Annotated in this window: 39 protein-coding genes, 1 pseudogene and 1 CRISPR repeat array (1 of these 41 only partly in view); of the genes and pseudogenes, 25 read left to right on the top strand and 15 right to left on the bottom strand. The window is 42.3% G+C overall.

The annotated features are described in order from the left end of the window. Together U2P91_RS12255 and U2P91_RS12260 are read right to left on the bottom strand one after the other, a co-directional pair. On the bottom strand, positions 1 to 291 hold the beginning of the coding sequence (locus U2P91_RS12255) for an ABC transporter ATP-binding protein/permease (protein WP_322519725.1). It extends 1,452 nt beyond the left edge of the window; only the first 291 of its 1,743 coding nucleotides appear in the window; its start codon is at positions 289 to 291; its stop codon lies beyond the left edge, outside the window. Between the two features lie 216 nt (positions 292 to 507). Further along, the gene (locus tag U2P91_RS12260; protein ID WP_111889076.1) at positions 508 to 1,218 is read right to left on the bottom strand and encodes a FadR/GntR family transcriptional regulator; all 711 of its coding nucleotides are present in this window, start codon (positions 1,216 to 1,218) and stop codon (positions 508 to 510) included. Positions 1,219 to 1,655: 437 nt separating this feature from the next. On the opposite strand from U2P91_RS12260, the gene lctB reads away from it, so the two are divergent. From lctB to U2P91_RS12290, 6 genes are all read left to right on the top strand, one after another. Further along, positions 1,656 to 2,459, top strand: a complete 804-nt coding sequence (gene lctB, locus U2P91_RS12265) for a lactate dehydrogenase subunit LctB (protein ID WP_111889077.1) — start codon at positions 1,656 to 1,658, stop codon at positions 2,457 to 2,459. Positions 2,460 to 2,477: 18 nt separating this feature from the next. After that, positions 2,478 to 3,734 carry a lactate dehydrogenase subunit LctC gene (gene lctC / locus U2P91_RS12270; protein ID WP_111889078.1) on the top strand — a complete coding sequence of 419 codons (1,257 nt, stop codon included), beginning with the start codon at positions 2,478 to 2,480 and terminating at the stop codon, positions 3,732 to 3,734. 1 nt (position 3,735) lies between these two features. Then, complete coding sequence (lctD, locus tag U2P91_RS12275) at positions 3,736 to 5,136, top strand: lactate dehydrogenase subunit LctD (protein ID WP_111889079.1); 1,401 nt, start codon at positions 3,736 to 3,738, stop codon at positions 5,134 to 5,136. 7 nt (positions 5,137 to 5,143) lie between these two features. Then, positions 5,144 to 6,685 carry a lactate permease LctP family transporter gene (locus U2P91_RS12280; RefSeq protein ID WP_322519726.1) on the top strand — a complete coding sequence of 514 codons (1,542 nt, stop codon included), beginning with the start codon at positions 5,144 to 5,146 and terminating at the stop codon, positions 6,683 to 6,685. A 121-nt stretch (positions 6,686 to 6,806) separates the two neighbouring features. Beyond that, the gene (larA, locus tag U2P91_RS12285) at positions 6,807 to 8,078 is read left to right on the top strand and encodes a nickel-dependent lactate racemase (RefSeq protein ID WP_322519727.1); all 1,272 of its coding nucleotides are present in this window, start codon (positions 6,807 to 6,809) and stop codon (positions 8,076 to 8,078) included. 460 nt (positions 8,079 to 8,538) lie between these two features. Beyond that, on the top strand, positions 8,539 to 9,096 hold the full coding sequence (locus U2P91_RS12290) for a hypothetical protein (protein WP_322519728.1): 558 nt from the start codon (positions 8,539 to 8,541) through the stop codon (positions 9,094 to 9,096). Between the two features lie 89 nt (positions 9,097 to 9,185). On the opposite strand, the gene U2P91_RS12295 is transcribed toward U2P91_RS12290, so the two are convergent. Beyond that, on the bottom strand, positions 9,186 to 9,857 hold the full coding sequence (locus U2P91_RS12295; protein WP_322519729.1) for a hypothetical protein: 672 nt from the start codon (positions 9,855 to 9,857) through the stop codon (positions 9,186 to 9,188). Beyond that, positions 9,850 to 10,185 (bottom strand): PadR family transcriptional regulator, encoded by a 336-nt coding sequence (locus U2P91_RS12300; RefSeq protein WP_322519730.1) that lies wholly within the window; start codon positions 10,183 to 10,185, stop codon positions 9,850 to 9,852. Before U2P91_RS12300 ends, U2P91_RS12295 begins: the two co-directional genes overlap by 8 nt. Positions 10,186 to 10,416: 231 nt before the next feature. On the opposite strand from U2P91_RS12300, the gene U2P91_RS12305 reads away from it, so the two are divergent. Together U2P91_RS12305 and U2P91_RS12310 are read left to right on the top strand one after the other, a co-directional pair. After that, positions 10,417 to 10,734 carry a hypothetical protein gene (locus U2P91_RS12305; protein ID WP_322519731.1) on the top strand — a complete coding sequence of 106 codons (318 nt, stop codon included), beginning with the start codon at positions 10,417 to 10,419 and terminating at the stop codon, positions 10,732 to 10,734. A gap of 397 nt (positions 10,735 to 11,131) precedes the next feature. Further along, entirely contained in the window at positions 11,132 to 12,877 is a 1,746-nt protein-coding gene (locus U2P91_RS12310) for a CRISPR-associated endonuclease Cas3'' (protein WP_322519732.1), read from the top strand. Here U2P91_RS12310 and U2P91_RS12315 read toward each other — a convergent pair. Then, a complete protein-coding gene (locus U2P91_RS12315; protein ID WP_322519757.1) occupies positions 12,874 to 13,827 on the bottom strand; it encodes an IS3 family transposase in 954 nt (317 codons plus the stop codon). The two genes, U2P91_RS12310 and U2P91_RS12315, sit on opposite strands and share 4 nt — an antisense overlap. Next, on the bottom strand, positions 13,785 to 14,069 hold the full coding sequence (locus U2P91_RS12320) for a transposase (RefSeq protein ID WP_322519733.1): 285 nt from the start codon (positions 14,067 to 14,069) through the stop codon (positions 13,785 to 13,787). The genes U2P91_RS12315 and U2P91_RS12320 overlap by 43 nt, the downstream gene beginning before the upstream one ends. A 1-nt stretch (position 14,070) precedes the next feature. Between U2P91_RS12320 and U2P91_RS17975 the strand changes: the two are divergent. The 8 genes and pseudogenes from U2P91_RS17975 to cas2 all read left to right on the top strand — a co-directional run. Continuing rightward, positions 14,071 to 14,340, top strand: a pseudogene (locus tag U2P91_RS17975) (helicase-related protein); the annotation flags it as partial. Positions 14,341 to 14,352: 12 nt separating this feature from the next. Next, positions 14,353 to 14,991: a hypothetical protein gene (locus U2P91_RS12325; protein ID WP_322519734.1), complete on the top strand. Its 639-nt coding sequence runs from the start codon at positions 14,353 to 14,355 to the stop codon at positions 14,989 to 14,991. 13 nt (positions 14,992 to 15,004) lie between these two features. Next, a complete protein-coding gene (gene cas5c, locus U2P91_RS12330) occupies positions 15,005 to 15,745 on the top strand; it encodes a type I-C CRISPR-associated protein Cas5c (protein ID WP_322519735.1) in 741 nt (246 codons plus the stop codon). Continuing rightward, positions 15,742 to 17,613, top strand: coding sequence for a type I-C CRISPR-associated protein Cas8c/Csd1 (gene cas8c, locus U2P91_RS12335; RefSeq protein WP_322519736.1), 1,872 nt, complete (start codon positions 15,742 to 15,744; stop codon positions 17,611 to 17,613). Before cas5c ends, cas8c begins: the two co-directional genes overlap by 4 nt. Continuing rightward, the gene (gene cas7c / locus U2P91_RS12340; protein ID WP_322519737.1) at positions 17,588 to 18,457 is read left to right on the top strand and encodes a type I-C CRISPR-associated protein Cas7/Csd2; all 870 of its coding nucleotides are present in this window, start codon (positions 17,588 to 17,590) and stop codon (positions 18,455 to 18,457) included. The genes cas8c and cas7c overlap by 26 nt, the downstream gene beginning before the upstream one ends. Next, positions 18,432 to 19,112 carry a CRISPR-associated protein Cas4 gene (gene cas4, locus U2P91_RS12345; protein ID WP_322519738.1) on the top strand — a complete coding sequence of 227 codons (681 nt, stop codon included), beginning with the start codon at positions 18,432 to 18,434 and terminating at the stop codon, positions 19,110 to 19,112. Before cas7c ends, cas4 begins: the two co-directional genes overlap by 26 nt. Before the next feature lie 2 nt (positions 19,113 to 19,114). Beyond that, complete coding sequence (cas1c, locus tag U2P91_RS12350; protein ID WP_322519739.1) at positions 19,115 to 20,143, top strand: type I-C CRISPR-associated endonuclease Cas1c; 1,029 nt, start codon at positions 19,115 to 19,117, stop codon at positions 20,141 to 20,143. 16 nt (positions 20,144 to 20,159) lie between these two features. Then, positions 20,160 to 20,453 carry a CRISPR-associated endonuclease Cas2 gene (gene cas2 / locus U2P91_RS12355; protein ID WP_322519740.1) on the top strand — a complete coding sequence of 98 codons (294 nt, stop codon included), beginning with the start codon at positions 20,160 to 20,162 and terminating at the stop codon, positions 20,451 to 20,453. Between the two features lie 191 nt (positions 20,454 to 20,644). Then, a CRISPR array of direct repeats spans positions 20,645 to 23,460; the repeat unit is 32 nt; unit sequence GTCGCTCCTCTCGCAGGAGCGTGGATTGAAAT. Between the two features lie 761 nt (positions 23,461 to 24,221). On the opposite strand, the gene U2P91_RS12360 is transcribed toward cas2, so the two are convergent. Beyond that, positions 24,222 to 24,653 (bottom strand): pyridoxamine 5'-phosphate oxidase family protein, encoded by a 432-nt coding sequence (locus U2P91_RS12360; RefSeq protein ID WP_322519741.1) that lies wholly within the window; start codon positions 24,651 to 24,653, stop codon positions 24,222 to 24,224. Positions 24,654 to 25,232: 579 nt separating this feature from the next. Here U2P91_RS12360 and U2P91_RS12365 point away from each other — a divergent pair. The 7 genes from U2P91_RS12365 (at position 25,233) to U2P91_RS12395 (ending at position 32,808) form a co-directional block, all read left to right on the top strand. Then, on the top strand, positions 25,233 to 26,171 hold the full coding sequence (locus tag U2P91_RS12365; protein ID WP_322519742.1) for an ABC transporter ATP-binding protein: 939 nt from the start codon (positions 25,233 to 25,235) through the stop codon (positions 26,169 to 26,171). A 12-nt stretch (positions 26,172 to 26,183) separates the two neighbouring features. Then, a complete protein-coding gene (locus U2P91_RS12370) occupies positions 26,184 to 26,939 on the top strand; it encodes an ABC transporter permease (RefSeq protein ID WP_322519743.1) in 756 nt (251 codons plus the stop codon). Further along, positions 26,933 to 27,922 carry an ABC transporter permease gene (locus tag U2P91_RS12375; protein WP_322519744.1) on the top strand — a complete coding sequence of 330 codons (990 nt, stop codon included), beginning with the start codon at positions 26,933 to 26,935 and terminating at the stop codon, positions 27,920 to 27,922. Before U2P91_RS12370 ends, U2P91_RS12375 begins: the two co-directional genes overlap by 7 nt. A gap of 254 nt (positions 27,923 to 28,176) precedes the next feature. Beyond that, positions 28,177 to 29,841 carry a hypothetical protein gene (locus tag U2P91_RS12380; protein WP_322519745.1) on the top strand — a complete coding sequence of 555 codons (1,665 nt, stop codon included), beginning with the start codon at positions 28,177 to 28,179 and terminating at the stop codon, positions 29,839 to 29,841. Positions 29,842 to 29,907: 66 nt separating this feature from the next. Beyond that, positions 29,908 to 30,762, top strand: coding sequence for a response regulator transcription factor (locus U2P91_RS12385; protein ID WP_322519746.1), 855 nt, complete (start codon positions 29,908 to 29,910; stop codon positions 30,760 to 30,762). A gap of 134 nt (positions 30,763 to 30,896) precedes the next feature. After that, on the top strand, positions 30,897 to 31,457 hold the full coding sequence (locus tag U2P91_RS12390; protein WP_322519747.1) for a TetR/AcrR family transcriptional regulator: 561 nt from the start codon (positions 30,897 to 30,899) through the stop codon (positions 31,455 to 31,457). A gap of 187 nt (positions 31,458 to 31,644) precedes the next feature. Next, entirely contained in the window at positions 31,645 to 32,808 is a 1,164-nt protein-coding gene (locus tag U2P91_RS12395) for an aldo/keto reductase (RefSeq protein ID WP_322519748.1), read from the top strand. A 9-nt stretch (positions 32,809 to 32,817) separates the two neighbouring features. On the opposite strand, the gene U2P91_RS12400 is transcribed toward U2P91_RS12395, so the two are convergent. From U2P91_RS12400 to U2P91_RS12420, 5 genes are read right to left on the bottom strand one after another with little or no spacing between them, the layout of a single operon-like run. Next, positions 32,818 to 33,177, bottom strand: a complete 360-nt coding sequence (locus tag U2P91_RS12400; protein ID WP_322519749.1) for a DUF1667 domain-containing protein — start codon at positions 33,175 to 33,177, stop codon at positions 32,818 to 32,820. 1 nt (position 33,178) lies between these two features. Then, positions 33,179 to 34,426: an NAD(P)/FAD-dependent oxidoreductase gene (locus U2P91_RS12405; protein ID WP_322519750.1), complete on the bottom strand. Its 1,248-nt coding sequence runs from the start codon at positions 34,424 to 34,426 to the stop codon at positions 33,179 to 33,181. Further along, complete coding sequence (locus tag U2P91_RS12410) at positions 34,423 to 36,195, bottom strand: FAD-dependent oxidoreductase (RefSeq protein ID WP_322519751.1); 1,773 nt, start codon at positions 36,193 to 36,195, stop codon at positions 34,423 to 34,425. The genes U2P91_RS12405 and U2P91_RS12410 overlap by 4 nt, the downstream gene beginning before the upstream one ends. Before the next feature lie 44 nt (positions 36,196 to 36,239). Further along, entirely contained in the window at positions 36,240 to 37,481 is a 1,242-nt protein-coding gene (locus tag U2P91_RS12415) for a class II aldolase/adducin family protein (RefSeq protein WP_322519752.1), read from the bottom strand. Beyond that, positions 37,474 to 38,307, bottom strand: coding sequence for a phosphotransferase (locus U2P91_RS12420; RefSeq protein WP_322519753.1), 834 nt, complete (start codon positions 38,305 to 38,307; stop codon positions 37,474 to 37,476). Before U2P91_RS12420 ends, U2P91_RS12415 begins: the two co-directional genes overlap by 8 nt. 215 nt (positions 38,308 to 38,522) lie before the next feature. Here U2P91_RS12420 and U2P91_RS12425 point away from each other — a divergent pair, with 215 nt between their 5' ends. Then, positions 38,523 to 39,476 carry a sugar-binding transcriptional regulator gene (locus tag U2P91_RS12425; protein WP_322519754.1) on the top strand — a complete coding sequence of 318 codons (954 nt, stop codon included), beginning with the start codon at positions 38,523 to 38,525 and terminating at the stop codon, positions 39,474 to 39,476. A 57-nt stretch (positions 39,477 to 39,533) separates the two neighbouring features. Further along, positions 39,534 to 40,403 (top strand): PhzF family phenazine biosynthesis protein, encoded by an 870-nt coding sequence (locus U2P91_RS12430; protein WP_322519755.1) that lies wholly within the window; start codon positions 39,534 to 39,536, stop codon positions 40,401 to 40,403. 78 nt (positions 40,404 to 40,481) lie between these two features. On the opposite strand, the gene U2P91_RS12435 is transcribed toward U2P91_RS12430, so the two are convergent. The 3 genes from U2P91_RS12435 to tnpB all read right to left on the bottom strand — a co-directional run bounded on the left by U2P91_RS12435 (position 40,482) and on the right by tnpB (position 43,094). After that, complete coding sequence (locus U2P91_RS12435) at positions 40,482 to 40,961, bottom strand: DUF7000 family protein (protein ID WP_111889100.1); 480 nt, start codon at positions 40,959 to 40,961, stop codon at positions 40,482 to 40,484. Between the two features lie 129 nt (positions 40,962 to 41,090). Next, positions 41,091 to 42,689: an IS66 family transposase gene (gene tnpC, locus U2P91_RS12440; RefSeq protein ID WP_111889101.1), complete on the bottom strand. Its 1,599-nt coding sequence runs from the start codon at positions 42,687 to 42,689 to the stop codon at positions 41,091 to 41,093. A 66-nt stretch (positions 42,690 to 42,755) separates the two neighbouring features. Beyond that, a complete protein-coding gene (gene tnpB, locus U2P91_RS12445) occupies positions 42,756 to 43,094 on the bottom strand; it encodes an IS66 family insertion sequence element accessory protein TnpB (protein ID WP_111889102.1) in 339 nt (112 codons plus the stop codon). Positions 43,095 to 43,172 lie beyond the last annotated feature (78 nt).

The raw sequence follows: 43,172 nt of genomic DNA on the forward strand, positions 1-43,172 counted from the left end.
ATAAATAATTCGTCTTAATCTTGTTTTCACAGATTGCGACGCCCGATAGCTAAAAAGAATCGCTGTTTGTATTGAAAAAAAACGCGTTAGTATCAAGAGTAATGTAACTAAAATGATGGGAATCGGCGGATAAAAGAACAACTGCTTTAAATACAAGGCTTCAAAAGCACTGGCGATGATAAACATGAGTCCGATGTTACAAAGCAAGGCGGTCCATTGAAAAAAAACATTGGTCGTAATCATTTTTTTACTTTCAGGAACGATGTGAATGAGTCGTTTATTGATGAGCATGCTAAAATTCTCCTCATTTTGGGAAACTAGTCGTAATGAAAAAAGTTACATAAAGGTTACATTGTTAGTTAAGTATAATTATTGTAAGTATATCGGTTCATAAAGAAATTGTCAATTAGAACATGACAGATTGAAATAAAGAGGGGGAACGGGGGGAAGAATACTGAGGAAAAATAAAAGCGTGTTGCATGAGCGAACTCATACAACACGACGATTTCAATTTTTATCAATCTCTAATCCGGCCACAAATCCGTCGATCAGATCCATATGCTGAGACATGGCAAAGGCCGCATTAAGGGGTTCTTTAGCTTTTAGGGCATTGAGGATTTTACGGTGCTGCAAATCAATCACCGGGCCGCGTTCCTCATCTGTTAAGATGGCAATTCGAATATCCTTGATCAACGCTTCAATCAGGGTTGCCGACGATAATAAAACGTTATGAATCATCTTGTTTTCCGAGGCCATGGCAATCTCATAGTGGAAGCGCTTGTCCAGTTCTGCCCGAATAGCTTCATCGGTTTCAGTTTCAATGGCATCGCAGAGTTTTTCAAGACTGGCAAAACGTTCAGGGGTCATTTTTTTGGCCGCCAGTTTGGCCGCCTCGGTTTCCAGCGCCCGGCGGAGTTCCTGGACCTCTCTGAGTTGACCATTGCTCAGCCAGAACATAATGGTCAGGGGCTGGGTCAGGGTATCTTCAAAATCCTCAGCAATAAAATTGCCTTCACCCTGCTGACAGACTACCAGACCAATCATCTCCAATGCGCGAATGGCTTCACGGATGGTGGCCCGGGATACGCCTAATTGCTCGGCCCATTGCCGTTCAGAGGGCAGTCGGTCACCGCTTTTCAAATTACCTTTGACAATATTTTCTTTAATTTGCTCGTAAATCTGCAAATATATTTTGGTGTGTGCAATTTCTTTAAACATCTAAACACTTCATTTCATTCAATTTTATAAAAGTCATAATATATTATTATACCATAGCCGGTTTTAAAATTCAAAAGGATAAAAAAACGGAACGTAAAGTTTTTTTGAAAACGTTATTTTAACACTTGACAAGGATTTACGAAACGCATATAATGGCAACAGGTTAGTGGTCTGACCACTAGACCAATGATAGTAGAATTTTATCAAATTTTATCAGAATTTTTGTCAAGCGGTTTATGAATGGGTTTAAGAGGGTTTAACAGGTAACAGCGAAATTTATAATGAGCGATCAGTGTCTTGCTGCCGCTTGCAAAAAAACGGCAGCAAAAAAATTTCGCATGGATAATGATGTGCATAATTAGGCATTTGCAAAACGGAACACAAAGCTCATGAGTCACTTACAAATGTCAATTTAATTTATTTTATGGAGGGTGAGTATGAAAATACTGGTATGTATCAAACAGGTTCCAGGAACGTCCAATGTGGAAGTTGATCCGGAAACAGGGGTCCTGATTCGGGATGGGGTTGAATCAAAGCTGAACCCCTATGATTTATATGGCTTGGAAACGGCATTTCGTTTAAAAGAAGAATTAGGCGGTACGATTACGACCTTGTCAATGGGGCCGATGCAAAGTAAAGCGGTGCTTTTTGAATCGTTTTACATGGGCGCCGATGAGGGATGTTTATTATCAGACCGAAAATTCGGTGGTGCCGATGTAGTAGCGACCAGCTATACCTTAGCTCAGGGTGCTAAAAAACTGGGCGATTTTGATCTGATTATCTGTGGCAAGCAGACCACCGATGGTGATACTGCCCAAGTTGGCCCGGAAATGGCCGAATTTCTGGGAGTTCCCCACGTTACTAATGTGATCAAAATTCTAGTTGCCGATGAAAAGGGACTGACCCTGCAAATGAATATGGAAGAATCCCTGGAAATCCAGCGGGTACCATACCCTTGTCTGATCACCGTTGATAAGGATATTTATACCCCGCGATTACCTTCTTATAAACGCAAACTGGAAATCTCCGAAAATCCCGAAATTAAGGTGTTAACGCTAAAAGATATGTACGATAATGACGAAAAAAAATATGGACTCAGCGGCTCTCCTACCCAGGTAGAACGGATCTTCCCACCAGAAAGCAACGTGCAAAAAACAAGCTTTTCCGGTGATGGCAAGGTTCTGGCAGAGGCACTGATGGGAATTTTAACCGAAAAAAAATATTTAGGAAAAAATAGTTAGGATAGAAAGGAAAAAATCATGGCAGGAATTAAAATAATCAAAGAAAATGTCGATCGCGAAACCTTTGAGGCACTGGCAGAAATTTGTCCCTTTGATGCCTTCTCATATGAAAACGCTAAATTAGAAGTTACCGCCGCTTGTAAGATGTGCAAGATGTGTTTAAAAAACGGACCAGCCGGCGTGCTAGTACTGGAAGAAGATCAAAAAGTTGCCATTGACAAAAGCCTGTACCGCGGTATTACCGTCTATGTGGATCACATTGAAGGCAAGATTCATCCGGTTACTTTTGAGTTGATTGGTAAAGCTCGGGAATTGGCAGCAGTTATCGGGCATCCAGTGTACGCCCTATTTATGGGCACTAATATTGAAGAAAAAGCCAATGAACTATTAAATTACGGGGTCGATAAGGTGTTTGTTTATGACCAACCGGAGCTCAAAGATTTTGTTATTGAACCTTATGCTAATGTATTGGAAGACTTTATTGAAAAAGTTAAACCATCTTCTATCTTAGTCGGTGCCACTAACGTGGGACGGTCATTAGCGCCACGCGTGGCGGCCCGCTACTGGACTGGCCTCACCGCCGACTGTACCATTTTAGAAATGAAAGAGAATACCGATCTGGTTCAGATCCGGCCAGCCTTTGGTGGTAATATCATGGCCCAGATTGTTACTGAAAACACCAGACCGCAGTTCTGTACCGTTCGTTATAAAGTCTTTACTGCGCCAGAATTAGTCAAAGAACCATGGGGAAGTATTGAAGTGATGGAAATAGGAAAAGACAAACTGATCTCAGCCATCGAAGTACTGGAAGTAATTAAAAAAGAAAAGGGTGTCGACCTGTCTGAAGCAGAAACCATTGTGGCCGTTGGTCGGGGTGTGAAATGTGAAAAAGATCTGGAGATGATCCGTGAGTTTGCACAAAAAATCGGCGCTACCGTGGCCTGCACCCGTCCCGGAATCGAATCCGGATGGTTTGATGCCAGGTTGCAGATTGGCCTCAGTGGGCGAACCGTTAAACCCAAACTGATCATCGCCCTGGGTATTTCTGGTGCCGTTCAGTTTGCTGCCGGGATGCAGAATTCGGAATATATCATTGCTATAAATAACGATCCTAAGGCACCAATCTTTAACATTGCCCATTGTGGCATGGTGGGGGATTTATATGAGGTCCTGCCAGAACTTCTAAAAATGATTGACGAACCCGAAAGCATGGAAGCAGGGAAAACCCTGGCAATGCCTGAAGCCATAGAAACACCAGAAAGGATGGTTATCTAAAATGAATTATAAAAAAGTAGAAGCAGCGCATATTGCTTTTTTAAAGGATCTGATTCCCGCCGAACGGATCTTTGTGGGTGATGAAATCGGCGAAGATTTTAGCCATGATGAGCTGGGCAGCATCCATTCCTATCCGGAGGTGCTAATCAAGGTAACCTCCACCGAAGAAGTATCAAAAATCATGAAATATTCCTATGAAAATAATATTCCCGTGGTGGTCCGGGGCTCCGGCACCGGGCTGGTCGGGGCATGTGTACCGCTGTTTGGCGGGATTATGCTTGAAACCACGCTAATGAACAATATTCTCGAGCTGGATACCGAAAACCTGACCGTGACGGTTGAACCCGGGGTATTGCTAATGGAACTGTCCAAATTTGTAGAAGAAAGTGATCTCTTTTATCCTCCCGATCCCGGTGAAAAATCCGCCACCATTGCTGGCAATATCAGCACCAACGCCGGTGGTATGCGGGCCGTGAAATACGGCGTTACCCGGGATTATGTAAGAGGCCTGACGGTCGTACTGTCTAACGGTGAGATCATCGAATTAGGAGGAAAAATTGTTAAAAACAGCTCGGGTTACAGCTTAAAAGACTTGGTAGTCGGCTCCGAAGGAACCCTTTGTGTGATCACCAAAGCGATCCTTAAATTGTTGCCCCTGCCCAAGATGACCTTAAGCCTGCTGATTCCCTTTGATAATATCAGCGACGCCGCCGGGATTGTCCCCAAGATTATCAAATCCAAGGCAATACCCACCGCGATTGAATTTATGGAACGCCAAACGATTCTTTTTGCCGAAGATTTCCTGGGGAAAAAATTTCCGGATTCCAGCAGTAATGCTTATATTTTACTAACCTTTGATGGTAACACCAAGGAACAGGTCGAAGCCGAATATGAAGTAGTCGCTAACCTCTGTTTGTCTGAAGGGGCCAAAGATGTTTATATTGTCGATACGGCTGAACGTAAAGAATCAGTCTGGTCGGCACGGGGCGCCTTCCTCGAAGCCATTAAGGCATCCACCACCGAAATGGATGAGTGCGACGTAGTCGTACCCCGAAACCGGATTGCCGAGTTTATTGAATTTACCCATGATCTGGCTCGGGAAATGGATGTTCGGATCCCCAGCTTTGGTCATGCCGGTGATGGCAACCTGCATATCTATGTATGCCGGGACAAGCTGGGTCAAAAAGAATGGGAAGCTACACTCGAAGAAGCGATGGATCGGATGTACGCCAAGGCCCTGACGTTTAGCGGACTGGTTTCTGGTGAACACGGCATCGGCTATGCCAAACGAAAATATCTGCTTAATGATTTCGGAACTGAACATCTGGCCTTGATGGCCGGGATCAAGCAAACCTTTGATCCCAAGAATCTGCTGAATCCTAAAAAAGTCTGTCAGATGTAGGTGAATCATGGATAACTTGTTACTATTCTTTGTTGCACTGATCCCGGTGGCCTGGCTAATTGTTTCCCTGGGGGTCTTAAAGATCCCCGGGCAAAAGGCCTGTCCCATTGCTCTGGCAATTACCGTTGTTTTAAGTATTCTTGTCTGGCAGATGCCAGTCATCGACAGTCTCACTGGCGCCCTTGAAGGGGCCGCCATGGCCCTCTGGCCAATCTTTCTGGTCATAGTCGCTGCTGTTTTTACCTATAACCTGGTGACCCATACCGGTGGTATGGAAACGATTAAAAAAATGATGAGCTCGGTTTCTACAGACCAGCGGATTCTGGTATTAATTCTGGCCTGGGGTTTTGGTGGTTTCTTAGAAGCGATTGCCGGATTTGGCACCGCCGTCGCCATTCCCGCCAGCATTCTAGCGGCCCTGGGTTTTAACCCCGTGTTCGCCGCCATTATTTGTCTGATTGCCAATACGACTCCCACTGCCTTTGGCGCCATCGGTTTGCCGGTGAGCACCCTGGCATCAGTTACGGGGCTTAATGTAAACGATTTGTCTTTTACCATCGCGATCCAGCTTTTTGTTATGATTGTGGTTATCCCTTTTATCCTGGTTATGATTACCGGGAAAAGCGTGAAAGCTTTAAAAGGTGTTTTCTTTATTACCCTAATGGCCGGATTATCTTTTGGTTTACCGCAGATCTTTGTGGCCAAGTACTTAGGCGCTGAATTGCCGGCGATTGTCGGATCGGTAATCTGCATGGGTGTGATGATTTTGATGGCTAAGGTCTTTTATAAGGATACCGCGGCTAAAGATGCAGAAAAAATCCCCGTAAAAACGGCCGTCATGGCCTGGCTGCCATTTATTCTGGTATTTGCCATTATCATTCTCTGCTCATCCCTGTTCCCGATGATTAACGGGTTGTTAAAACAAGTCAGTACGACGGTTCAGATCTATACCGGAGCCCACGGCAAGCCGATGACCTTCTACTGGCTGGCCACCCCGGGAACCTTGATTATTATCGCCACCTATTTGGGCGGACTGATTCAAGGTGTTAAATTCGGAGAGATCAGTACGATTCTAGGAAAAACGGTTAAACAAATGTTTAAATCGGCGATTACCATCATGTCAATTGTGGCCCTGGCCAAGGTGATGGGTTACAGTGGTATGATCGGGGTTATTGCCCAGATTCTAGTACTGGTTACCGGCGATTTTTATCCCCTGATTGCCCCACTCATCGGTGCCCTGGGAACCTTTGTTACTGGTAGCGATACCTCAGCCAATGTGCTTTTCGGTGGGCTTCAGGTCGAGGCCGCCAACGCCATTGGCATGAGTCCTTACTGGTTGGCCGCGGCGAATACCGCTGGTGCCACCGCGGGTAAGATGATCTCGCCTCAGAGTATTGCTGTCGCGACTGCGGCTACCGGCATCATCGGCAGCGAAGGAAAGATTCTTCAGGCAACCCTGAAGGTCTGTGCCATCTACGTTTTAATCATCGGACTGGTGGTTTATTTTGGTGCCCCACTAATTGAAGGGTTACTAAGCACCTTTGGGTAAAGGTAAGAAACTTAATAAAGATCGTTAGTATAAGTTGTCTTTATTGACAAACTTGGAAGTTGAGGCACTAGGGGGAGTAACCCTCTCTAGTGTCTTTCGCCTAATCAGAAAGGATAAGACCATGGAAATTGGAATACCATATGGAAAAGCAAAACAGATTGTAAAGCTGGATAAGACCTGTCTCAACGATATTCTCGTATCCAAAATTGAAGATTATCATCCTGAACAATCCCAAACCGAGCTGGTGGCAGCGGCGATTCAAAATCCCGTTGATTCGCAAAAGCTATGCCAGTTGTCGATTGACAAAAAAAAGGTTGTCATTATTGCCAGTGACCATACCCGGCCGGTACCCAGTAAAATTATTATGCCGCTGATGCTTAGTGAAATTCGTAAAGGAAATCCCGAGGCCGAGATTACCATTTTGATTGCCACCGGGTTTCATCGGCTGACCACTCGTGAAGAACTGGTGGGTAAATTTGGCGAGATGATCGTTGATACAGAGAAGATTGTGGTCCATGATTCAGGCGATGAAAGCAGCCTGGTAAAAATTGGCACGCTGCCTTCCGGTGGCGAGCTGATTATCAACAAGTTGGCCGCCGAAGCCGATCTGCTGGTTTCTGAAGGTTTTATTGAACCTCATTTTTTTGCCGGCTTTTCGGGCGGACGAAAAAGCGTGCTGCCGGGAATTGCCAGTCGAGTCAGTGTGTTGGCCAATCATTGCGGCGAATTTATTGCCCATCCCAAAGCCCGCACCGGCGTCATTGAGGGAAACCCCCTCCATATTGATATGCTCTACGCCGCCAGAACGGCCAAGCTGGCCTTTGTCGTCAATGTGGTGATCAATTCTGAAAAAGAAGTGATTCATGCCGTAGCTGGGGATTGTGATGTCGCCCATATCAAGGGCCGGGAGTTTCTGGAAAAGCTCTGCAAGGTTCAGGCCACCCCCAGCGATATTGTCATCACCAGCAACGGTGGTTATCCTCTGGATCAGAACATCTATCAGGCGGTAAAAGGCATGACTGCTGCCGAAGCCGCTGTCAAGCAAGACGGGGTGATCATCATGTTGGCTAAGTCCAACGATGGCCATGGCGGAGAAGCTTTCTTTAACACCTTTAGAGATGAGAAAGACCTTAAGAAGATGCTTAATGGCTTTGTCAATACCCCCCGAGACGAAACCATCCCCGATCAGTGGGAGGCTCAGATTCTGGCGCGGATTTTATTAAAAGCCAAGGTGATTTATATCTCAGCAGCACCGGAAACAATGATTAAAGCGTTTCAAATGACTCCGGCTAAGGATGTCAATGAGGCTTTGGCGCTGGCCAGAGATTACCTAAAAAATGAAGAAGCAACAGTTACAGTGATCCCGGATGGGGTGGCGGTTATTGTGGAATAACGAAAAGCAATCTAAGAAAACAATAATAAAAAAAAGATGACATTTTGGTGTCATCTTTTTTAGGGTTTTAGCTGGATATGCTAATTAATGCACTATCTTGCTACAGAATGCCAGGGCCTTATAAATTGGATTGGCATACAGCTATCGATTATGATCAATGTTTATGAGTTGAAAGATGAACAATTGTAGGTCTCGGAGAAATGGCCGCGGATCTTGTTGGTGCTGTAGATGATTTGCAAAAGCTGTATAATAGTTTTGAGCATGAGAACAACTTTAAGAGCATATCCTGTTGGGTGTGCTTTTAGCTTTTATCATGGGAAATAATAAAGTGAATAGACGTAAGCAGCGTGGCGAAAAAAGTGATTTCTGCTAGCCAATTAAGTAGTTGAGGCGTATAATTATAAAATAGTGTCAAAGCTGACGGAAAGTAGTGCGAGCATTGCAAAAAAAGGAGAAAACAATGAGTAAATTCGCTGTCATTGATACAGAGACGACTTGGGGTGATGCTGTTATGTCGGTTGGGATTGTTATCGCCGATACTGTAACCTTTGAGTTGGTCGACAAACGATATTACATCCTCACGCCGTTTAAAGATCACGGCGGGATGTACACATACGCACTGTATGCCAACGGCATCAAACCTGACCTTGAGTGTTCACGGGAAAAGGCAATGGCCGAATTGCGGTATTTTCTTTCAGATCATCAAGCCACGGCGATGTTTGCTTACAATGCCACGTTTGACTATCGTCATCTGCCAGAATTAAAACATCTTGCCTGGTATGACATTATGAAGGTGGCGGCATATCGACAACACAATCCCAGCATTCCTGATTGTGCCGAATGCTATGGCACCGGCAGATTGAAGCGCGGCTACGGCGTGGAGAGCGTATACCGAATGTTAAGTGCGAAGTCAGAATACTGCGAGTTACACAACGCTTTAACGGATGCGATCGACGAGTTGACGATTATGAAGTTGCTTAACCATGAAATGAGCAAGTACGCCTTGGCGAGGATATAAACAAGCAAGAAAACACTCAAACCAATGAAATACTTGTTATCGAAGGGAGCCATAAATGTCAGGACTACCAGTATTTTTGGTGATGACTATCAGAGACGGGACAAAACGCAATGGGCTAAATAGAGACCGAGTGAAAAGAGTAAGGCAATAAAGATATTGACAGTAAAAACGGTGTTTCGTCCGAACCACGCAATTATCAGGAATACTGGGAAAGATCCCAAAACGAGTAAAACAGTCGGCCGATTATTGTGAAAGAGGTTTCCGATGGTGAAAGAATTTTTCATAATAAAGTTTACAATTGCGAAGGCTGCAACTAAAGCAATCAGCAACGAAACGATTAAACCAGACGTAATGGAGATGTTAAAATTGAGCGGTTCGCCAACGATGAGATTGTGGATCAAAACAAGGGTTTCGTTTGCCATTATAATATTGATGGCACAAAAAATGGAAAGACTAAGGAAAACAGTGTCAAAAAAATCGATCACTTTTTCCTGGTTGCTTTTTGGAGGAAAACTGGCGATGATCTCATCGCAGAAGGTTTTGTAATCCGTTCCGATGACAGTTTGAATATTTTCGCCTCGTTCCTGTGCGGATAAGACCATTTCGAGTAGATCCTGTCGAATGATTTCCTGATTATATAAAGAGATACTGGCACCACGCAGATAGCAGACAATATCCGTCATGGCGGGTTCGTTTTCGGGATCAAGCAGTTTATCCAAGTCATTGTTAATACGATTCAGTTCGTGTGTGCGTTTATTCATGTTTTTGTCCTCCATTTTGAAAAAGCTGATTAACCGCATTTTCCAGCTCTTTCCAATTTGCAAAAAAAGATGTCAGGGCAATTTCTCCTTCAGAAGAAATTTGAAAATACTTTCGCTTTGGTCCCAGAGAAGATGTCCGGTATTGGGTTGTTACCAGTCCGTTCTTTTCCAGTCTTAACAACAGGGGATAGATCGTTCCTTCAGAAATGTCCTGAAAGCCATATTCTTGGAGGGCTTGAGAAATCTCGTAGCCATAAGTTTCTTGATAACTGATCACTTTGAGAATACAACCCTCTAGGGTACCCTTAAGCATTTGCGATGGGATCATACCGGGTTTCCCCCTTTCGATGCTATTATGCATTACAAGTTACTATCTACATGGTAATACATAATAGCTGGATTGTCAAGAAAGAATACAGTTTGAAAATGAGATGTTCGATAGATAGCGGCTGGAGAGTAGAATTTCTACTCAGCTGTGAAAATATTTATAAAATCATTGGAAAATGAAGTATAATGACAATAGTAAAGTTGTAGCATCAAAGACGGAGGTGTCGTATTAATGGGTTTATTCAATATAGGTAGTCTGGTATTAGGGTTGGTGGCTTGGGTTCTGCCGATTATTAGCCTATTGAAATATAGAAATAAGACTCAAAATAGTTGGTCGATGCGCTCTATTTTGAGTCTTAGTGCTTGTGCGATTGCGATTTATTTTCAGGTGATTTACAATCATTATTTGGTTAAGATTGAGGACTGGTCGGCTTTAATGGATACCGCTGGCGCTGTGAATTTTGTAGCCGGAGTGCTGCTTGTAGTAACGATTTTACTAAATGGGATTACTTTAGTAATGTATACTAAAGATCGAGGTAAAAAAAATTAAATTTGACGGGGTCTGTGAATCCTCTTAAGAATGATAAAGTAATGGTTGCTATAATTTCGGATGGGGTGGCGGTGATTGTGGGGTAGATTAAAAAAAGATGACACTTAAAATGTCATCTTTTTTTAATGCAAAGTAATAGTGATATAGAATCACGAATAAAAATAACAAGTTGAACCTATATCAAAAATGGAGACAGGATTGTGATAATGCAAATATGGGAAGAAGGATTAGGTGTTGAAAATAGAATAACTAAAATTTATCATACTCATTTCATTAGGTCAGGCGTATACTAGCTTTAGATGCAACTGATACAAATGTAAAACTGATTTATTATTTCATTGTTATCGGTTTCAGATGAGCGGAAATTAAATAAGTTTGAAAAGAAAGGAAATTCACATTGGAATTAAGTAAAGCAGTCGCACATAAAAGCGTTGTTTCAGGAGAAATATGTTATCAAATGCTGGAAGATCATTTGTTTAATGTCGCCATCAATGCATCAAAAGATGCCAAACCATATGGTTTAGAAAGCACTTTATTTTTGGTAGGAATACTGCATGATTTGGGAAAAGCACAATCAGCATTTTATGAATACATCACCAAAGATACGCAAGCTCATGTCGTCCATTCTTCAGCAGGTGGAAAAGCTATTTCAGATATTTGTGAAACAATAAAAAACAGTGAATCCACTCGTTATGACCAGATTGATTTATTTAAAGAAATAACTTGCTATACAATCTTTGCTCATCATGGTCTGATGGATGTGATCAACGAAAAGGATGCTGCTGACAATTTTCTTGTTCGTTTAAATTATGCAGTAACAGACAATAACTATGAACGGGAAATACTGCCCTGCCTCCAAGAACTTGAAATGTACTTAATTAAAAGAGGCTACGATTCAATTGAAGAAATTGTCATAAAAAGTTATGTTGAGATTTGTTCGATTATGAATGAGAAGTTTGATGGTCTAGTAAAAAGTGTGGATTCGAAAAAAGAACAGAAAAAAATAAAGATTTTCTATGCGGGCTGTCTAGTGCGATTAATTCTTTCTTTTTTAAAAAATGCGGATATTAATGACTCAATTGCGGTTGAACAACCGGAGTTAATTAAGGAAATTTGTGCCAGAGAATATGAAGTTTTTTTTAATAATGCTCATATAAATATCGAAAAGGTGTATTCAGAATTTGCAAAACACGAGCAATCAGAGCTTTCGAAAATTAGAAGTCAAATATCAGAAGACGCAAAAAATATTTCGACAAAAAACGAAATGGGAATCTTTACCATGGAAGTGCCAACTGGTGGGGGGAAAACCCTGACAACTCTGAGATACGCAATTAATAATGCAAAACAATTTAAGAAAGATCGCATTTTTTATATTACTGCATATTTGTCAGTATTAGAACAGAATGCGGGAGAAATTAAACGGGTAATCAATAATGATGATTTTGTATTGGAACATCATTCTAATATTGTTAAAGACTATGGTGAAGGAAATGAAAACGAGGATGATCAGCCAAAGTTTATGTGGCAACAGTATCTCGAAGACAGCTGGGAGCAGCCAGTCGTATTAACGACTATGGTTCAATTGTTCAACACCTTATTCAAAGGTAAATCAAATAATCTGCGCCGTTTCAATCAATTAAAAAACGCGGTCATTATTTTTGATGAAATTCAAAGTTTGCCAATAAAAGCAGTTTATAATTTTAATTTAATGGCTAATTTTTTAAAAACGGTGATGAACTGTAATATTGTTCTGTGTTCGGCTACTCAGCCGTTATTGGATGACGAAAGTATTGATTATAAAATAAGGTATGGAAATAAGGATAGTGTTGATAAAGATCTCATCAGTTTAAATAAAAAACAAAAACAGCTTTTTGAGAGAGTTGATTTTATAAATAAAACCGGAAAAAATGCGACTGACATTATGAGTACCACTGACTTGCGGTCACTGGTTATGGATTGCGTTGATAAATACGATAATGTGTTAATCGTTCTAAATACAAAAAAAGCGGTTAAGGCTTTATACGAAGACGCGTCAAAAATATTTGATGGGAGACTGGTATATTTATCCACAAACATGTGTGCAATGGTCCTATGTCAAGATTTAGTACAAATTAAAATGAGAATTTACACACAATCATTTTAACCTGCTATTGGCAAATTTTCGTTTTGCATTTTAGTAAAGAGTTTTTCAAAATTATCCGGCGACATATAATTGCAATGACTATGGATACGCGTTGTATTATAAAAGGTTTCCAGATACTCAAAGATCAGCCGGTAAGCATGGTTATAATCAAAGATTTTAAAGCGATTGAGCCATTCACGTTTAATGATGGCATGAAAAGATTCAATGCAGGCATTATCCCAGGGATAGGCCTTTTTGGAATAACTTCGCTGCATTTTTGCCGTTGCTTTCTGATATTCTTTTGAAACATACTGACTGCCGCGGTCACTGTGAATAATCAGGGGCGCATCAATTTTTCGGCGGCTTTTAGCTTTATTGACGGTGTCGATTACACAGGAAACTTTCATCGTTTTTGACAGTGTCCAGGCAATGATTTTTCGAGAGTACAAATCCATGATACTGGTTAGATAAAAAAATCCGTCCATTGTCCAAATATAAGTGATATCGCTGCACCAAACAGCATTAGGGCGTTCAGGATTAAATTGTTCGTCAAGAATATTTCTGAGTTTTTTACTGAAGTCAGAATCTTTAGTCGTGATTGTATAGGGTTTGATCCACTGGGCCTTGATTCCCATTTCTTTCATGTATTTACCAACAGTCCGCTCGGCGATTATTTCACCGCTCTGTTTCAGCTTTTTAGCGATTTTCGGAGCGCCATAGTTTTGCTTTGAATCATTATAAATGGTCCTAATTTTGGATTTGATGACTTCCTGCCGTTTTTGGGTATTCGATGGTTTTCTGTTGACCCACGAACGATACCCGGTTCGTGATACACCCAATTTTTGCAGCATTCCGGAGACGGAAACCGGGCGCTTCTCTTGTCGAGCTGCTTCCGCCTTTTTGGTAACCTCAACATAAATTGTTTCGGTTATTTTCCCAGAATGCCGATAGCCTTTTTTAAGACATCCAATGCATCTTGAGTATCACGTAACTCCCGTTTTAATCGGGCAATTTCTTTACTTTCATCGGATGCATAATTGCCCGAGCCACGACTTTCAATATTACCGGTGTTTTGAAGTTCCCTGCTCCATTTCCCCAGTGTGCTGCAACCAATGCCGAGATTTTCAGCGCAGCCACGCATACCGAGTTCCTTGTGTTCTTCATAGTACCGGACTGCATCCAGTTTGAATTGTTTATCATGTTGTTTAGCCATAATGAGATCCTCCTTCAGTACAATTATTTTATCGTACCATGTTTTTATTAATTTTGGATTTTCTCATTTCGACTTGTACTATTTTTATTCTAGCACCACAAGTCACCGATTAGAGGTAATCAGAGACTTGAAACTATCATTGAAGAGAGGCGAAAAAATTATTTGTATCAGCACTCAGTTGATCGAAGCCGGTGTCGACATCGATTTTAATACAGTAATCCGCTCGCTGGCTGGAATCGATTCGATCATACAAGCGGCTGGCCGATGCAATCGGGAAAATCGATTGGAAAAGGGCTTGGTATATCTAATCAATTACGCTGAAGAGAATCTGAAAATGTTGCAGGACATCAAGGCTACTGTTGATTCGTGCCAGGGAGCGTTGCGCACTTATAGAAAAAAACATGGTGAAGGAGATCTAAACATGGACATTCTTCAACAGATCTATTACCAAAAATATTATGATGATAAAAACACCGCTATGGTTTATGCTGTCGGTAAAGATGGAACTAATATTCTCGAATGGTTAAGTGATAATAAATTATCTGCAAATGAATATCGTGCCAATTCTGGAAAGCCATTTCAAAGACAGTTGCGGCAGGCATTTAAGAGTGCCGCAAATGCTTTTAATTTAATCGACAACCAAACCCAGGGAATTATCGTTCCTTATAAAAATGAAGCTTTGCTGACCAAATTAAACGAAGCCAATCAAAATTCCGATTATCGGACAATAAAAAAAACATTGCGCCAGTTACAAAGTTATACTGTCAATGTCTATAATCTGGATGAGTTTAAAAATGCTTGTTCAATATACCAGAATTATGATGGCGAAGCAATTGCGTTTATATTGGATGAAGCAAATTATGATAGGACAATTGGAGTCGTGCTGGAAGGGAATTACCCGGCAGAAAATTTTGTGATTTAAAGGAGGTGGTATCTTGGAAAGAAAATTTCAATCCAAACCATTTTATTATAAACTAAATGGCGAGTATGCATTGTTTACAGATCCGATGAGTAAAGGAGGGGGTGAAAAGTTTACCTACCAAGTTCCTACATACCAGGCTTTAAAAGGTATTACAGAATGCATTTATTGGAAACCAACTTTGATCTGGTATATTGATGAGGTAAAAGTTATGGAAACAATTCAAACCGAAACCAAAGGCATTAGAAGTTTAAAATCAGATGGGAATGATCTAAACTATTATACTTATCTTAAAAATGTCGAGTATCTGGTGAAGGTGTATTTTGAGTGGAACGAAAACAGAATCGATTTAAAGTCTGATCGACAAGAAGTAAAGCATCAGGAAATTATGTTGCGTAGCATCAATAAAGGTGGTCGCCGGGATATTTTTATCGGCACTCGGGAATGTATGGGTTATGTCGAGAGAATTAATGAAGAAATTTACAATTCATTAGAATCCGGTTACAACGGCAGGTATTTGTCTTTTGGAATGATGTTTCATTCTTTTGTTTATCCAGATGAAGGGCATAATGATAACACATATAATCATTTAAGTTCAAACTTTTCAAACACCGTGATGAAAGATGGGATCATCAGGTTTTGTCGACCTGATGAATGCGAAATTACGCATCAATTGCATCAGCAGGAGATGAAAGTTTTTGGAGAACATGAAATGACGATGGTCGATGAGGAATATGACTGGGGGGATAAAAAATGAGTCTTTTGAATCGATTGTATGAAACATATAATCGGTGTTTGGAAAATGAGCTAGTGGATAATTGCAAAGGAATTGATTCTGAAACGGTTCTACTACCACTTTTTCATACCAATAAGCGATCAAATGGAAATGATATTATCGAGATTACCATAAATGAAGACTCGGAATTTATTGATGCTCAGTATCTTCCGAAAGATAGTTGGATTATTTTTCCAATTACAGAAGATTCGCTTACTAGATCATCAGGACCTGCACCACATCCATTATGTGACTCATTCAAATATCTTTCAAAGCTAGATGAAAAAAATCATCAGGATTACTTAGGCGTTTTAGAAGGCTGGTATGAATACAGCATAAACAACAATCCCTGTCGGGAATTATTGATTATCAGAAACTATATGAATAAATCCTCTGTAATGGGAAATATAATGAGTTCAATTTATCATGGAAAGAATCCAGTATTGGAAAAATACAAACTAACCTATTACGAAGAAAAAAATGGTAAAGAAGATAAAATAGTAGTCGATCTTGAGAAAACATTTATCACTTTTAAACTAGAACTCGAAAAAACTATTACAGTAACAAAATGTGTAAAATTGCACCAGAATTATGAAGCCTATCAAAGAGAAATGTTAAAAAACAAAGAACAGTCAATTTGTGATATCTCCAATAAGCTTCAATATTGTACATCTAAACACCGTAGCTTACTAGGTACTTCAAAAATGATTGGTACCAGTAATAATAAATGGACTTATTACGGACGATTTAAAGATGGCAATGAAGTGATTTGTATTGGGTATGAAACTTCTCAAAAAATTCATAATATGTTAAAGTACCTGATGGATAATCCAAAGACGAATCGATTTATTGGCGAAAATTCATATTTAATCAATTGGTTCTCTGACGATATCGGCAATGAAGAAAACCTGAATATCCTTGACGAATATGATATCAATACATCGACAAAAATAGCAAGCAATTTTATATTAGGCGAGAGTAATCAGCTTTGTGAAAATAATCAATACTATGTGCTGATATTAGACAAAATAAGTAATGGTAGAATCTCAGTCAAATATTTCAGGGAACTAAGCAAATCTGATTTATATGAAAGGGTTACATACTGGTATCAAACCATGAGTTGGAGTGCCTACAGTTATGAAGTAAAAGGCTTCATTGAAAAAGCATTTCCTTTATACCGGCTGACAGAGCTCACTTATGGGACAGAAAATAGTGGAAAAATGATATGTAATAGTAAGTTGAAAAAATCGACGATCGAACGTTTACTTCCTTGTATCATTGATCAGAAGCCCTTCCCAAGAGATATTAAAAGAAAAATGGTTGAAAATGCGAGTCATAGAATGTCTTATAAAAATAATTGGAATAATATTTTGTCGGCAGCCTGTGCACTTATAAAAAAATGCAACGCAGACTATGGCAATCCGAACCACGAGGAGGTTAGTATAATGCTTGATAAGCAAAATTTAGATCGGAGTTATCTGTATGGTCGTCTTTTAGCGGTAGCGGAAAAAGTTGAAAGAGATACTTATGGAGATAATGAAAGTCGCTTAACGAATGCTGAAAGGTTATGGTCTGTTTTTACTCGCAGACCAGCAACGACGTGGATGCTCCTGGAAGAAAAGCTCATGCCATATTATGGTAAGCTTTCCAAAACAAAAAAAGGTGGGTATTACAAAAAACTGGTAAGTGAGATCATTAATGAGTTGGAACCTATGGCAGATAACAATAAAAAACTAAACGAAAATTTCGTGTTGGGTTATTATCACCAAAGGAAAGATTTTTATACTAAAAAAGAAATTCAAACAAATGAGGAGGAATGTACTGATGAGCTTATTAAGCAAAAAAATTGATTTTATGGTTGTTTTAGAAGTCAAGGGTGCTAACCCGAACGGTGATCCACTAAATGGAAATATGCCCAGAGAAGATTATAACGGATACGGAGAAATTAGCGATGTATGCATTAAAAGAAAAATCCGAAACAGACTCCAGGATAATGGAAAAGAAATTTTTGTAAAATCAAATGATCGCAGTGATGATGGATTCTTGTCTTTACAAAAACGATACGAAAATGTATTTGGTACAGGCAAAGAAGAAAAGAAATTTACAGATAAAGGCATATCAAAAATGGCTTGCGAAAAATGGATGGATGTCAGAAGTTTCGGACAAGTTATGACATTTAACAGCCGTTCCATAGGAATACGAGGTCCTGTATCCATCAGTTTGGCAAAAAGTATCGACCCTATTGATATTCGTTCGATACAAATTACACGTAGCACAAACGGTCAAGAAACAGATGGCAAAAAAGCTTCAGATACCATGGGAACAAAGCATTTTGTCGAATATGGTGTCTATATTATCAAAGGAAGCATCAATACTTTTTTTGCAGAGAAAACAGGTTTTAGCGATGGCGACGCTGAAGATATCAAGGAAGCTTTGCGAACGTTGTTTGTCAATGATGTGTCTTCGGCGCGCCCTGATGGAAGTATGGTAGTAAAAAATATATACTGGGTTACACATAAAAGTAAAACAGGAGATGTTTCCAGTTCAAAAATTCATGACTTGATTGAGTTCTCTCTCAAAGATGGTATTGATATTCCGCATAAATTTGATGATTATATGATTGGTCTAAATGAAAAAACTATGAAAGAATATCGGGAGAAGGGAGTCAATGCAGAAATTATCGAAGGAATATAACGAAGAAGACTATTTGATGCTTTCAGGAATCCAACATTTTTATTTTTGCAAACGTCAATGGTGTTTGATTCATATTGAAAATATATGGGCGGATAACCAGGCAACAAAGGAAGGTGAATATCTCCATGAAAAAGTTGATAATCCACTTCTTAATGAAACTAGAAAAGATGTGTTTTATTCTAGAGGAATACCGGTCGTTTCAAAAACATTGGGTTTTTCTGGAATATTAGATATGGTTGAGTTTCATAAAAGTTCGACTGGTATCCCTGTTAAAGGGCGTGAAGGCCTTTGGGAACCGATCATTATTGAATACAAAAGAGGTAAAGAGAAAAAAGACCAGCGTGATATTGTTCAACTTGTGGCCGAAGTGATTTGTTTAGAAGAGGGTTTGGGTTGTGAAATTAAGTATTCTTATTTATTCTATGATAAAATTAAAAAGAGACAGAAGGTTGAGATTACGCTAAAACTGAGAGATTTAGTTTATGAGTTATCGGAATCTATGCATCAATTTTTTGAAAAACATGAGACGTCTCAAGCGGAGAACTACAAAAGTTGCTCACGATGTTCCTTATACGACCTTTGTTTGCCGCGAATGACAAAGAAAAAAGTCAATGTAAAAAATTATATAAAGAACCGTATAGAAGAAGAGGAATAGTGATGAGAAAATTGTTGAATACGCTTTATATTACTGACGAATTATGTTATCTTTCAAAAGATGGTGAAAATATCGTAATCAAAAAAGATGATAAGGAAATTAAACGCTTACCTATCCATATTCTAGAAGGAATTATTTGCTTCAATTATAATGGGGTTAGTCCGGGAACAATGCGTTTATGCAATGAAAACAATATTTCGATCACTTTTTTAACACCTACGGGTCGATTATGCGGACGATTTACTGGAAAAACAAACGGTAATGTGTATTTAAGAAGAACGCAATATCGCTATGCGGATAATGAAGATATTTCACTTGAATTAGCCAAACAGTTTATTGCCGGTAAAATGATAAACTCGAGAAAAGTGTTAAAACGAGTTATTCGCGACCATGGAGAAAAAGTGGATGTTAATAAAATTAATTCAGTTTGTGAGGATTTGCTCAGTAAAATAAAAAGCATTGAGACAATTCAAAACAAAGATACCTTAAGAGGAATCGAGGGAGAAGGGGCCCGAAAGTATTTTAGCTGCTTCGACGAAATGATACTCCAACAAAAAGAAGATTTCTATTTTAATGGACGAAACAAACGTCCGCCCATGGATAATGTTAATGCTTTATTATCTTATTTGTATAGTATACTAACTTATGAAATTCAATCAGCCTTGGAATCTGTTGGTCTAGACAGCTATGTTGGTTTTTTTCATACCGATCGTCCGGGTAGAGCCAGCCTGGCTTTGGATGTGATCGAAGAATTGAGAAGTTACATGGTAGATCGCTTTGTAATTACAATGATTAATAAAAAGCAGGTTGCCAAGGGGAATTTTATTAAGAAAGAAAATGGAAGTGTTATTATGGACGATGATGGGCGGAAAATTATTTTGACTGCGTGGCAAGATAGAAAAAGAGAAGAAATAACCCATCCCTTTTTGAAGGAAAAGATTATGATTGGCTTAATACCATATGCTCAGGCGCAATTACTGGCAAGATATATTAGAGGTGATCTCGACGAGTACCCACCATTTTTAATTTAAGTATGGTGAAATTATTATGATGATTTTGATCACTTATGATGTAAGTACGGTAACTGGAGATGGGAAAAAGCGTCTGAGACAAGTTTCAAAGGTTTGTGTTAATTATGGACAACGTGTTCAAAACTCTGTTTTCGAATGTAATATTGAGCCTGCTATGTACGTGGAGATAAAACATCAACTATCTCAAATTATTGATCATGAACGGGATAGTTTGCGATTTTATCGATTAGGTAAGAACTGGCAGGGGAGAGTAGAAATGATAGGAAAAAATAATACTTATGATCCTGAAAAAGATGTGTTTATTCTATGAATTATTGCTTGATAGGAGGAGATATTATGGAATAAATGCGAGTCGGAATCTAACAGCGAAAACTAGTCGATTTTACAAGATGAAGAAGTAGTAAAAATGTTATAAATACCTTTTAAATTAAAAAAAGTAGCACAATAGTAGATTTTTATGAACATCGCATAAAAATAGTTTAATTTCGCATTTTAAATGCAGTCGCTCCTCTCGCAGGAGCGTGGATTGAAATAAAAGGAACGCCATATTTTTCTGATAATTCCCAGGTCGCTCCTCTCGCAGGAGCGTGGATTGAAATCTTGGTAGGATTTTAGTTGATGACTACGAATGGGGTCGCTCCTCTCGCAGGAGCGTGGATTGAAATAACATTAGACCCGATCCCGCTACCTGAAGGAATGATTGTCGCTCCTCTCGCAGGAGCGTGGATTGAAATCCAGAATTTGATGAAGTACACATTTCTTGCATTTGTCGCTCCTCTCGCAGGAGCGTGGATTGAAATCCCAAATACTTAATAGCTACATCTTCAAAACCAGGTCGCTCCTCTCGCAGGAGCGTGGATTGAAATTTATTTAAATAATCTACTACTGCGTTTATGTTGTCGCTCCTCTCGCAGGAGCGTGGATTGAAATTTTGGTCATCATTTTGTCTATTAGCGGGAATTCGGTCGCTCCTCTCGCAGGAGCGTGGATTGAAATAAGTTAGAATTAAATTAATTGTGATCGATAATTGTCGCTCCTCTCGCAGGAGCGTGGATTGAAATCACGCTCGTTCTTGCCAAAGATCTCACGATACTGTCGCTCCTCTCGCAGGAGCGTGGATTGAAATATCCAGCATCTTGTTTGATTTGTCCATGATAATTGTCGCTCCTCTCGCAGGAGCGTGGATTGAAATCAGATAATCGGTGCTGCCGGTTCTGATTCAACCTGGTCGCTCCTCTCGCAGGAGCGTGGATTGAAATTAGAATTTCAATTGTTTCATTTAATTCTTTTATTGTCGCTCCTCTCGCAGGAGCGTGGATTGAAATTCCGATGCCATCAATAATATCTAAATCTTCCGGCGTCGCTCCTCTCGCAGGAGCGTGGATTGAAATTCGTTTTCGTCTAAAAATGCCTTGCTGGCCGCGTGTCGCTCCTCTCGCAGGAGCGTGGATTGAAATACATTGTGATCATGGTAAAAAGTTTCTATGAAAGTCGCTCCTCTCGCAGGAGCGTGGATTGAAATTTTAGCTTTTAACATTGTTAGCATCCAGGCTTGACGTCGCTCCTCTCGCAGGAGCGTGGATTGAAATTTTGTCGGTTGGATCGGAAGTCGCGCTGTTAATATGTCGCTCCTCTCGCAGGAGCGTGGATTGAAATCCTTTGATTTTTATAATATCATTGCCTTTATGGGGTCGCTCCTCTCGCAGGAGCGTGGATTGAAATATCTACCTGTAATTTGTTTACGTGATAATGGGTTGTCGCTCCTCTCGCAGGAGCGTGGATTGAAATGGGTTTTTACCGATTCAGCAAGGCGGGCCATATCAGTCGCTCCTCTCGCAGGAGCGTGGATTGAAATAATAGATCAAGATGTTCAAGTATTTTCAGTTAATGTCGCTCCTCTCGCAGGAGCGTGGATTGAAATCCTGACTTTTGAAATCATGGATTAATTGAACGTCTACGTCGCTCCTCTCGCAGGAGCGTGGATTGAAATGAGAAATATCTTCATGGCTTCCAGTTTCTGTTTTGTCGCTCCTCTCGCAGGAGCGTGGATTGAAATTTGTAATGTGTAGCAAGCATCGTCTGAATCAACCCGGTCGCTCCTCTCGCAGGAGCGTGGATTGAAATGCCGGTTACTTTTGCGCTCATTGTTCCGGTCATACCGTCGCTCCTCTCGCAGGAGCGTGGATTGAAATCAAAGACAGTTATGGCAACGACCCTTTTCCACCGTCGCTCCTCTCGCAGGAGCGTGGATTGAAATTCCGAAATGTCCAAAAAAAACTGCCCATCAACCCAGTCGCTCCTCTCGCAGGAGCGTGGATTGAAATTGTTTGAGGATGTGGATGTCACGAATGGCGCTCACGTCGCTCCTCTCGCAGGAGCGTGGATTGAAATTGTGATTTAGATCCGCATGAACGGGCGTTGTGGGTCGCTCCTCTCGCAGGAGCGTGGATTGAAATGATACTGAGGCAGCAATTGGAACCAGACCGGACTTGTCGCTCCTCTCGCAGGAGCGTGGATTGAAATTTAAATCTGTGAAGGAAATTATACCAGGCTTATAGTCGCTCCTCTCGCAGGAGCGTGGATTGAAATTACATATGGCTGCGGATAGCCTTAGCGATGGCTGTCGCTCCTCTCGCAGGAGCGTGGATTGAAATCCGAAAGATACTCCGATCCGAAATTATCCCCCAGGTCGCTCCTCTCGCAGGAGCGTGGATTGAAATCCAAATGCTTGGGGGTTGAATGATTTAGCATCAAAGTCGCTCCTCTCGCAGGAGCGTGGATTGAAATAGTTTGATCTGTTTGATTTCTTCCTGGTACTTCGCGTCGCTCCTCTCGCAGGAGCGTGGATTGAAATAATATCCCGCAGATACCAAATAGTACCAGGGGTAGTCGCTCCTCTCGCAGGAGCGTGGATTGAAATATTATTCGTCTGGTTAAACGTCTCTTTGGGTACGGGTCGCTCCTCTCGCAGGAGCGTGGATTGAAATGATAAGTACGGATAATGGGAAAGAACGTTGATTGTCGCTCCTCTCGCAGGAGCGTGGATTGAAATCAAATATGATAGGGGGTGAGGTGTGATGGCAATGGTCGCTCCTCTCGCAGGAGCGTGGATTGAAATCATGATCCGCTGCGGGGACTGTAATGATCATTGGGTCGCTCCTCTCGCAGGAGCGTGGATTGAAATCAGATAATGGAGTAGTCCTGCATCATCCGGGTCACGTCGCTCCTCTCGCAGGAGCGTGGATTGAAATATCAAGGCGGCGCAGCCAGATTTTAAAGGCTGCAGTCGCTCCTCTCGCAGGAGCGTGGATTGAAATGGTGCTATTTTGGCAATGTTTGGCATTACTGCTGGTCGCTCATCTTGTGTACTAGACTTTTGGTTCGATTGGTCTATACAAGTATTACAATCATAGTATTAACGAAAAAAAGCGAACTAACAGAAGAAAATCGAGTCGTTGTTTATCGAAAAAGACGGGCGGATTCTTATAAAAAAAGTGGAAAGTGAAAACATCCCCGAACACATTTATACAGAGTGGTCAAGGTCGGGAAGCTGAAAGCCATCTGGTTAAAAAAGATAGTGTCCTAGTTTTTAGGAACAAGTAAGATTGGTGTTCTCTTAGCCTTATTCCGGCAAAACCAATTCGGGCAGGAAAATCGTTGTTTAATACAAGGAACTTACCATTTGTGATCGTCTGAGTATCCGGTACCGCCCTGATCTGGGCCTGGCCACCAAAGCAGTCAAACGTTGTTTTAGATAAAAAAGACAAAAATGTTCCCTTATTTGCTGGACTATATCTAAAACTTTGGCGACGAGAAACGAATTAAAGCCCTTATGGAGATTTTGATATGAAAACGAACACTCTGTATATAAGACAAGATCAAAATCTGGCAGAGTAGAATATATTGATTCGTTGATTGAATTGTAAGGAAGACATTAGTCAGTAATCAGTTGATATGTCAACAATGAATTTAAAAATCGAAGTCGATAAAAAAAGCAATATGCAATTTATGCACATTGTAAATTAACATGACAAAAAGAGGATTCGATAATCATAGAATAGCAGAATGATTTAAGGGCTTATAAACTCCCCTTGTAGGAATCGACTGGTCCATCTAAAAGTAAAAATGACTTTAATTTTATAGCAAAGACAACAGCGTCTGGATGATTGAAAATTTCTGTTAGTTCCCCATGATCCTTGACTAAATTCGCCTTGATATTTTGGGCTTCAGAATTTGCCAGGGGTTGGAATAATCCTTCAAAAGTAATCGAGATGATCTTTTCTGTAGCGGAAGTGCCGAGTTTCTGACGGGTATCAACCAAGACACTAACCCGGGGATTAGTCAGAAGATTCTGATACTTACGGGATTCCCGGGTGGAAACTAGATAAAGAACACTGAGATCATCCATCAGGAGATAGGTCATCAATGAGCAATAGGGTTTTCCATCTGCTTCAGTACATAAAACACAAAGAGAGTTTTCGTGGAGAATACTTTTTAGTTTTGCTAACATTTTAGCGCCTTTCTTCAGCTCGAAGGAAGTAACAGGTAACCCTTCCTTTTAACTGATTAAACAAATTTCAACTAGTTGATTAAAATGTTTGGGAAACTCAACCTTACATCTTATTATATCAGATATCGGACGCATTTTTCTGTCGAATTCTGTTATTTATAAGGTTAATACAAAAATGCTATTATTTTCTCGTTCACGGTGCACTAGGAGATGGCGGTTTCCAATTTTTATCTGCTTTCTCATGGAGAACAACACCTGATGATTGACGTTGGTGCCCGAAAGCTTGTTTTAACAGTCTGAGGGCAGTTAATCATCCGTTTGGTAATGGTGTCGACTCACAGATTAATTCTTGCCAAAACTGACTGAACTCACGGAAATACAGCTTTTTCATACTATTTTAAAGGTGAGGGAAAGTGAAACACTATATTAACGACTTCAAAAGGGCCACTCAGGATCACACTGAGGAAGAGAAACTAAACCCCGCAAATCAACCCTGAGAATCAACCTTTCGGTTGATTTTCTTTTTTTTGTTTTCCGATAGAATAAAGACAAGAACATGACAGGAAAGGAAAAAAAGAAATGAACGCGATTGTATCCGTAATTAAACTAAAAAAAAGCTATGATCAAAAGCAGGTTGTCAAGGAGATATCATTTGAAGTCCAAAAGGGGGAGATTCTGTGTCTGCTGGGGCCCAATGGGGCCGGGAAAAGCACAATCATCAACATACTATGCGGTATTTTGGGCCATGATGGTGGCGAGATGTGCTACCAGGGGAAAAACATTAGCGGTTGTCTGAACCAATTCAAGCGAAATCTGGGGGTCGTGCCCCAGGATCTGGCTATTTATGAGGATCTCAGTGCCGAGCAGAATGTTCGCTTTTTTGCATCCCTTTATGGCTTAAAAGGTCGTGAGCTTGACGAAAAGGTCACTAAAGCGTTGGATTTTTCGGGTCTGCTGGAAAGCCGAAAAGACAAGGCCAAAACTTTTTCCGGCGGGATGAAACGGCGGCTGAATATTGCCTGTGCCATCGCCCATGAGCCGGAGCTGTTGATCATGGACGAGCCGACAGTAGGAATTGATCCCCAGTCCCGGAATCATATCCTCAGCTCCATCAAAAAGTTGAGTCAGCATGGGATGACCATTCTCTATACTACCCATTATATGGAAGAGGTCGAAGAAATCTCCACCCGAATTCTGATTATGGACAGTGGCACGATCATTGCCGAAGGCACCAAGGAAAGTCTGAAAGAGGATATCTTTGATGAACGGCAGTTTATTATGGAAATTGAAGAAGACCATGACTTGAATGTGGATGAATTCTATAAAATTGAAGGCATCAAGAAAGTCGAAAAACAGGCTCAAACGTTAACCATTACGACCCTGAAGAACATTGAGAACCTGGATAAGATCATTGCGCTGGTGATCACCAGCAAGACAAAAATCCGCAATCTGTTCTGCCGAACCGCCAGTCTGGAAAATGTCTTTCTCCGTTTAACCGGAAAAAGTCTAAGAGATTAGGGGGTAAAAATAATGACTGCGATCAATTTAAGAAACCTTTATTTAATCAGCCGGGAAGATTTCAAAAACCTGTTTAAAAATCCGATGTGGCTTTTTTACAATCTGGCTTTTCCATTTTTACTGATTGTCGTGTTGGGCTTCCTGCAAAAAGACAGCTACGGCGGGGCGGTGAGCGCCTTTGATTACTATGGTATTACCCTGATGATCTATACGGTTATTTCCAGCGGGATGACCTCGGCCAATGCCTTTATGGAAGTGACGATCCGCAAACCCAACATGCGGATTATTTACGCTCCGGGAAATGAACGATTGATCTACCTGTCCAAGATCTTTTCATCATTTTTATTCTGTTTGCTTTGTCATCTTGCGGTTGCGGTATTGACGTTTGCGATTTTTAAGATCCAGGTGGATGCCGTTCCCCAATTGTTAATTCTTTTGGTTTTGACGGAGCTCTTCTCGGTGAGTCTGGGCGTGATGTTTTGCTGTATTTTTAAAACCGAAGCCACAGCCAATCAGATCCTCAGTATTGTTATCAATATCTTTGCCATTCTGGGAGGGCTTTTATTTCCCATGGATGGCTACGGAGCGGTGGTGCGAAGTCTTTCTTATCTGTCACCAGCTAAGTGGTTGGCCAATACCAGTTTTGCGATGATCTATGATCACAATTATGCCTGGTTCTATCCCACGGTAATGGGGCTGGTTGTGGCCACCATTGTCGTTTTCACTATTTGTGCAAAAACATTCAGAAAAGAGGATTGCATATGCTAGCAGTATTTAAAAACAATTGTAACCGACTCTGGGAAGAAAAAATGTATCTGGTGATCTCGTTGATTTTAATGATCGCGGCCATATCAGCCGCGATTCTGCTGACAACCCGCATCGAAACAAAGGGTAATATCGCCCTGGTGGTCCCCAATCAGCAGGTATTATCGGAGCACGAGTCGGCCTTGATGGCGAACCCTTATTTTAATGTGACGGTTCTGGACGTGGCACCGACGACTTCAGCATTGGTGCAAAGTCGCTATGATGCCGTCATTACGATCACAGCAGATGGCACCGATGCGATCACCACCATCAAAAATCCGGCTTTCAAAACGATGGTTGAAACAGCGCTTGCGAACCCGACTGGTTTTGTCCCGGACACCAGTCAGGCCCGACAGACCGGAACCAATATTCTGGGTTTTATGATGATGTTTCTGCTCATTCAGGGAGTGCTCTATGCCCGGTTTTTTGCCGAGGACAAGGAAACGCATCTCATCAGGCGCATTGCCATGTCGCCAATTCCGTTTATTCACTATATCCTCGGGCAGGGGATGTTCATCTTTTTCATGATTGCCGTACCCAGTTTTCTGGTTTTGGGGGCAGCAGCCCTGATCGGGATCGAGATTGGTTTTTCACTGCCACTTTATGCCGGGCTCATTGGCATTCTGGCATTGCTTTCCACGGCCTTTGCGCTATTTCTGAATTCCTTCTTTGATGTCGCCGATACCGCCAACATGTTGGGCTCCGCCATCATCATCCTGACTTCCATCCTGGCCGGTTCTTTTTATTCGCTGTCAAAAGAGGCCACCTTGTTTGACAAATTGCTGCACCTGCTACCACAAAAAGACTTTATCAATTTTGTCAATGCGCTGGAAAAAAGCGACCTCAGTCAGAGCACCTATTACCAACTGGTTTATGTGGTGGTTTTATCGGGAGTCTTTCTGGCCATTGCCATAGTCAACACCCGCAAAGATTATCGTTACCGTTAATCGGTAGCTCTGATGCGGTCTTGACGGCGGGGTTATTAAAAAGTAAAATGATATATAAGTTGAATTAACATTTATGTAGGGGCGATTATTAGCGACCAAGGGGTCAGACCCTCGCCCGCACAGTGCACAATTTCCAGTTCAATTTGCAAAAATCTTTAATCAAACATAGAGCAAGTGATAAATTGCGCGATTATATGGAAAGTAAAAAATGCTTTTGCACTAGCAAGCTAATGACACCATGGAGGTGAAACCCATTGGATTATGCCCAGCCGTTTAGTTCCATCAAACATAAAATGCCGGCACCACGAAAGAATTATCTGATCAGAGCTCAGTTGTTCAGGCAACTCGAACAGTTGTCCGATTACCAGGTGGCCATTGTCAAAGCCGGAGCCGGCTGCGGGAAAACCACCCTGTTGTCAAGCTTTGCTATTGAACGGGAAATTAAAAACCTGAAGTGGGTCACGTTGGATGAACATGCCAATCAGGTCTTTGTGTTCTGGAATTATCTGATTAATGCTCTCAGCGACTTGATGGATGAACAAACCGATTGCCAGAATCTCCTTGACAGCAATATGCAAAAGGAGATGCTTTATCAGATAATCCCATATTTTCTGAGTCGCTTGAAGACCGATGAAGAAATTGTGCTGGTGCTGGATGAGTTTCAAGTCGTGGCGGATCATTTTTTAGTATCTACCATTGACTATTTCATTGAAAATATGCCGGATCAGCTGCATCTGGTGTTGCTGACCCGAGAAATGCCACCCCTTTATCTGGGCCAACTGGCGATTGAGAACAAGCTGTTGTTGATCGAAGAGGACGATATCCGTCTCACTGAAAAAGAAAGTCGAGACTTTCTGGTGGAGACCTTACAACTTAAAAAAGATGAAGATACGATTTCTGCAATGATTCAACTGTCCGAAGGGTGGATCGGCGGCCTGCAATTGCTGGCCATTTCTGAAAAATATGGAAGCTTTCCCACCATCGGGAGTATGAAACTGTCGGATCGGGTTTTAAATGAATATATAACCAAAGAGATTTTTGGTTATTTGTCTGAAGATCAACAACAATTTCTTGTCAAAACCGCGATACTCCGCTATTTCAATGGCAACATCTGTAAACTGTACCTGCCGCAAACCCCATTTATCCCGATGATGGAAGCCATCCTGGGGAAAAATCTTTTTGTTATCAATATTGACGAAGTTGCCGGGATCTACCGTTATCATGCCATTCTGGCGGAATACCTGAAAAGCTTGTTTGAAAAACAGGCGGAGGCCACTAAGTACGAACTCCATCAATTGGCCGCAACTATTTATGAAAATCTCGGGGATCATGAAGAATGCCTCCATCATCTGTTTGAAATCAAAGCCTATGAAAAGATCATGGCTTTGATTCTCAAAATGCCGCAGACCGCCTTGACTTTCTCTTATCTGATGAAGGTGCCGATGGCGGAAATTGGCAAAAATCCGGATTTTGCCTATCAGTATTTTTTCTATTATTATGCCAGTGTGGACGAAGAAGCCTGCAAAGAGATTTACACTTTTATTAAAACAAATCTGAAAACCGAGAAGTCTTTTGCGGCCTTCCGGCGATCCAATCTCTTTTACAGCAGTGAGTGGGATTTCCGGGCCGCTGAAATTTTGTCCCTGGAAGAGATCCGGAAGCTGCCGCTTAATCCGATTACGATTGCTTTTCTGCTGATTAAAGAAGCTTATTTTCTGTATGCCAATTCCCAGTTTCACGAGGCCATTGTCTACCTGGAGGTGGCCGAAGATGTTTATCAGAAAACCGGCAACATCTATATCGGTTTTTTTGTGCGTACGGAAAAGGCACAGATCTATGAAGACCTGGGAGAGTTTAATCGCTGTCAGGAGCTTTATCGGGAAGTTGAAAAAATGATCGGCCAGGTAAAATCCTTGTGATGTTCTTACTATATTGGCATTGCCGGGGTTTATATCCGTCAGTTGGCTCTGGAACAGGCCTTTGAAATGCTGGAAAACACCCGAAAAATGATGGCTAATCTGCCGACCAACATCCTCCGAGCCTATCAGTATACGCTGGCCGAATATTATTATATCATTGGAGAAGATAATAAGACCGAAAAGTTGCTACTGGCAGTCATTGGTCAGGAAGCCTTTGAAAACAGTTATTTTTCAGCCCGCTTATTGCGCTATCCCATCTATCGGGGGCAGCATCCGGAACTGGCCCGAAAGTTTGTCGAAATATATGAAAACTCCAAGGATTTCGTGGAGAACATGGACTGTGAGCTGCTTTATATCAGTATTTTGTTTGAACAGGGGAAGCCGGAACAAGCGTTTTGGTTGGTCGAAAACCTGATCGCTAAAGCCCGAAAAATGCAGAATAAGCTAAAAATTGTGGAGGGAGATTTACTAAAACTGCGACTACTGGTTACGACCAATGGCGATCAGCGGGTTATCCAGAATCTCTTTATTGAGGCGGTCTCCTATGCCACCGAAAACTGCATCGCTAATCCTTTCTGGTTTGAATACCAATCGGTGATGGTTGTTTTTAAGGAAGGGCAGACAGTATTTAAGAACGAGTTCTCTAAAGAAGCTTATAGTTTTATCGTCAGGGTGCTGGCAGCTGATCCCAAGTGCGGCCTTTCAGAAAAAACGAAAGGCCCAGCAAAAAAGCAAATTGACGCATTGACTGAGCGGGAAAAAGAAGTGCTGGCGGAACTGGCAGAGGGTTGTACCAATTTACAGATTGCAGAAAAACTGTGTGTATCACTGGCCACTGTTAAAACACATATCAATAATATTTACGGCAAGCTGGAGGTCAATAACCGGGTGGCGACAGTGAATAAATCAAAAGCGATTTAAAACTATGAATTGATAAAAATTCGTAGTTTTAGAAAGCAGACATCAATAAAGCCCAAATATCAGAGATTAAAAACACCCATTGACTAGTTAGTCATTTTATTGTATAATCGCATCAGCAAGCTCAGGAGGCAAAAATGGATAAACGGGAAAGAATATTAAAAGCCGCATTAAAACTTTTCAACCAATATGGCTTCGATAATACCCCTACGGCACGAATTACCAAAGAGGCAGGAGTCGCCACGGGAACATTGTTTAATTATTTTAAAAGCAAGGAAGAACTGATTAATTTTCTTTATTTAACCTGCAAAGAATCCTTGAACCGACGCTTATCCTATGGGCTTGATCAGGAGACCACCTATCGAAGCAAGCTTAAACGGATTTATATAAATTACATCGGTTGGAGCCTTGATCATACCGATGAGTTCCTGTTTTTTCAGCAGTTCTGCAATGCTTCTTGCATCGGCGAAACTACCCGAAAAGAAGGATTAAGTAAGTTCAATAACATTATAGCGTTGGTTTCTGAAGGGATTGAGCAGGAAATTATTAAAAATGTCAATCTGGAATACATGAGCAATCTGCTGATGGGGATTCTCAATGCGAACAGCTATTATTTTATTAATAATCCCAATTTGGTGGCCGAAGACGAGTTTTTAGAAGCCTCGTTTAATTTTTTGTGGGATAGTATTAAAACGTAATTTTTTTTAAAAATGAATGACTAATCAGTCATTTTTCCTGGTGATTTCAGCATTGTAAAGAGTGAATCAAACAAAAATCACTGAGATTAAGAGAGCAATGATTGGCGACGATCACAATAAAATGATCACAAATAATACGATCACAAATTATTTAATTATAAATAAAATGAATGAAGGAGCTACGAAAATGAAATATCGGATCAACCCTAAAAATGGCGACAAGCTTTCAGCCCTGGGATTTGGCTGTATGCGCTTTGCCAAAGATGAACAAGAAGTGGAAAGGCAGATTATTTATGCCATTGAGCACGGGGTCAATTATTTTGATACCGCTTATATTTATCCCAAAAGCGAAGCAATATTGGGACGGGTGCTGGCAAAGGGCTATCGTGATCGGGTGAAGATTGCAACCAAAATGCCCCCATACTTAGTAAAAAAATATGAAGATTTGGATAAGCTTTTTGAGACCGAACTGGAGCGCTTGCAAACCGATCATATCGATTATTATTTTTTGCATATGCTGACGGATGTTAATATCTGGACACGACTGGTTAATCTGGGCATCCTTAAATGGATTGAGGAAAAGAAACAGGCGGGGCAGATTATTAATATCGGATTTTCATACCACGGCGGCCGGGACGAATTTAAAAAGCTGATCGATATCTACGACTGGGAATTCTGCATGATCCAGTTTAACTTCCTTGACGAAAACAGGCAAGCGGGCAAAGAAGGGCTTAAATATGCGGCGGCTAAAGGACTGCCGGTAATGATTATGGAACCTTTAAGAGGCGGGAAGCTGGTCACTAATCTGCCCAAGGAGGTTTATAAGGTTTGGGACAAGGCTGATGTGAAGCGATCACCGGCGGAGTGGGCCTTTCGCTGGATCTGGAATCACCCGGAAGTCACGGTGGTTTTATCGGGAATGAATTCTCAGGCAATGGTTGAAGAAAATATCAACGTGGCTTCTCAGGCAGAAGCGAACGCCTTTACCGAGGCCGACTTTGATTTGTTTAACCAGGTTACTGACATCTTAAATCAAAAGATTAAAATCCCCTGTACCGGCTGCAATTATTGTATGCCATGTCCCATGGGGGTTGACATCCCGACCTGTTTTTCAACCTATAATGACCGTGAGATTGAAGGAAAAACAGCGGCGCTTAGCAAATATATTATGCAAACCAGTGTAAAAAGCCAGACGAGTAATGCTTCCCGCTGTACGAAATGTGGCAAATGCGAGAGTCATTGCCCCCAGAATATAAAAATCAGAGACGAATTAACGACCGTCACCAAAGCGATGGAAGGTTTTTATTATAAGCCAACCCGATTTTTGATTAAGCGCTTTATGCGACTTTAGACCACCGCCTTACCGAGTAGCTTCCATGGAGGCGGTTGCGATGATATCAATCCCCAGGTCTAAGACATTGGTAATCACGGGTGCACCGCAACAAAGAACTTCTGTTACCACCACCTGATTAATGGCTGCCATGACATCAAAAATATGGTTTTTGGGAATAGCTCGGGCACTTCGCACTGGCAGCACCGGCATTTCGGCAAAGTTTGTCTTCACCGTTGTGCACAAGGTTCGGGTGGGATTAGTCGCTTCGTTAATGGCAAATTCCTGGCCCCGTTTGCATTTCTGACCAGTAACGGTAAATTCAGGCTGATCCCGGGTGATTGTCAAGGTACAGCCATTGGGGCAAAGAAAACAGATCAACTCTTTCATGTTAACTTACCTCCATTTCAAAAGACAGGATTGTGTTTGAAGTAAGGTTGAGCCTGGAAAAGTCAACTTCCAGACGTTCCATTTCCGGCGGACGCAAATGGGAGTAGTTTTTTCTAAAGACTTCTTGTTCATCGACTTTGACAATAACAACACAGTTTTTCAAAATCTGCTGACTGCGGAAATAGACAATGGTTTTTAGATCATCGTTTAGATCCAGTCGTTGCGGCACCAGGTAAGCAAAATTGGCATCTGTCTTCAGGCTGATTTCAGAACGCGGTTTAGGGCGATAGTTGGCCGCGAATGTTCCGGCCAGGTCACCGCTTTCGGAGACAAAGTCGACCAGATCATTAACATGAAGGGCATTGCCGCAGGAAAAGACACCATCAACCGAGGTCATCAGGGCGGCGTTGCAAATGGGCCCCTTGGTGCGCGGGTCCAGCGCAACCCCCAGACTCTCCGCCAACTCATTTTCAGGAATCAGACCAACAGAAAGAATCAGGCTATCGCAGGCAATTTTTTCACGGGTGCCGCTGATTGGTTGCATATTTTCATCGACGGCGCAGACTTCAACAGCGGTCAACCGTTCTTCGCCATAAACCCGGGTAACCGTTTTAGAAAGATGCAGGGGAATATCAAAATCATGGAGGCACTGATAAATGTTTCGGGTTAGTCCCGAAGGCGTCGGTTTGGCTTCGTAAACCCCTAATACGGTGGCGCCTTCCAGGGTCAAACGACGGGCCATAATTAAGCCGATATCGCCGCTGCCCAGGATTACACATTTTTTGGTCGGCATCTGGCCTAAAAGATTAATGTAATGCTGGGCCGTTCCGGCCGTGAATATCCCGGCCGGGCGGGTGCCATGAATGAAGACCTGACGGGCGGTGCGTTCCCGGCAGCCGGTAGCAAGCACCAGAGATCGGGCCGCGATGGTGATCACGCCGGTTTCATTGACCGCCGTTAGCGTAAAGCCATTAGCTGTTTTTTTAATGCGGCTGACAAAGGTAGTGGTCAAAGCTTCGATCCCGGTTTGCTTAAAGGCGTTTATATCGCGGTCGGCATATTCCGGGCCGGTTAATGCTTCAGAAAAGCGAACCAGACCGAAGCCATCATGAATGCATTGTTTAAGAATCCCACCCAGACGGGGTTCACGTTCAATCAGTAGGGTTTGGGCGCCGGCTCGATGGGCGGCTAAAGCGGCAGAAAGACCGGCTGGGCCGCCGCCGATGACGATCACATCAGTCTGTTTCATTGGGGCGCTCCTTTCGCTTGATGATAGAGGATCACAGAATTTTCGCTGCTTTTTTTTACAGCGGATAGCGGGATATTAAAATGATCGGCAATGATGCGAGCGACCAGTGGGCCACAGAAGCCGCCCTGACAACGCCCCATCCCAGGGCGCAGCCGTCGTTTGATGCCGTCTTGCGTCGGTACCGTCAGACTGCTGTTAAGGGCATCGATGATTTCGCCTTTGCTAATCTCTTCGCAGCGACACACAATCATCCCATAGTCGGGGTTTTCACGAATTAAGGCATTTCGCTTTGAATCCTCCAGGGTATTAAGCCGTGGAGGAGCAATCCGAAGCGGATTAAAATCCGGATTCACCACCACCTTCATCGACTGACCAAGCATCTGGATACACCAACCGGCAATCTCCTCAGCGATGGCAGGTGCCGCGGTGACACCGGGGGATTGAATCCCCCCGGCATGAATGATGTTGTCGGTAAAGAGGCCTTTGCGCACGACAAAGTCTTCTTCATAGGTGGCCGCCCGAATCCCGGTAAAGTAGGCGATCACATCACTGGATTTAAGCTCCGTGGCAATTTGCTTTTGCATTTCCAGAATGCTGTTAACCTCGTCACCATGGGTTGCGGTATCTTCCCGGTCGGGGGTTTCAATGGCATTGGGGCCAATTAACATATTGCCATGGATTGAGTGAATCAGTCCAACCCCTTTGGTATGGCTTTTACCGGTAAACCCGTTAATCATCCGCTTAATGGGATTTTTGGGTAAGGCAGAGAGCTGGTGCGGCAGGATCGCAAAGGGGGAGATGCCCATGCTGGACCGAACCATATAGCCGGATTTTTTGTCGGTAATGATATCGGTTCCACGGCGGGGATGGATGGTAAAGGTACGGTCACCGCCCATCTCAGCAATTTCATCGGCATAGACGCCAGCCGCATTGATAACGATCTGCGGATAAAGGCGGCCCTTGTTGGTACCCACATGGATAATCTGACGATTGCTTGTTTCCATACTGGTAACCTGGGTATTCAGACTGATTCGGGCTTTGTTGGCAACGGCATTTTCAGCCAGAGCAATGGTCATTTCATAAGGACTGGTAATACCGCCAGTGGGCATGTACATTCCACCGATCACAAAGTCCGGCAGGTGGGGTTCATGCTGCCGGAGGGCATCCCGTTTTAAATAGGTCACCCCGGAAATCCCCATGGCCCTTGCCTTTAATTTAAGAATCCAGACTAATATACGTTCCCAGTTTTTCACGCAAAGCATGACCTGACCCTTTTGCTCAAAGGGCACCGACAGTTGCTTGGAAAGCGCTGGATAGATCTGGTTTCCGCGAAGATTATAGCGGTGCTTCAGAGATTTTTTAGAAAAATTGACACCTACATGAACAACGCCGCCGTTGGCTCCGGTGGCACCGAGGGCGACATCGGCTTTTCTCTCTACCAGTAATATATCCAGCTGGTAGCGGGATAGTTCCCGGGCGATGGCGCAGCCCACGATTCCGCCACCAATGATCAGCACATCCGGCTTTTCGCCATTTAAACTTTGATCCTGAACTGTGGGAAGCGTTTTATTTTGTTTGAATCCCTTTAGACGGATGTCATTGATAACACCCAAATAGTTTTTTTTATCAACGGCCAGCTGACCAGCCTTGACGACAGTGTTCCAGTCATCAACGACCCCTCTTAGCACAATACAGCCCCGTTCTTCAGAAACTGTGATCCGGGGGGAGAGAGCTCTAATCTGCTTGCAGATTTTATTAAAATGGCGCATTTTTGTGACTCCTTTGCTTAACATGGTTGGTTTTGTGGTAGCGGTCATCTGCTTTGGTAGAGCGCTTCCAGAATTAACCGGGCACTTTTTTCGGCGGCCCGGCACCGTGCATGGGCTTCGTCAGGGGTGGCACCGCAAACCACCATGCCATGATTTTCCATCACACAGGCGCGGTTGTCTTTGATCGCCTTGACAACATTTACCGACAGTTGTTTGGAAGTGGGGAAGGCATATTCGGCCAGTTCCACATCGCCGCCCAGGCATTTGGCCAGTTCCGCGTTGGGGGGCACTATTTTTTGATGGGCGGCGGCAAAAACGCTGCCATAAACGGGATGGGTGTGGATGATACAGTGGACATTCGGATGGCTGGCATAAAGGGCCGCATGAAGGGCCTTTTCACCGGTCGGTTTGAGCTTTCCTTCGTATTTTAAGGTGTTTATTTCAACCTGCACCATGTCATAAGGCGTGAGCGTTAAATAGCCCATCCCGGAGGGTGTGCACAGCAAGTACTGATGATCCAGTCGAATGGAGATATTACCCCAGGTCCCCTGAACCAGGTTTTCCCGGGAAAGCGACTGCCCCAGCTCAACAAGTTGATTTCGCAGGGTCAGCTCATGACTGGATAAGCTCCGGGAAAGATCAGAAGGCGTCTGATGAGGAAGCGATCCTGAAATTTTTGAATAGGAGAGCTCATAGCCCAGATGCATGATCTGCGCCTCAAGCGGTTTTAATGTTTTGGCACCGCCTAACATAATGGCCTGCAAATGAACCTGAGCCGCTTTTTCCATCAATAGGGTAACGATCAAGGCTTCACCAAGATTCTTCCCCACGGCGATAGCGCCCTGCTTGTCGGGATCATTGCTTTTTATCAGGCAGCCGCGATTTTTTTTAAAAACACGGTTTATCTTTTTTACTTCATCAAAGGCACATGTTTTCATCGTCAGACCAATAATTTGCGCCATATCATCCAGAGCAGCAGGAATATCCTGCCCCATTTTGGCCGCCAGTGAACAAAACCGTGAATGGGTTAGAATAACGGCGTTTTTTTTGTGGTCGGCAAGAAAAATTGAGTAAGCCAGCTGATTAGCGGTGCGTAATTCTTCCTGATTGATTAGGCTGAAATGGTGATCGTCGCAATCATGTGAATGAGTAACGGGTACCGTCGCCAAAAAGGCATCATCAGAAAGTCGCAGAGCCAGAAAGGCATTGCCCAGTTCAATGTTAGCTGATTTTAATTGGTTGATACAGGAATTAAGAGCTTCTCGGGCATTCTTTTCATTACTCATTGAGGGCTGCTCTTATTTTCTCTTGCAAGATCAGCACCTCGCTGTCAATGTTCCAAACCCCAAGTCGCACAATTAAAAACGGTAACCGCCAGGGTGCAATTTCTGCATCGGTCATTCCGGTTATTTTTTGATATTCGTTTAGATATCGTTTACAAAGAAGTTTTCGGACCGTTTCCAGAGCCATTGCCACCGCCTTGTTAAGACCAGGAATCATTTCACCTTCGTTTAAGAGATAGAGGGTAGCCGCTACATCTGCCGCCGGGACGCCACGAGCAGCGGTCATCCAGTCGATGATCGTTGCAGACTGACGATCTGACATAGTATTGTCCGGATGATAATCAAGATGCAAGATGGCATTTCCATCAGGGAGTTTCGAAAGCTTTACTAAGATGTTGTCTTTTTCCGTTTCGGTTAAGAAAGAAAGGGGTTGGGAATCGAGGGTGGTGATAACCATCTCATTGTAACTACGGATAATATAAGTTTGGGTATTGTGCAATTGAGTCTGCAATTTTACCATCAGTTTAGGGACTCCAAAAGCAGTGGTGGGATAGGATCCCGCGAGGCTGATTAAGGGTTGGCCACGAACACTTTCAATGATCATCCCGGTTCTGTTTTTTATTTGAATCAACCCATAACATTTTACCTTGGTGACACCTTTTTCATAGGCTTCGATGGTATTTATTTTTTCGTTTTCAATGAGGAATGGATCGACTTCGGGGTTAAAAAGCTTTAGTAACCGGGAGCCTTCCCAGGCATAGATCTCAGAAGATCGGCTGGTGAACAAGGGGGAATCAAGTCGCTCTGGGGGATAGTTGGCAACACGCATAGCTTCGCTCTCCTTTAAGGGATTATAAAACACCTTAAATATCACAAATGTGAATGCTGAAGTGTCTTATTAATTCTCATTATATCTTTCTAGAATAAGGAATGTCAATGAAGGTGGAACAAGAAGCACAAATGTGAATGCTTGACAAATTACAGGTGCGGCGATATTATGGGAACAATGCAACACGAATATTGAATAAGAGAAAGAGGGAACAAATGAAACTAAACGATGATCAGTTGCTCATTTTGCGTATCGCAAAATACTATTATCTTGATGGCTTGAGTCAACAGGAAATAGCGCAAAAAGAAAACATTCACCGTTCTCAAATTTCACGTATCCTTAAACTGGCACGCGAGCTGGGATATGTTAAAATTCGGGTCAGCACCCCGGAAAGCTGTACGGCTGATGGATTAGGCAGCCAGATCCGCGAAATGTTGGGGCTAAAGGATGTTTTCGTAGCACCTTCGTTATCGAAACAGCCGGATCAATCCGAGGCGTTATACTTTTTTGCGGCGCGTCAACTTGAAGAGATCCTGCCGGAGTGTAAAAATATCGGCATTGGCTTAGGCAAAACGCTGTACCATGTGGCGTCTCAACTGACAAAAAAACGGGTGGATAAGCCGCTTAAGTTTTTCTCGGTGGTGGGATCATCCGGCACCAATAATCCCTATTTACAGCCCAGCGTCATTTTGGATAATTTCGCCAGGCAGTTTGGTGGCAGCTGTCATTACAACACCTTTACCATTTGTCAAAAGCGAAGTATGATGTCATCATACGATTTGAAACGCTTTGACGAACTGAAACAGGCTTATGAAAAACTGGATACGGTTGTTTTATCGATTGCCGGCCCGATGAATATTAGTTATCCATATTTTGACGAATTTTCATTGTTTCGAAAAAAGTTTGACATTACTCAGGCTTTATTTAGATCTCACGCCAATCTTTTAGGACATGTCATGTACGAAAACCATGAATCACTCCAATTACCGGAGGATTATTTTATGACAAGCATGGATTTATCAGTACTGGAACAAACCAAGAATGTCATCTGCATTGCCCATGGCAAGGAGAAGCTAGATCCGATTATCAGTGCCGCCAGACAGCATTATATCAAGGTTCTGATCACCGATGAGGCGACGGCCCAAGCGCTCATTCAGAAATTGCATTAAGACTGAGATGATGATATAGTCACATAATGGATTTAAGATAACGAAGGAGAATTGATTATGAAAGTAGCCGTCTATAAAATAAATGCCTTTGCTAAAACAAAAGAAGGTGGCAATGCAGCCGGTGTTGTGAAAAATGCCGAAACGTTATCGGAAAAGGAAATGAGAAAAATTGCTGCAATGCTGGGATTTAGCGAAACCGCTTTTATATTGGGATCAGACGTAGCAGACTTTAAAGTGCGATTTTTTACGCCAAATGAAGAGGTTGATTTATGCGGTCATGCAACGATTGCCACCTTCTATACTATGGCAAGTCTGGGATTGTTAAAACCAGGCAGATATAAACAGGAGACCAAAGCCGGAATCCTGGGCATCGAAATTAAAGAAGATAAAGCTGTTATGATGAATCAGTCGATTCCCGTGTTTTCTGAGATTATTAAGAAAGATGAACTTGCCGATTCGTTGAATATTTTTGCTTCACAAATGCCAGAAGATTTGTCAGCCCAAGTCGTATCAACAGGACTTCGGGATATTATGGTCCCCGTAAAAAGTCTTAAGATTTTAAACGAAATAAAACCGGATATGGGGAAAATTAAGGCAATTAGCCAAAAATACAATGCCGTTGGGTATCATGTTTTTACCTTGGAATCCTTACATGGCGCTTACGCAAGTTGCAGAAACTTTGCTCCGCTTTATGATATTCCAGAAGAATCAGCAACCGGAACCTCAAATGGTGCACTTGGGTGCTACCTGTATCATTATGGAAAAATAAACAACGAGCAGGCATCGAACATTGTGTTTGAGCAAGGATATTCGATGAAAAAACCATCTGAAATACTGGTCTCGTTAACCGTTAAGAATAAGGAAATTCTCGAAGTTAAGGTGGGCGGGAGTGCAAAAAATTTAACTTTATCAGAAGTTGAGATATAAAAACATAACTAAGGGTATCTTTTATTTGTTCATGGCATGTGGAGACGGTTGTATTGATAGCACATAGATAACCCGTAGTTATACGGTTTTTATATACTTAACGCATTCTAAAACACCTGCTTTTATTTCTTCAAGTACACCAAAACCATTACCTAAATCAAGGTTTTCATTTAGCGGTGTTTTGATAATGTAGTCTACTTGGTTAGGATTATTATTTAGTGCGTAAGGTATTGTCTTGGCTCTTAGTTTTTCGTAATACGCACATTGTATTTTACGGTTATAGCCTGATACCCACACCTCAAAGCGAAAATCCTTGTGAATGAAAATGACCTGAATTTTCAAACCGCTCGCTCTCAATTCGTCATCGCTAAGCTGAAAATAGGCAAAATCCATATTATTTTCAACAATATGACCGGAAAAATCATACTCCGGTAGGGCTTTCTTAAGCTCAGTGCGCAAAAATCGAAAAAGCTTTATAAATTCCTGATATCCTTTTTGTAAATCAGTGGTTTTGATAAGTTCTTTATACTCACTGAGGTAATTTCTATTAAATTTCATCACCAATACCTCCAATTATTCGATAGTGAATTAGGTTGATTAAGGGTAAGCGTCAAATACAGCCCACATTGAAAAGCAGTCCAATTGATGAGATAATGTTCTCACAAAAGGACTGCTTTTTTATAGCGGTTATTCTTTATTGATAGTTGACCGGCATTCTTCCGGCAGTGTCTCAGACCAGGGCAACAAATGATCAAGGGATTGGTCACCGGTGATTGCGGTATTGGGCAATTGCGTAAGCAGGTAATCGAGATAGTAGAAGGGATTCAAACCGTTGAGTTTGGCAGTCACAACGATACTGTAGAGCGTTGCACTGGCTTTGGCACCATGGGGTGTTTTGCAGAAGAGAAAGTTTTTACGACCAACGACAAAATGTTTGATCGCCTGTTCAGCCAGATTGCTTGAGAGTTCACATTGACCATCGTGAAGAATATTGGTCAGCAGTTCCCAGTTGGACAGGCTGTAGGCAATGGCTTTTCCCAGTTTGCTTTTAGGTACCACCTGCGGCTCCATGGTTTTGAGCCATGATAAATAAGCCTCCATGACCGGCTTCAGTTCAAGGATGCGTTTTTCGTGTCGTTCTTCGGGCGTAAGCTCATCTTCTGCCCATTGCTTTTCCAGACGAAACATCTGTCTGAAAAAAATCAGGGCGTCATGGGCATGGGTGGATTCAATTTGGGCTTCTTTGGGCAACGCCTTGATTGCATCGGTATAATAGCGCCTGGCATGAGCGAGGCAACCGACCCGGGTTACGTTGTTCACCTTGTTGTACCCACCAAAATCATCCGTCTGCAAAAATCCGCTAAAATCCTTGAGGAATTCAGCGGCATGTCGACCAGCGCGGGAGGGCTGGTATTCATACAGGACAATGACTTTTCCATGCTTGCCGCTGCGATATACCCACATATAGGCTTTGCTGTCACAGGGTTTCCCATCTTTGGTCAGCACCTGCATGGGACTTTCATCGGCGATGATGAAGGTTTCTTCCATCAGCCTTTTTTTCATGACTTCATACAGGGGCTCAAGCCACCACTCACTGGCTTTAATGATCCAGTTGGCCATGTTCTGTTTTGACAGTTCAATCCCGAAATCACCAAAGATCCGTTCCTGTCGGGTAAGGGGCAGGGCGGCTGAATACTTCTGATACATCAGATAGGCAATCAGGCTTGGCGATGCAAAACTCCCGGGAATCACCGGAGCCGGCATGGGTGCCGTAATGATGGGGGTTTTGTCGGCGTTCTGCTCACAGTTACGGCAGGCATAGACTTTGCGCACATGTTCCACAACAACGACCTGAGCCGGGATGACTTTGAGTTCTTTGCGGATTTCTTCGGTCATTTCATGTAGCGGTGATTGACAGACTTCACAGATTTGCTCATCTTCAGACAATTGATAGACAATGCGTTCCACTGGCAGATCCGAAAAGCTCTCTTTATTCAGACCCCGTTTCTGTTTCCGTTTAACGACGATGGTCTCAAGAACCGGCTCGACCTGCTCCGGTCGAGCGGTGATTTCAGCTTCGTTGAAAAAAGACAACTGATCATCGGACACCGTCTCACTGGATTTCCCAAAGCGTCTGGCCGCATTGAGGCGAAACTGTTCTTCATACCATTTCAATTTGGTCTGGGCAATCTCCAGTTCATGGGCCAGTTTGGCATTTTCATTTTTCAGATCATCTACGGTGTCACTATTCTGTTTTTTCTGAGTTGTTTCCACGACTTCTTTCATGCCCTTATTATACCATGCGAAATCCGACAAAAAAAGCTTTATTTAGCCAATCCCAGGTCTTTTTTCTCAGATCATAATCCGTCCGGTGGCTTCGGTGTGGGCCGTTTTCTGCTCGACGGACATGCCATCGAGTAACCATCGAAAAGAGCGCTCTGAGATCGAAAGAGCCCCACAATGGCCGTTTTCCGGCCATTGAAAAGATCCTTTCTCCAACCGTTTGTAATGAATCCAGAAGCCATTGTGATCCCAGACCAGAATCTTAATCAGGTTCCTGCGTTTATTGCAGAAGGCAAAGAGATGGGTTGAAAATGGATCCATTTGCAGCACATGGGAAACAATCAGTGCCAGACCATCAATGCTTTTTCGCAGATCGGTGGCACCCAGTGCCAGATGGACCTGTTGGATGCACTATGTGTTAAGATAGTTGTCAGGTGATTGAATTTACTATATTATAGTAAATATATAAAAGGATAGGAGTATCAC

Source organism: Acetobacterium sp. K1/6 (assembly GCF_034438075.1).
GTDB classification, from domain to species: Bacteria; Bacillota; Clostridia; order Eubacteriales; family Eubacteriaceae; genus Acetobacterium; species Acetobacterium carbinolicum.

What these genes read in the sequence shown, in the direction of transcription:
- cas1c (WP_322519739.1), top strand. Translation starts at nt 19,115, where the DNA reads ATGAGAAAATTGTTGAATACGCTTTATATTACTGACGAATTATGTTAT.
- U2P91_RS12425 (WP_322519754.1), top strand. Translation starts at nt 38,523, where the DNA reads ATGAAACTAAACGATGATCAGTTGCTCATTTTGCGTATCGCAAAATAC.
- U2P91_RS12360 (WP_322519741.1), bottom strand. Translation starts at nt 24,653, where the DNA reads ATGTTAGCAAAACTAAAAAGTATTCTCCACGAAAACTCTCTTTGTGTT.
- U2P91_RS12385 (WP_322519746.1), top strand. Translation starts at nt 29,908, where the DNA reads ATGCTGGAAAACACCCGAAAAATGATGGCTAATCTGCCGACCAACATC.
- U2P91_RS12260 (WP_111889076.1), bottom strand. Translation starts at nt 1,218, where the DNA reads ATGTTTAAAGAAATTGCACACACCAAAATATATTTGCAGATTTACGAG.
- U2P91_RS12375 (WP_322519744.1), top strand. Translation starts at nt 26,933, where the DNA reads ATGCTAGCAGTATTTAAAAACAATTGTAACCGACTCTGGGAAGAAAAA.
- U2P91_RS12370 (WP_322519743.1), top strand. Translation starts at nt 26,184, where the DNA reads ATGACTGCGATCAATTTAAGAAACCTTTATTTAATCAGCCGGGAAGAT.
- U2P91_RS12290 (WP_322519728.1), top strand. Translation starts at nt 8,539, where the DNA reads ATGAGTAAATTCGCTGTCATTGATACAGAGACGACTTGGGGTGATGCT.
- U2P91_RS12435 (WP_111889100.1), bottom strand. Translation starts at nt 40,961, where the DNA reads ATGAAATTTAATAGAAATTACCTCAGTGAGTATAAAGAACTTATCAAA.
- cas8c (WP_322519736.1), top strand. Translation starts at nt 15,742, where the DNA reads ATGAGTCTTTTGAATCGATTGTATGAAACATATAATCGGTGTTTGGAA.
- U2P91_RS12415 (WP_322519752.1), bottom strand. Translation starts at nt 37,481, where the DNA reads ATGAGTAATGAAAAGAATGCCCGAGAAGCTCTTAATTCCTGTATCAAC.
- U2P91_RS12420 (WP_322519753.1), bottom strand. Translation starts at nt 38,307, where the DNA reads ATGCGTGTTGCCAACTATCCCCCAGAGCGACTTGATTCCCCCTTGTTC.
- tnpC (WP_111889101.1), bottom strand. Translation starts at nt 42,689, where the DNA reads ATGAAAGAAGTCGTGGAAACAACTCAGAAAAAACAGAATAGTGACACC.
- U2P91_RS12305 (WP_322519731.1), top strand. Translation starts at nt 10,417, where the DNA reads ATGGGTTTATTCAATATAGGTAGTCTGGTATTAGGGTTGGTGGCTTGG.
- U2P91_RS12430 (WP_322519755.1), top strand. Translation starts at nt 39,534, where the DNA reads ATGAAAGTAGCCGTCTATAAAATAAATGCCTTTGCTAAAACAAAAGAA.
- U2P91_RS12365 (WP_322519742.1), top strand. Translation starts at nt 25,233, where the DNA reads ATGAACGCGATTGTATCCGTAATTAAACTAAAAAAAAGCTATGATCAA.
- U2P91_RS12320 (WP_322519733.1), bottom strand. Translation starts at nt 14,069, where the DNA reads ATGGCTAAACAACATGATAAACAATTCAAACTGGATGCAGTCCGGTAC.
- U2P91_RS12410 (WP_322519751.1), bottom strand. Translation starts at nt 36,195, where the DNA reads ATGCGCCATTTTAATAAAATCTGCAAGCAGATTAGAGCTCTCTCCCCC.
- lctB (WP_111889077.1), top strand. Translation starts at nt 1,656, where the DNA reads ATGAAAATACTGGTATGTATCAAACAGGTTCCAGGAACGTCCAATGTG.
- cas4 (WP_322519738.1), top strand. Translation starts at nt 18,432, where the DNA reads ATGCAGAAATTATCGAAGGAATATAACGAAGAAGACTATTTGATGCTT.
- lctC (WP_111889078.1), top strand. Translation starts at nt 2,478, where the DNA reads ATGGCAGGAATTAAAATAATCAAAGAAAATGTCGATCGCGAAACCTTT.
- U2P91_RS12300 (WP_322519730.1), bottom strand. Translation starts at nt 10,185, where the DNA reads ATGATCCCATCGCAAATGCTTAAGGGTACCCTAGAGGGTTGTATTCTC.
- larA (WP_322519727.1), top strand. Translation starts at nt 6,807, where the DNA reads ATGGAAATTGGAATACCATATGGAAAAGCAAAACAGATTGTAAAGCTG.
- U2P91_RS12280 (WP_322519726.1), top strand. Translation starts at nt 5,144, where the DNA reads ATGGATAACTTGTTACTATTCTTTGTTGCACTGATCCCGGTGGCCTGG.
- cas7c (WP_322519737.1), top strand. Translation starts at nt 17,588, where the DNA reads ATGAGCTTATTAAGCAAAAAAATTGATTTTATGGTTGTTTTAGAAGTC.
- lctD (WP_111889079.1), top strand. Translation starts at nt 3,736, where the DNA reads ATGAATTATAAAAAAGTAGAAGCAGCGCATATTGCTTTTTTAAAGGAT.
- U2P91_RS12390 (WP_322519747.1), top strand. Translation starts at nt 30,897, where the DNA reads ATGGATAAACGGGAAAGAATATTAAAAGCCGCATTAAAACTTTTCAAC.
- U2P91_RS12395 (WP_322519748.1), top strand. Translation starts at nt 31,645, where the DNA reads ATGAAATATCGGATCAACCCTAAAAATGGCGACAAGCTTTCAGCCCTG.
- U2P91_RS12405 (WP_322519750.1), bottom strand. Translation starts at nt 34,426, where the DNA reads ATGAAACAGACTGATGTGATCGTCATCGGCGGCGGCCCAGCCGGTCTT.
- U2P91_RS12400 (WP_322519749.1), bottom strand. Translation starts at nt 33,177, where the DNA reads ATGAAAGAGTTGATCTGTTTTCTTTGCCCCAATGGCTGTACCTTGACA.
- U2P91_RS12295 (WP_322519729.1), bottom strand. Translation starts at nt 9,857, where the DNA reads ATGAATAAACGCACACACGAACTGAATCGTATTAACAATGACTTGGAT.
- cas2 (WP_322519740.1), top strand. Translation starts at nt 20,160, where the DNA reads ATGATGATTTTGATCACTTATGATGTAAGTACGGTAACTGGAGATGGG.